Below are 57,671 nucleotides of genomic sequence, written 5' to 3'. Positions count from 1 at the left end.
GCACGCGCCGCGAGTGCGTCATTCGTAGCAGACGAGAGGACGATGCCCGCCATCGTCGAGATCGTCCGGCGGCTCGACGGACTTCCGCTGGCGATCGAGCTCGCCGCGGCGCGCCTTCGGGTGTTGCCGGTAGATGCGATCGCGCAGGGGCTTGGCGACCGGTTTCGGCTGCTCGTCGGGGGCAGCCGTACGGCGATGAGCAGGCACCGCACGTTGCTTGCAGTTGTCGAGTGGAGCTGGGAGCTACTCACACCGGAAGAGCGTTACGTGCTCGAATGGCTGTCGGTCTATCCGGGTGGTTTCGCCGCGCAGACGGCCGCCAAAGTTTGCGCCAGCGGCAAGGTCGCGGCGCTCGATGTACCAGAGATCCTCAATGCGCTCGTCGACAAGAGCCTGCTGATCGTGACCGATGGCCACACCATTCGCTACCGCATGCTCGAAACGATCCGCGAGTATGGGACCGCACGGCTGATTGAAGCGGGAACCGTGCAGCAGGCGCGGGCCCGGCACGCCCGGCACTTCCTGGTGTTCGCGCAGCGCAACTCAATGAACGTAGATGCCAACGATCAGTCGGTCGCGCTGCGGCTGTTCAACGAGGAGTACGACAACTTCGTCGCCGCGATGACGTTCTATATCGAGCTTGGTGACTCGGGTCGGGCCATCGCGTTATGCCTGCATCTGGCCTGGTTCTGGATGGTGCTCGGCCGGGATGAAGAACTCGGTTACTGGACGGCCTTGGCCGCCGAGGTGCCGACCAGTAATCCCAGCGCCCACTGGCATGTTGCCCGTGGGCTCGGTGTCATCAGTCAGATGTCGCGGCAGTTCACCGCGACCGGCGCGGCCGATCCTGGCTTTGATCGCGACGACGGAATTGCCGACATTGCGCAGGTCGCAGCCAACCTGCGCCGATACCTCGCCGATGGACCGATCGAGGTCGCGGCGACGCTCATGCTGCTGTTGTTCTTCACGCGCCAATACAACGAGGCCGAGCAGGTCGCCGATGATGCACTACTGCGGGCGACTCCGCTGGCCCGCGGGCGCCTGCGGCTCATGCGTGCCGCGTTCGCCGAGAACTTCGGCGACCTTGAGTCGTTGCGTACCCACGTCGCGCTCGCCCTCGATGAGCTCGATACGACCAGCGATCAATGGGGCCGCGCGCAGGCAATTACCAGTCGTTCCTATGTCCGGATGCTCGACGGTGACTTTGACGGCGCGATCGCCGACGTGCAAGAAGCGCGGGCCATCTCCGGTCGGCTCGGCGCGGTGGACGACCAGATTTATATGGGCGCCAGGCAGGTGGGGATGCTGATCGCCAGCGGACGAGTAGACGATGCCGTGCGGTGCCTCGACGAGATCGAGATGTTGTTCGACAACAGCCGCGGTACGCCGATGTGGAAGGTCATTCTCCTCATACAGCGGATGATCGTTGAAGACGCACGGGGGAATCAAGCGTTCGTCACCTCGGCGGTGCGACAAGTGCGCTCCATGCTCGACGAGTTCGAGGGAGCCGGTACCCGCACCAATCACATGATCGTTGTAGGCGCTGGATCGGTGGCCATCTTTGAGCTCGAGGCCGGTGAGCTAAGTGCGGGCTACGAGGATGCCGTGCGTGCGTTCGTCGCGTCGAAAGAGGTCGACGATTTTCCGATCCTTGCGAGCATCGGGGTCGTGTCGGCAATCTTGGCGGCAGAATTCGACGACTATGCGCACGTCGCGGAACTCCTGGGCGCCTCCCAACGGTTGCGCGGATCCGCCGACCCCAGCAACCTGCGCGAGGTTCGGCTGTACGCCGAGGCGCGGGCCCGACTTGGGGCGGATTTCGAGGTGCATCACGGCCGAGGTCTCGCGCTTTCGCACGACGAGGCCTACGACCGCTTGGACCCTCGGTACTTCGAGGACGCTATCGCCCGGCGTGTCGCAGAGCGGACCGGTCAGCCTCGCATCGCGTCGGCGAAGGCTTCCAGCTCACGCGGCACATCAGGACCGGCCGGCTGATAGGCGATTTCGGTGGCGCCCTCTTCGGCTAACTGCGCGAGACGCTCTTTCCAGCCCTGTTTGCTCAGCGCGACGCCGCCCGCCTCGAGGACCTCGCCAGTGACGAAGGGGCGGTCCCGGTCGTTGATGGACCACAGGTGGCCATCGTGGAGTTCGATGTGCCGTATGTCGTCGGGGATATCGGCGTACGCCGCCGCCCACTGCTCGCCGTTGGGCACAGCTTCGAGGTTTCCGAACTCGAGCGCGCGGTGAATCAGGATCGCGGCCGCGTGTCCGGCTGCTTCGATCGCGCGGGGTGAGCCCGGATTTTCGCCATCGTCAAGCACCGTGCCGAACGTCAGGTGAACCGCCCAGTCGAAGCCGGGCACCGGTGACCGCGACGTGAATGCGCCGTCGGCGTACTCCTTGGCGAACGCGATCCCCTTGGGCCCGGCGACTCCGGCAACCCAGGGCACTTCGATCGGCCGCGGCGCGGCGAACTCGGGCCGGTGCATCATCGTAATTTTGGCGCCGTCCCACTCGACGTACTCGCCCTTGAGTAGCCGCTGGACGGCATCGACGTACGCCGCCACCGCGGACCACTTGACGGGCCGCTGGCCGAGGGTGAGCCGACCGGTGAATCCGGTGCCGACGCCGATACTGACTCGATCCTTCCCGGCAACCTCCACGAGATTGGCGATCGCGGTCGCCGTAATCATGGGATGGCGCAGCGCCGGGATGAGTACGCCGGTGCCGAGTCCGATCCGGTTAGTACGGTCGGCGGCCCGGGCTAGCTGCATCCAGACGTCGGCGCAAATCGCGGGAGAGTCATAAAACCAGGCGCGGGTGTAACCGAGCTCTTCCGCGATTCGCGCATGTTCGGGGCTGTCCATGGAGGTATTGAAGGCGCACGACATCGTCAAAGTCATGTTCGAGACGGTACGCCTGGTGCATTTGCTTTACGTGCGGCGCTTGTAGGCGCGCATCGCGAGCGGCACGAAGACCACCAGCAACGCGCCCATCGAAACGAGTGTCCACATGACGGGCCCGGCGACCGGACCGCCGAGCATCATCCCGCGTACCGCGTCGACCACGTGGGTGATCGGGTTGACGTGCACGAATGCTTGGAGCCAGCCGGGCATCGTATCCACCGGCACGAAAGCGCTGCTGCCAAAGGAAAGCGGGAAGACGATCATGAACATCACGCCCTGCACGGCGCCCGGTGTGCGGACCGTCATGCCGATCCACACCGAGACCCAGCAGAAGCACAGCGCGAAACCGACCGCCAGCGTCAATGACGCGAAGACACCGCCCCAGTGACCGCCGACGTCGAAGCCCATAAGCAGCGCGGTGCTGATCAAAATGACAAAGAGCACGAGGTAGCGCACGAGGTCGGCCAGCACGACGCCGACGAGGGGTACGGATCTGCCAATCGGTAGCGACCGGAAGCGGTCGAACACGCCCTTGTCGATATCGGAGTTGAGATATTGGCCAACGGCGATCGAAGCCATCGCGATTGTCTGACCCAAGAGCCCGGGGACCAGGAACTGGATGTAGTGCGACGGCGCGCCGCCGGAGATGGCGCCACCGAAGATGTATACGAACATCAGCAAGAAGATGATCGGCTGGAGCGTGACGTCTATCAGCGACTCCGGCGTACGCAAGGTCTTGTAGAGGCTGCGTTTGGCCAGCACGAGCGCGTGTCTGAGGTAGTTGTTTTTATTGCTGGACGTCGTACCGACGCGCAAATCGTGTGGCGCCGTTGGCCTAGGCGCGGTAGCAGTGGCGGTCATGCCGCGGCCTCCTTGTCTGTCTTTGAGCTGTCTGTGGTTGTGCCGGTGAGGGTGAGGAACACTTCGTCGAGGCTTGGGAAATGCAGCGAGAGCTCGGCCACGGTGACCTTCTCCTGCGCCAGTTCGTTGACGATGAGTGGCAGTGTCGCGTCGTCGGCGACCGGAATGCTCAGGCCGTGCCGGCCGGCGGGATCGACGGTGCCGTCGGTGAAGCGGGTGAGGATGCGTCGTACGTCGTTGATCCGGGTCACGTCCGTCGGGGTGACTTCGATCCGCTGCCCGCCGATCGCGGACTTCAGGCCTTTGGGAGTGTCGTGCGCGATGACTTGCCCGTGGTCGATGACGGTGATCTCGTCGGCTAGCGCGTCGGCCTCATCGAGATACTGGGTCGTCAACAGCACGGTAGAACCATCGTCGACAAGTGACCGTACGACGCCCCACATCTCCTCGCGTTTCGCGGGATCGAGGCCCGTGGTCGGTTCGTCGAGGAAGATGATGCGCGGCCGGCCGACGAGGCTGGCGGCAAGGTCCAAGCGCCGGCGCATGCCGCCGGAGTAGTTCTTCGCGAGTCGGCCGGCGGCCTCACTGAGGTCGAACCAGTCGAGCAGCTCGGTCGACCGGGCCTTGGCATCGCGCGTGCTCAGGTTGAGAAGCTGACCGATCATGACGAGGTTCTGGGTGCCGGTCAGATCCTCGTCGACCGACGCGTACTGGCCGGTGAGCCCGATCGTCTCGCGGACCTTGGTGGCGTCTTTGACGACGTCGTACCCGCCGACGATCGCTCGTCCGGAGTCCGGACGCAACAGCGTTGACAGGATGCGTACGGCGGTTGTCTTTCCCGCGCCGTTGGGCCCGAGTACGCCGAGGACGGTACCTTGCGCGGCGGCAAGATCGATGCCAGCGAGGGCTTTGGTGTCGCCGAACCGCTTGGCCAGCGCCTCGGTTTCAAAGGCAAGCGTGCCCGATGATGTGGTCATATGTGCTCCTTGTGCGAATGCGAATACGCATATCGTGCAAGGAGCCGCTGTCACCGCCCTGCCATGGCGCTGTCACGGCCCTCATCCGCGGCAACTTTCGTGGTGATCTGCGGGACTACTCGCCGCGGATCACCGGTCAACTTCCCGCGGATCGCGGGTTAGGCGGTGTGTTCGTCGTGGCGGTCGGCGAGAGTGGCGGCAAACATCGGCCGCATCCGCTCGATGACCTCGGTCATTGCTGCCACCAACTCACGTGCCTCTTTGGCGGTGCGCGCGTTCGCGATCTCGCGGCGGGCCTCACCGAGGAAAGTCGTCGCGAGGAAGACAAGAGCGCGTTGCACCGCCTCGTCTTCGGCGCCGAGCAGCCGGAAGTTGTTGGCGATCCACACCCTGCCGCCGGCACGCTGTTTTTCCTGGAAGCCGGGAGGCGTGTCACCGAGGCTGAAGATCTTGACGAGGTCACGTCGCGCCCACGAGGCGCCCAGATACGCCTGCGATCCCGCGATGAACAGGTCGAAGGGGTCGCTTACGCCGTCTGCGCGCGCGGCCACGACCGCATCGGCGGCGATTGCCTGCTGCTCCAGGTGATGCCGTTCCCAGAGTGCCACAAACAGTTCGGTTTTACTCCCGAAGTGGTGATAGAGGCTGCCGACGCTCGCACCGGCTTGTTCAACGACTTCCGTAACGCTGGCGTCGGAGAAACCGCGTTTGGCAAAGACTTTGCGCGCGGCGTCGAGGAATTCGGTGCGGACTCCCTCTGTGCTGCTCCATTTTCGCGTCGTACCCCGACCGACGCGTTGTGTCTCCGTCACGTCCTTCACCTAACTTCCCGTGCAGTTACTGCGTCACGTTGATGTGTAATTGCACCAAACGCCTCGCGAGAGTCTAGTGAGGCCGCTCCTTGCGACCGGTATTACGCTCATTCCTAGAACTGTGTTCTAGGACCATCCCGGTAGAACGCTTCGTTGTCAAGACGTTGACAGCGGACCGTTACTGTTGAATTATATTCCAGAATTGGATTCTAAGACGCCTGAATAGTCGAAACGTGCGAGAAATCGGAGTGAGCGACACATGGGTCAGCGCAGTCAGCTCGTCGAAAATGGTCAGGAAGCAACCGAGGCAGACATCGAGGTGATGCGGCGCAAGCTGTCCACGCCTGATCGACTCAGAGCACTTTTCGCGCCGAAGAGCGTCGCCGTGGTCGGGGCATCCGACGGATCGGGCTGGTCCCGGTTCATCATCGATAGCCTGCGCACCGCCGGAATAACAGACAAGCTCATTCCGGTGCATCCCAAGCATCCGGAGGCATTCGGGATACCGACAGTCCCCAATCTGCGCGACCTTGCCGAGCCGGTCGACCTCGCATTTGCTCTTGTTCCCACGCGCGCCGTTCAAGGGGTAATGGAGGACGCCGTCGCCGCCGGGATCAAAAACATGATCGTGCTGGCCGCCGATTTCGGCGAGGGCGGCGAAGAAGGCAAGGCCCGGCAGCAGTCGCTGATCAACTACGCGACCGCCAACGACTTGACCGTCCTCGGCCCAAACTGCTTGGGCTACATCAACGCCCACGCCGGCGCCGCGCCGTTCGGGTTGCCGATCCTGCCGCCGCTGCGGCCGGGGCCGGTGGGCGTCGTACTGCAAAGCGGCGCCCTGGCAGCCAACGTGATGAGCTTCGCGCGAGCCCGCGGCGTTGGAATCAGCCTGCTGACGTCGATGGGCAACGAGGCGATCATTACCGCAGCCGATGTCGTGGAGTACCTCATCGAGGACGACAACACCAAAGTCATCGCTATGTTCCTCGAGGGGATTCGCGATCCGGCGCGTTTCACCGAGCTCGCGGACCGGGCACTGGCCGCAGGTAAGCCGATCGTCGCGCTCAAGGCGGGCCGGAGCCCCGGCGGCCAGGCGACGGCGTTGGCGCACACCGGCGCGGTCGCCGGCGACGTGGCGGTCATCGACGCGGTGTTCCGGCAGTACGGCGTCGTACGCGTCGACAGCCTCGAGGAGCTCATCGTGACGGCCGGGCTCTTTGGCTATTGCGACCGGCCAACCGGTAACCGTATGGGCGTCGTAACCGCATCGGGCGGAGCCTGCGACATCATCGCCGACCGCTCACATATCGAGAAGATCGAGATACCGGACTTCTCCAGTACGACGGTCGAGAAGCTCACGGAGGTGCTTCCGCCGTTCGCGTCTGCACGCAATCCACTCGACGTGACCGGTGCGATCCTCGCCGACGTCAACTCGGCTCAGAGCGGACTGGGCGATGTTTCGCTTAACGCGGTTGCCGCCGATCCCAACGTCGACTTCCTTATTAACGCACTCGCGCTGCCCGCCGCTGAGCCGCCGGATTCCGGCCCGCTCGAACGTCGGCTGACCGCGATCGCGGACACTGCAAAACAGTTCGACGTACCGATCCTGCATTTCGTGACGACCTGCAACGACATTTCGCCGTACGCCCTGCAGATGCTGGACAAGCACTCGATCCATCCGCCGCTCGGCGGAATCGAGTTTGGTCTCAAGGCGATCGGCCACGCGCTGCGGTGGGAGCGGACCCGCGCGACGCGTGAGGCGGCCGGACCGCCGGTCCACCCGCAGTTGGTGACCAAGGACGTCGACGCGCCACAGATCGGCTCCTGGTCCGAAGATCAGTCGCGCAACTTCGTGTCGGCCAACGGCGTACCGGTGGTCCCGGCGCACCTCGTGACCACGGCCAAGGATGCGGTCGATGCTGCCGAGAAGCTCGGCTATCCGGTTGTCCTCAAGGTGTGCTCGGCGACAATCACCCACAAGTCCGACATCGGCGGCGTCGCGCTGAACCTTGGTGATGCCGCGGCAGTCGAGGAAGCCTTCGAACGGGTTCACAAAGCCGGACTCGAGGAGACCGACGACGTCGACGGTGTCCTGGTAGGTGCCATGCGAGCCGGTGGCGTCGAGCTGTTCGTCGGACTTACCGTCGACCCGTCGTTCGGCCCGGTCCTCGCGCTCGGCCTTGGTGGTGTCTTCGTGGAGGTCCTCAAGGACGTCAGCCTCAGACCTCTCCCGGTGTCGCAGGCTCAAATCGCCGAGATGCTGGACGAGTTGCGCGGCGCGCCGCTGTTGCACGGCGCACGCGGATCCAACCCGGTCGATATCGACGCCGTCACCGCGGCGATTGCCGGGATTGTCGACAGCGCCCAGGCACTCGGCCCGACGCTGGGAACGCTCGAAGTCAACCCGCTGTGGGTCGACGGCACACAGGTAGAAGCACTCGACGTACTGATCGTCACGGAAAACCGATAGACAGAGGAGCTTTCAGATGGAACTCAATTTAGGTCCCGAAGCGGCAAAATTCCGCGAGGAGATCCGCGGCTGGATCAGTGACAACGCGCCAGCAGGCCTGGCCGAGCTCACCGACTGGAACGCGAGCCCGATGACTGGCGGTTCAAACATCTACGGCAAGGCGGAGTCGAGCCCTATTTACGCCGAGTGGGAGAAGCGGCTGTTGGAAGCGAAGCTCATCTGCCCGCAGTGGCCGGAGAAGTTTGGCGGCCGTGGCCTGAGCCCAGTCGAAAACGCGATCTACTCCGAAGAGCTGCACCGGGCCGGCTTGCCACGGATCCGTCGCGGATTCGGTGAGGGAATGGTCGGGCCATCGGTCATCTCGCACGGTACGCCCGCGCAGCAGGAGCATTTCCTGCCGCGCATTATTTCGGCGGAAGACGTTTACTGCCAAGGCTTCTCCGAGCCCGGGCACGGCTCCGACCTGGCAGGTGTCGAAACGCGTGGCGTTGTCGACGGCGACGAAATCGTCATCACCGGTGACAAGGTATGGACCTCCGGTTTCTACCGCGCCAACATGATCTTCGTGCTGTGCCGGACCGATACCGAGACCGGCAAACACCGTGGGCTGTCTTATGTGCTGCTGCCGTTCGAGGACAACAACGTTGAAAAGCACGCCGTGAAGCAGATGACCGGCGCCGCCCAGTTCGGCCAAGAACATTTCGATGGTTCGCGGGCGCCGATGTTCAACGTCATTGGCGGGCTCAACAACGGCTGGCGGGTCGCCATGACGACGCTCGGCTTCGAGCGCGGCGGCAACGCCACGGTCGCCTCACTGAAGTACGAGAAGCAGTTCTGGGCACTGGTCGACCTCGCGCGCAAGGTCGGCAAGGAGCGCGATCCGTTGGTGCGTCAGGACCTTGCGTGGGCATACACCCACGTGCAGATCATGCGATACAGCGGTTTGCGGCTGCTCGCCCAGATCGCCGTCGGCAAGGAACCCGGGCCCGAGGCCTCGATCTCCAAGCTCTTCTGGAGCGAGTATGAAAAGAAGCTGGGCGAGATCGCCGTCCACCTGATCGGCACCGAGGCGTTGGTACGCCCGGAAGGGGAGGGTTATCTGGTCGACCACTGGCAGGAGGTCTTCCTCGCCAGCAGAGCCGGCACGATCTTCTCCGGCACCAGCGAGATCCAGCGCAACATCATCTCCGAGCGGGCGCTGGGCATGCCGCGCGAGTCACGTCCGGTATCGGTGAAGGCATAGCCGCATGTCTTCACTCAAAGGAAGGGTCGCAGTCGTCACCGGTGGCGGACGCGGAATCGGCGCCGGAGTCGCCCGACTATTCGCCGCAGAAGGGGCCGCGGTCGTCGTCAACGATCTCGGCGTCGAGCTCGATGGCCGAGCCGGGACGAATAGCCCTGCCAACGACGTCGTCGACGAGATCATCGCGGCGGGCGGTGACGCAGTAGCCAGCGGTGCCGACGTCACCGACTCGGAGGCCGGACAGTCCTTGATCGACACGGCCGTGGACATGTTTGGCGGCCTCGACATCGTCGTCAACGCCGCCGGCATCCTGCGCGACCGGATGATCTTCAACATGACCGAACAAGACTGGGACGCGGTCATCGCCGTACATCTTCGCGGGCATTTCAACACAATCAAGCCCGCGTCGGTCTATTGGCGCGGCAAGAAGAACCCGGACGGGCACTACCGGATCATCAACTTCACCTCCTCCTCGGGGCTTTTCGGAGCTCCCGGACAGCCCAACTACGCAGCGGCCAAAATGGGAATTACCGGGTTGACGTACTCGTGCGCCAACAGCCTGGGTAAGTACGGTGTGACGGCCAACGCGATCGCGCCGGGTGCACAGACGCGGATGACCGAGTCCATTCCGACCGACAAGCGCACCGTTCGTGCCACCGACGACGACGAACGGTCACCGGACAACATTGCACCGATCGTCGCCTACATCGCCAGTGAGTCTTCGGACTGGCTGACCGGCCGAGTGATCGGCGCCCGGGGCTACGAAGTGATGCTCTACAACAACCCCGAGACCGTGCGCCAGATCGTCGGTACGCAGCGTTGGGATCCCACCACGCTGGGGGAGCTCGTCGAGCGCTCGTTCAAACCCGTCATTCAAAAGACCGCAAGATAGCCAGAAAGGCAACTTGTCATGGACCTAATTGCATCCCCAGAGCAGGACGAACTGCGCAGCTCGGTACGCCGGTTCCTCGAAACGAAGTCGCCGTCCGAAGTCGTCCGCACGTTGATGGACGACCCGACCGGTTATGACCTGGCCGTCTGGAGTCAGATGGCAAACCAGCTAGGCCTTCAGGGGCTGGCCATTCCCGAGGAGTACGGCGGCAGCGGGTTCGGCTTCGTCGAGCTCACTATCGTGCTCGAGGAGATGGGCCGGGTACTGATGCCGTCACCGTATTTCAGCACCGTTGTCCTTGCCGCACAGGCGATCCTGGACTCCGGCGATGCCGATGCGGCCAAGAGACTGCTGCCGGGTATCGCTGACGGATCGACGATCGCCACGCTCGCCTTCACCGAGGAGAACGGCCGCTGGGACCTTGGCTCAATTGCCATGAGCGCCACCAAACAGGGTGACGGCTGGAGCCTGTCCGGCACCAAGTCGTACGTCGTCGACGGCCACATTGCGGGCCTTGTCGTCGTCGCCGCGCAGACCGACTCGGGCCTGACGCTCTTCGCGGTCGACGGCTCGGCCGCAGGACTCACTGCCACTGCCGTGCCGGCCCTGGACCAGACCCGCAAGCTCGCAACGATCACCTTCGAGGGCGTACCGGCTACACCTATCGGCGCTCCAGGAGCGGCGGCGGAGTCGCTTGCCAAGACGCTAGACAAGGTCGCGCTCGCGTTGGCCGCAGAGCAGGTCGGCGGCGCACAGCGGGCGATGGACATGGCCGTCGAGTACTCGAAAATACGCACCCAGTTCGACCAGCCGATCGGTAGCTTCCAGGCACTGAAGCACAAAGCCTCCGAAGTCATGCTGCGCGTTGAGTCCGCCAGGGCCGCGGCGTACTACGGCGCGTGGGCCGTCGCCGAGGACTCCGACGAGGTGCCCACGGTGGCCAGCCTCGCGAAGGCCTACTGCTCCGAGGCGTTCTTCCATGCCGCCGGAGAAAACATTCAGATGCATGGCGGGATCGGATTTACCTGGGAACACGACGCGCATCTCTACTTCAAGCGGGCCAAAGCAACACAGCTGTTCCTCGGTGACGGCACCTACCATCGCGAGCGCCTGGCAGACCTCATCGGCATCTAACCCAACTCAATAACGCACGGTTCGATCGTCCCTAGGGGACAGAGATGGTAGCGAAGAGTGCGCACTGTCGGAGCGCCGAGCACGGCGCTTGAGACCGACCCGCAAGACAGCAAGGACCGGATCCGATACGCGTGGCGTGTGCTGGGCGTCGTCTGCCTCGCCTCGCTGATGAGCGGGCTCAACCAGAGCTCTCTCAATGTTGCCCTGCCGCGGATCGTGCTGCACTTCAACGCTTCCGCGTTCGAAGCCAACTGGATCTTGCTGGCCTTCATGCTCACCAACACGGTGCTGATGATCTTCTTCGGCCGGTTGGCGGACGTGTTCGGTCGTCGCCGCATGTATCTGATGGGCATCGCGATCTTCACGGCGACGAGCATCGTGGCAGGGTTCTCGCCGTCCGTGTGGTTTCTGATCGCCTGTCGGATTGTGCAGGCGGCGGCCGCAGCCATGCTGATCACCAACAGCGCCGCGCTCGTCACCAGTGCCTTTCCCAAGCGAATGATGGGCCAGGGACTCGGCATCTACATGTCGTCCTTCTCGTTGGCGCAGCTGTTGGGGCCAACCGTCGGCGGCGTCCTCACGACCGAGCTCGGGTGGCAATGGACTTTCTGGTTCAACGTCCCGCTTGGTGTCATTTGCCTGATATGGGGGATGCGAGTGCTGGAGCGCACCCCACGGATCGCGGAGCCGTTGCGGCTGGACGTGCTCGGCAACACCGTGTTGTTGATCGGGCTGGGTATGCTGTTGCTTGCGTTGTCCGAGGTGGGCAATCTGGGTTGGGGCAGCGTGCTCGTGGTTGTCGGACTCGGAGTGTTTGTGATCGCGGTGCCGGCGTTCGTGATGGTCGAGCAGCGATCCAAGTTTCCGGTGGTCGACCTTGCGACCTTCCGCGACCCGGTCGTCGGGCTCGGCGTACTGGCCGGGTTCCTGGCCACGATGTCGCGCTTCGCCGTCGTGATCATGATGGGCCTGTATTTCCAGGCGGTGCTCGGAGACTCACCAACGCAGGCTGGTCTTAAGATCCTGCCGCTCGCCGCGGCAGCGATCGTGACGTCGCCGTCGACCGGCATGTTGTTGCGTCGCATATCCCCGCGGACCGTCGCGATCGCGTCGTGCGTGGTGGCCTCGGCGGGGCTGCTCTTCCTGCTCCTGGTGATTTCGCCGTCGACGCCGTACTACGTGCTCGCACTGGCGATGATTGTTATTGGGCTCGGGTCTGGAAGCTTCATCCCGGCAAACAGCATGGCAATGCTGATGGATGTCCCATCACACCGCCTGGGCATTACCAACGCGGTGCGGATCATGGCGCAGAGCTCGGGAGTCGTCATCAGTACGGCGCTGGTACTCACCATCATCAGTACGCCGCTCCCGGTGCATCTCCGTGAGGCGATCTTCAAGGGCACGCTGTCCGAAGTCTCCGACGCCGCGGTCATGGACCTGGTCGTCGGCTATCGCTGGGCGCTCGGGCTCATGCTACTCACCTCCATCGCGTGTCTCGTGACGTCGATGGCTGGCAGAAACTCCCGCAAATAGGCAGAACTATCCACAGATTAGGAGAACCCATGGGAACGCTAGATGGCAAAGTCGCAGTCGTGACCGGTGCGAGTCGAGGAATCGGCGCACAGATCGCGCGCAGGTTCGCCGCTGAGGGCGCCACCGTCGCCGTCACGGCCCGCACCGTAGAGGAGGGCCAGTCGACTCTCGAGGGCACGATTACCCAGACTGTGGCCGATATAGAGGGCGCGGGCGGTGCCGCTGTCGCTTTCGCTGCGGACCTCTCCGTGCTGGAGGACCGCGAAAGGCTCATCGCTGCCGTGACCGAGCAACTCGGTCCGATTGACATCCTCGTCAACAACGCCGCGGTCACTTACTTCACCCCGGTCGAGGACTTCACGCTGCGCCGGATGAATCTGATGTTTGAGGTCCAGGTAACCGCCCCGTTGCATCTCGCGCAACTCGTTATCCCCGCTATGAAGGAAAACCAGGGCGGCGCGATTCTCAACATCTCGTCGAGAGCAGCGATCCACCCGGCTTTGCCCCCAGGCCCGAACGTCGGGCGCGGCGGCACCGTCTACGGCATGTGCAAGGCCGCGCTTGAACGGTTCACGACCGGGCTCGCCGCCGAACTGTACGCCGACAATATCGCGGTCAATGTGCTTTCGCCGAATCGCGTCGTACCGACCGCGGGAACGATCTTCCATCACCTTACGACGGAGGACAACCCCGAGGCCGAACCGACGACCGTGATGGCTGAAGCGGCGCTCGCGCTGTGCAGCGGCGTACCGGCTGACGGCGATCGTGCCATCACCGGTCGGGTTACCTATTCACAGGATCTTCTCAAAGAGCTCGACATAACGCCGAAGTAGCCGGTTTTGGTCACGAATTGGGCGCGAATTACCAAGAATGCCCGTGTCGAATCCGTGTGAGCGTTGACACCCAACCTCACAGCAGTTACTGTCCTAAAACGCAATTCTAGTATTCGTTTCAAGGTAAATAAACGGCCGCTTGCGGTCCCGCCTAATGGAAACAAACGGCATCCCAGCCGTGCCCGAATACGACGAAAGGCTCGATAGTGCTGAAAAATCGATCACGAGCAGCACGTTTGGTGGGGGTCTGCGCTGCCTCTCTCTTGTTGACTACCGGCTGTTTCAGCGGTTCGAGCGGCGACAAGAACGACACGAAGGTGAACCAGCAGAAGGACGCCGGGCCGCCGCAGTCCGGTGGAACATTGCGAATCGCGACGCCTGCCGATCCGCCGTCCCTTGACCCGCTGAAGGACTCGTCCTACCAGACCCAGTACGCGGTTGGCTATTCCTACAGCAAGCTGATCGACTACAAGATCGGCAAAGACGTCCCCTACGGCACCGACCAGCTCGAGGGCGATCTCGCCGAGAAGTGGGAGATGTCCGACGATGGACTGACATGGACTTTCCATCTGCGTAAGGGCGTCAAGTGGCAAAACGTCGCGCCAGTCAACGGCCGCGAGTTCACGTCTAAGGACGTGGCGTGCACGGTTGCCGCCGTCAAGGAGCGCGGTCACCAGAAGGCCGACCTCAGCGCCGTTACATCGGTCGACACGCCGGACGACTACACGGTGGTGTTCAACCTCGACTCGCCGTACCCGGATATGGCTTACAAGCTGGCCGGGCACTATCTCTGGATGTTGCCCTGTGAGGGGACGAGCGGCCAGTTCAATCTTGCCGAGCAAGCGATCGGCACCGGTCCCTTCATCCTGACCGAATGGGTCAAGGACAAAAGCCGAACGTACGTGAAGAATCCGGACTATTACGTCAAGGGCAAGCCATACCTCGACGGCGTTCAATACATCAACATTCCGGACACGGCGGCCTCGGTCGCGGCGTTGCGGACGGGCAAAATCGATGTGGTCGGCACGGTTACCGACATGGACACGGTAAACGCCATCCTGAAGACAAATCCGGACATCTATGTCACAAAGGAAACCACCAGCCCGGCGCTCGTCTACATGAATATGAACGAAGAGCCGTTCCAGAATCTCAAGGTGCGCCAGGCGGTCTCGATGGCTATCGACCGTGAGGGAATGATGAACACGGTCCGGCCCGGCGGCAAGCTCATGGGTCCGATCAGTTCCTACATACCAGGGGCACTGGACGAGAAGGAGCTCAAAGAGCTCCAGCCGTACGACCCGAAGAAGGCGAAGGAACTGCTTGCCGAGGCCGGTTATCCGGACGGGTTTGAGACGACCATGATGACCACCACCGGGTACGGCGAGGTCGTCGTCAACGAGGCGCAGTGGGTGCAGGAGGACCTGGCGAAGATCGGCATCAAGGCCAACATTGATGTCCAGGACTACGCGACGTACTTCACGAAGAGCTGGGCCGGGAAGAACTACAAGATGGGCTACGGACTGCAGACCCCCTGGCTGACCGCCGATGACTTCCTCGTTGCTATGTACTACTCGAAAGGCACCCGTAACTGGTACAACATCAACGATCCGAAGCTCGACACGATGATCATGGATCAGCGCAAGATCATGGATCCGGACAAGCGGATCGCCGAGCTCAAAGACATCCAGAAATACATCATGAAGAACATCATGAACCCGGTGATGCTCTACAACTACAACGCGCTCGTGCTCTACGGGGGCTACATACACGACATCCACCCACAGCCCGAGTACGGCTACCGCCACGTGATGGACATGTGGATGGATGAATCTTCACCCACCCGTCAGGGCAAGTAAGCACGAGGCGGCTCTCCGGGCAGACCACTGTCCGGAGGGCCGCGTTTCGGGCCCCGATGCGCACAAAAGTGTCCCGGTTGATCACGGGCTGGACACAAATGCCTGTGGAAGCAGCGTTTGGTCTGTGTGAGCGTTGACACCTCCGCTCACAAGCGGCTAATCTCCTGAAACGCGATTCTAGTATTCGCCGAAATTGATGAAACGACTATTTCCCGTGATACACCAAATCCAGGTACAGATTTCTACAGAATTGCCGCATAGCAAGAAAAGAAGGCCATCTTTTGGCCATGCCGTCGCGTTGATTGTGTTGGTCGCGGCGTGCAATTGATGCGAATCTGTGTGAAATTCTGCCCGCAGGGGAGGCATGCGTGGATGACGCGCGAGATCCATTAATCGCACTCGACGACGTACACGTCACTTTTAAGACGCTGGCTGGGGAGGTCGAGGCTCTCACCGGGGTTTCGTTTGACATCCACGCCAACGAGACTGTGGCGGTCGTCGGCGAGTCCGGTTCCGGCAAGAGCGTGACGGCGCTAGCCATCATGGGCCTTCTTGATGGCGGCGGCGTGTCGTCCGGCCAGGTCATCAGCGGCGGGCGCAACCTCGCCGCCCTCGGCGAGAAGCAGTTGCGCAAGGTGCGCGGCAGCGAGATCGCGATGATCTTCCAGGATCCAATGACGTGCCTTGACCCGCTCTATACGGTCGGCAACCAGGTTGTTGAGGCGGTCCGGCTGCATACCGACCTGTCCAAGAAAGACGCGACCGCGCGGGCTGTGGAACTCCTGGGCCAGGTCGGCATCCCGGACCCGGACAAGCGGATCAAGTCGTATCCCCACCAGCTGTCCGGTGGCCAGCGCCAACGCGTGATGATCGCGCTCGCCCTCGCATGCAAGCCGCGACTGTTAATCGCGGACGAGCCAACCACCGCCCTGGATGTGACGGTCGAGGCCCAGATCCTGCAACTGTTGCGAGATTTGCAGAAGGAATACCAGATGGCGATCCTGCTCGTCACCCACGACATGGGTGTCGTCGCGGAGATGGCCGACCGGGTGGTCGTCTTCTACGCCGGTCAGGTCGTCGAGCAAGGTCTGGTAAACGAGGTCCTGCGAGATCCACAACATCCTTATACGACGGCGCTCTTCGAGGGAATCCCGACGCCGCACACCGACCGCTCAGAGCCGCTCACGGCGATTCCCGGTGCGGTCCCGAGCTTGCGTGAGCTGCCGTCTGGTTGTCGGTTCAACCCGCGCTGCCGGCTCGCGTTCGACAAGTGCACCAGTGGCGATGTGCCGCTGTTCTTGCTGGACGGTAACCGGCAGAGCCGATGCTGGCTGGCCGAGGGTGATAGTGCCTCACGGCCGGCCGACTTCGCAGTCGGAGCGGAGGCGGCACGATGAGCGCACAGACATCCGGCGACGTCGCTGCAACGGCCCCGGGCGACGAGCGGCCCACGCTGCTCAAGGCCGACAGACTGGTGAAGCATTTCCCGATTCACCGGGGAATTCTGAAGCGGACAGTGGGACAGGTCAAGGCTGTCGATGGGGTCTCGTTCACCGTCGGTCGCGGCGAGACCGTCGGTTTGGTCGGGGAGTCCGGCTGTGGCAAGTCCACGGTCGCCCGAATGGTGACCAGGCTGATCGAGCCGACGAGCGGAAGCATCACGTTTGACGGTGCGGACCTTGTCTCGCTCCCACGCGCCGATCTCAAGGCTTATCGCCGCAAGATCCAGATGGTTTTCCAAGATCCGTTCAGCTCGCTTAACCCACGCATGCGGATCGTTGACTCGGTCGGTGAACCGCTTGTCGCGCACGGCATCGCGTCCGGTCAGGACAAGGTACGTCGGGTGTGCGAACTGTTGGAGATGGTCGGGCTTTCGGCGAAGGACCGCAACAAGTACCCCCACCAGTTCTCGGGCGGCCAGGCGCAGCGCATCGGTATCGCGCGAGCACTGTCGACCGACCCGGACCTCATCGTCTGCGACGAGGCGGTCAGTTCGCTCGACGTATCGGTGCAAGCACAGGTGCTCAACCTGCTGCGTCAGCTGCAAAGGGAGCTGGGGCTTTCCTACCTCTTCATTGCGCACGACCTCAACGTCGTGCGCTACATCTCCGATCGAGTGTTCGTGATGTATCTCGGCCGGATGGTCGAGGTCGGAGACGCCGAGAGCATCATGGCAGCTCCGCAGCACCCTTACACCGAGGCGCTGGTGGGCGCGATCGCCACGCCGTCGGGTGAAGGGGAGGAGCGCCGGATCAGGGCCGTCGCCAAGGGTGAGGTGCCGAGTCCGAGCAACCCGCCCAAGGGTTGCTATTTCCACACCCGCTGTCCGCTGGTGATGGACCGCTGCCGCACCGAGGTGCCGCCGCTTTACAACCTTGGCGATGACAGGTCGTCGGCCTGTTTCTTGCGTGAGAAAGAGGCGGTGTCCTGATGGCTGCATACGCTGTACGTCGTGCGCTGTACGGCATCCTCGTCATCTTCCTCGTCGCGGTGTTCGTGTTCTTCGCGTTGCGCGCGGTGCCCGGTGACGTCGTACGCCTCCAACTGGCCGACTCCCCGGGGGTGACCGAGGCGGACATCGCTAAACGCACCGCCGAGCTCGGGCTGGACAGGCCGCTGTTCACGCAGCTGTTCAGCTTTCTCGGTAATGCTTTCGTCGGTGACTTCGGACGCAGCTTCCAGGACAACCAGAACGTGATGTCGATGATCGGTGAACGGCTGCCGATCACCCTGGAGCTGGGGATCATGGCTCTGCTGATTGGCCTGCTCCTTGGCGTGCCGATCGGGTTGATCTCGTCGCTGCGCCCCAACGGCGCGCTGGATCAGAGCCTCCGCGTGGTGTCCGTCGCCGGCCTGTCGATCCCGAACTTCTGGCTCGGCCTGATGCTGATCACGTACATCGCGTTGATATTTGGCTGGTCGCCGCCGATCAACTACCAGGGCCCGACGCAGGACCTCGGTGCCAACTTCGCGCAGCTCATCTTGCCGGCGATCGCGCTTGGCGCGACGGTGATGGCGAGTATTGCGCGAATGCTCAGATCCTCGCTGCTGGAGGTCATGCAGTCCAATTACGTGCGCACGGTCCGGGCCCGGGGAGCGTCACGATCGAGCGTGCTGCTCAAGCATGCGACCCGCAACTCGATGGTGCCGGTATTCACCGTGATGGGTCTGCAGGTCGGCGCCATCCTCGGCGGCACGGTCATCCTCGAGAAGATTTTCTCGATTCCCGGTATGGGTTCGATGATCTTCGAGGCAGTGCAGATGCGTGATTACCCGGTGATCCTGGGCAGCGTTGTCGTCTATGGTGCGGTCTTCGTGTTCGTCAACATCCTTGTCGACCTGATGTACGGCGTCATCGACCCGCGCGTCCGATTCAAGTAGCGGCTGGAGTCACTATGACCGAAATTTCTACCGCACCCGGCCTTGCCAGCGAGGTAGCCGTCGATGCGCCAGCGGCGGGCCCAGACACTCCGAAGCAACGTAAGGAGGGTCGCTCGCTGGGTCGGTTTATCCGCACTCAGCCGCTGGGTGCGATCGCGTTGCTGTTGATCGCGATCTTCGTCATCGCGGCGATATTCGCGCCGCTGATTGCGCCATTCTCGCCGACCGAGCAGTTCCGGACCCAGTTCAGCAAACCGCCCGGCGGCGACTTCATCATGGGCACCGATCATCTCGGCCGCGACGTGTTTAGCCGGGTGCTGTACGGCGCGCGGACCTCACTGATCATCTCGGTCGTGACGGTCGTTGCCGCGGGCACGATCGGTATCGTGCTGGGCACGGTGTCCGGCTACTTCGGTGGTCGGTGGGTGGACACGGTGTTTCAGCGGGTCATGGACACGCTCATGGCGATTCCCGGTCTGGTGCTGCTGCTGTTCATCGCCGCACTGCTGGGCGCGAGTGTTCGTAACACGATTATTGCTCTGAGCCTGCTGGTGATCCCGGCGTTCAACCGCGTCGCTCGCGGCGAGATGTTGCGCATCCGAGAGGAGCCATATGTCGAGGCGGCGAAGGTCAACGGCTGCTCGACGTTGCGGATATTGGTGAAACACGGTCTGCCGAACCAGGCGGCGCCGCTGATGGTGATCGCCAGCTTGATGTTCGCGATCGTGATCATCGCCGAATCGTCGTTGAGCTTTCTCGGAATCGGTACCCCGCCGCCGACGCCGTCGTGGGGTCTGATGCTCGCTGATGGTCGCCTGTATATGGAAACAGCGCCGTGGATGGTCGTCTATCCCGGTCTGATCCTGACAATCGCCGTGCTGGCCTTCAACCTGCTCGGTGACGCGCTGCGCGACTTTCTCGACCCCAAGCGTTCGCGTTAGCACCTACCCGCGCAACATCGTTACGTGGCAGGCCTTCTGGTGCCCCAAGCGCACAAAGGCGGCTTGTTTGGTTACGGGTCGGACACGAATGGCTGTGGAAGCGCCGTTTGGTTGGTGTGAGCGTTGACACCCCTACGCACAGGGGTTAATCTCCTGAAACGCAATTCTAGTATTCACCGAAATTACTGGTACGAGTATTTCCATAAATGATCAAAACGCAGGCTGGGTCTGCTATGGAATCGCTTCATTGTAGGAGCGCTAGCCATTGTTCGGCCTCGCCGTTGCGTTAGCTTTGTCGATCGCGACGGGTGTCCTATTCGAAATTGCGTAAGGGTTTTGCGCTGCGGGGAGGCGCGCGACTTTCTCGATCCGGTGCATTCGTGCTGAAACCCATGCGCACCACCGATCTGCAGGCCACTTACACCACAGATTAATGAGACCCATCCCTACAACAGGAAGCCCATACCTACAACAAAAGGAAGAGTCACGGTGTTCAAATTCAATTCACGCGCAGTGCGCCTGCTGGGTGTAACGGCGGCATCGCTCTTGTTGACTACTGGGTGTTTTAGCGGTTCCAGTGGCGACAAGAACGATGTAAAGGTGAATCAGCAGAAGGATGCTGGTCCACCTCAAAACGGGGGCGTGTTAAGGATTGCGACGCCGGCTGACCCGCCGTCGTTGGATCCGATCAAGGACCCGTCGTATCAGACGATGTACGCGATCGGCTACTCCTACAGCAAATTGATCGACTACAAGATCGGCAAGGACGTGCCATTCGGCACCGACGAACTCGAGGGAGACCTGGCCGAGAAGTGGGAGATGTCCGACGACGGGCTGACGTGGACCTTCCACTTGCGTAAGGGCGTCAAGTGGCAGAACGTCGCGCCGGTCAGCGGCCGCGAGTTCACCTCTAAGGATGTAGCTTGCACGATCGCTGCGATCAAGGAACGCGGTCATCAAAAGGGTGATGTCAGCGCCGTGACGTCGGTCGACACGCCGGATGACTACACGGTGGTGTTCAACCTCGACAAGCCATATCCAGATATGGCCTACAAGCTGGCTGGCAACAACCTGTGGATGCTGCCGTGCGAGGGCACGTCCGGACAGTTCAACCTGCAGGAGCAGGCGATCGGCACCGGCCCGTTCATCCTCACGGAATGGGCGAAGGACAAGAGCCGCACCTATGTGAAGAACCCTGACTACTACGTCAAGAACAAGCCCTATCTTGACGGTGTCGAATACATCAACATCCCCGATACTGCCGCATCAGTGGCCGCGTTGCGTACCGGCAAGATCGATGTGGTCGGCACGGTGACTGACATGGACACGGTCAACGCGGTCTTGAAGACCAACCCTGACACTTACGTGACCAAAGAGCTCTACTCGCCGGCAATGTTCTACATGAACATGGCCGAGGAACCATTCCAAAATCTCAAGGTGCGCCAGGCAATCTCGATGGCGATCGACCGGGAGGGAATGATGAACACGGTTCGCCCGGGAGGCGCTCTGACCGGGCCGGTCAGTAGCTACGCCGTCGGCGCGCTGAGTCCCGAGGAGGTCAAGAAGCTGCAGCCGTACGACGTGGAGGCCGCGAAGAAGCTACTGACTGAGGCCGGCTATCCGGACGGCTTTGAGACCACGATGATGGTGACGACCGGCTACGGCGAGGTTGTGGTCAACGAGGCTCAGTGGGTCCAGGAGGACCTGGCGAAGATTGGTATTAAGGCCAACATCGACGTCCAGGACTATGGCACGTACATCGGCAAGAGCTGGCCCACGAAAAACTACAAGTCGGGTCAGGGCCTGCAGACGCCGTGGCTGACCGCGGACGACTTCCTGATCAGCATGTACTACTCCAAGGGCACCCGTAACTGGTACAACATCAACGATCCGAAGCTGGACGAGATGATCCTGGACCAGCGCTCGATCATGGATCCCGACAAGCGCAACACCGAGTTGCAAGACATCCAGAAGTACATCATCAAGAACGTCATGAACCCGGTAATGCTCTACAACTACAACGCACTCACGTTGTACGGCGGTTACATTCACGATATTTACCCGCAGCCCGAGTACGGCTACCGGCACGTGATGAACATGTGGATGGACGAGACCTCGCCTACCCGCAAGTAACTGTTTGAACGAAAACCAGAAACTGGTGAGGGGCACGGGAAACCGTGCCCCTCACCTATTTGTCTTCACGGCCGACCTAGTCCCGGCGGTTGGTGACGTCTAGCGAGTCCCGACGGGGATCTCCTCAACGGGGATTTCCGCGACAGGCACTGCCACGTCCTCGACGGTATCGCCAGTGGGTGGCTGGTTCTTAGCGTTGAACCAGGGGCCTTTGAAGAAGACGCTGGCGATACCGAACAGCGCCATGCAGACCGCCGTGACGATGATCCACGCCTGCCAGTTTGCGGCCGCGACGACGAGCGGTGCGACGATAAGCACGGCCACGAGGATCACCTTGATGACGAATGAGAAGAGCCCAAACGCTGTGCCCTGCAGACGCGGATCGATATCTTCGGCGTTTTCCGAGTAGTTGGCCATCCACGGGCTGTACGCCGCCCCCATCGCCGACCCGAGTAGCGCACCGGTGACCATCAGCGTGAGGTTGGAGGTATTCGCATCCCCCATGAGCACGATGAGGAACGTCAGCAGCACGAGCGAAACCACAGTACCGACGATTGAGAAGATACGTCGTAGCTGAATCTTGTCCGACCACCGCCCGAACAGGATGACGGTCCCGAGATCCACGATCCAGAACGCCATCATGATCTGGGAGGCCTCGGCCGGCGTACGGTCAAAGGTTTGTTCGAGCATCGTTTGGCCATAGACGGTCAGCGTCAGATAGAGCACGAGCCAGAACGCGATTCCTACGCAGTGTGCCCAGATGACCTTGTGCGGCAACAGGTCTCTGAATCTAGCCGGCGTGGTTTCGTCCGCTTTGCCCATTGCCTGGAGTTCGGTCTTGAGGATCGTCGCGCGCAGGGTCGGCGAAAGTTCGGCGATGTTGAGGGCGATCGCGATCGAGGCGACGAACGATATGCAACCCATGATGATGAACTGGGAACGCCAGGAGTCGTTGAACAGCGGCAGTGTTGCCGCGGCGATCGCCGCGGCAATGAAGTTGGCCCCGACCGGACCCCAGGTCCAGAAGCCGAAGGCCTGCGCGCGGCCCATGCGCGGCGAGAAGTCGCGTACTAGCGGTGCGGTGCTCGCGATCGCGATGCCGTCGATGAATGCCATGATGATCCGCGCGTAGAGCAGCTGAGTTGGCGAGTGAACGAGGGTCATGGCAAAGCACAGTAGGCTGGTGAGCAACATGAGCGGCACCAGAAGCTTCACCCGTCCGACCTTGTCGGTGAGATGACCGCCGTAGAGTCCGGCAAACGCGCCGACTATCGCAGCGGCTGCCGAGATCGAGCCATACGTCGCCAGGTCCATGTTGAGGTCATGCAACAGCAGCGTGACAATCGGCGCGATCACGCCTTCGTAGGAACAGATCAGACTGGCAAGCACCGCCATTGTCAGGATCTTCATTCGTCGGCCACCCAGTGGGTAGTCATCAAGTTCGCGAACGTACGAGAATTTCATCGTGACCTCTCCGTGGCGCCTTGGGACTGGACGAGATATCAGAACTCCGTTCTAAATTGGTACGTCGCTCGGCACCTGTGTGTCAAGGGTCACGCGCACATCGGCACGGAGTCTGGCCCGTAAAGACAACTCCTGGTCACGCCGGTGCTCGCGGGGAGACTGGCATGATGGGCGCATGGCTATAGGCGAAGACTTGATGGCGCAACCGCCGTCCACGAAGCTGACCGACAACCCCGACGCGGCACGGAGACTTACTGGTGGAGACGATCCGGCAGAGGTGGCCGCGAGCTACCCGACGTACAGCGCTGCTTGGGCGACGCTAGCCGAACGGGCAATTGCTGACGGACGGGTAATCGAGGCGTATGCGTACGCTCGCACCGGCTATCACCGAGGGCTCGATGCGCTGCGGCGTAGCGGATGGAAGGGCTTTGGCGCGGTCCCGTGGAACCACGAGCCCAACCGCGGTGTACTGCGGTGCTTCTTCGTCCTCGCTAACGCGGCACAGCAAATCGGTGAGACCGAGGAGTACGACCGGCTCATTCAACTGCTGAACGACAGCGATCCGGAGGCTTTGGCCGCGCTGCAAGCGAAATAGCGGCTTCGTGGGGGATCAGAAGCGACGGCGGAGCCGGAACGGATTGCGATCCGGGCCGGGGATCTGCGGCTCATAGGGGAGTGGGATTGTCGCTCCCCGCAGGAGCCAGTGCGCTCGATCGTCGACGTACCAGGTGCGCTTGGTGAGCGTCTTGTCCAGGTCGATCCCGTCGATCTCGACATGCACTTCGTCGCAGGCGATTTGTACGGCGCGCCCGAGGGTTCGTTTGGTCGAACCACGACCCGGCGGTACGACGGACGCCCGTACGCCGAGGCCGCTGTTGCCGTAGTCCGGTACGACGCGCAGCGCGCCGATCTTGCCGTTCGCGATCATGGCGTCATCGTGGAATGCCTGTGCGCCAAACGGTTTCAGGGTCGGCGTACGTGTCAGTTCGCCGCTGTGCAGGAGTACGCCGCCGATGTCGTCCCGAGCCAATGCGAGCCGAACGGGTGGATCACCGAGCGCGTGGCTGACGGCGTCGGGCCCTGTGTCGAGGTCGAGTAGCCGGCAGAACATTGCCGTCTCCTCATCACTGTTTGCGCCGGCCACGAAAGCGACCGGCACCTCGCTGGCGCGCCCCGATCGGTGTAGGCCCTCGATGACGCGATGAAGAGTCTGCAGCGATCCATGGACGGCGATTCCGTCGTCCCCGGCTGCCCGAACGGTACGGCGTACCTCGTCGCGTTGCGGCGTACCGGACCAATGCGTGACCTCGGTGACGAGCCCGGCCCAGACTGCTGAGTCGGCAGTCTCGTCGGCAATGACTAGCGGCAACGCGCACCTCTCAATTCAGCAACGAACTGTTTCCGGTCGAGCCTAGTGAGGGCTCTGGTCTACTCTGTACGGGGCGGCCAGGCCGCCGTTTTCAGTTTGGTGACACGATCGAACGACGATTCCGCAACGACGATATTGGGGTGCTGAATGCCTGCAATTGTGCTCATAGGCGCGCAGTGGGGCGACGAAGGTAAGGGCAAGGCGACTGATCTGCTTGGTGGCAAGGTCAAGTATGTCGTGCGCTATCAGGGTGGCAACAATGCCGGCCACACTGTCGTAACCCCTGACGGCGAGAAGTTCGCGTTGCACCTCATTCCATCGGGCATCTTGACCCCCGGATGTACGCCGGTCATCGGTAACGGTGTTGTCGTCGATCCGCACGTGCTCGTCGATGAGATGGCGGGGCTGGCCGCACGCGGCGTCGACGTCGCGCAGATCAAGCTCTCCGCCGATGCGCACCTGATCATGCCGTATCACGTAGCGATGGACAAAGTGTCCGAGCGTTACCTGGGCAACGCGAAGATCGGTACGACGGGGCGTGGGATCGGGCCGTGCTACCAGGACAAGATCGCACGGATCGGCGTACGCGTGCAGGATCTGCTCGACCCGAGCATCCTGGCGCAGAAGGTCGAGGCCGCGATCGAGCTGAAGAATCAGATCCTGGTCAAGATCTACAACCGCAAGGCGCTGGACCCGCAGCAGGTCATCGACGAGACCCTCGAGGTCGGCGAGAAGCTCAAGCCCCTCATCGCGGACACGCGGCTGATGCTCAACGTCGCACACGAGAGCGGCGAGCTCATTTTGCTCGAAGGTTCGCAGGGCACCTTGCTGGATGTCGACCATGGCACCTATCCGTTTGTGACGTCATCCTCGCCGACGGCGGGCGGCGCGGCCTCCGGCAGCGGCCTTGGCCCTAACCGGATCGACACGATCATCGGCATCCTCAAGGCCTACACGACTCGCGTGGGCTCCGGACCATTCCCGACCGAGCTCTTCGACGACAAGGGTGAGTACCTACGCAAACAGGGCGGCGAGTACGGCGTCACCACCGGGCGCACTCGCCGCTGCGGCTGGTTCGACGCGGTGATCGCCCGATACGCCGCGCGGGTCAACGGCATCACCGACTTCTTCCTGACGAAGCTCGACGTGCTGTCTGGACTCGACACCGTGCCGATCTGCGTCGGTTACGACATCGATGGCAAGCGGTACGACGACATGCCGATGACGCAGACCGATTTCCACCACGCGAAGCCGATCTACGAAGAGATGCCCGGCTGGTTCGAGGACATCACGCACTGCCGCACCTTCGGGGAGTTGCCGCAGGCCGCGCAGGACTACGTCAACCGTCTCGAGGAGCTTTCCGGAGCGCAGGTCAGCGTGATCGGCGTCGGCCCGGGCCGCGAAGAAAACGTCGTGGTGCGCGATCTAGCCTGATCGCCGGGCGCTCGCGGCGGCAGGCGACGGTCAATTGGGCTGGTAGCGGTTGCCGACCGGATCTGGATGCTGACGTTCGTACGAACGTCGCGCGAGGTCGGACTCGATCGCATGGGCGGTCAGCTGAAGCTTAGGCAACATCTTCTGGACAAGCGCTTCCGCGGAGACCCTCCGCGAGCGCGCCGACAGGGTAATCGCGGCGGTCGGGGTGTCGGAGGCCTGATAGATCGGCATCGCGATCGCGCTGATTCCCATCCGGAACTCTTCGTCGACCACGCTGTAACCGGCTCGGCGTACGGCGCGGATCGCGTCGAGGATCTCTGACTTATTGACGTTCGTGTGCTTCGTCAGCTTGGGAATCTCGGCGTTCCGCAGCCATCCGATCAGGTCATCCTCGCTCAGCCCGGCCAGCAGGCAGCGGCCGGCCGCCGAGGAGTTGGCGTGCAGCCGACTGCCGATCGACGTTGAGACGAGGCCGCTGCGTCCCGGCCGGCTTTGTGCAACGACGACGGCGTCCCCTTCGTCCAGGATGCACAGGCTGACCGCCTCGCCGATCTCGGTCGAAAGCGCTCGCATATGCGGCTCGGCAAGTTCGGGCAGGGTCAGCATCGAGAGGTAGGCGCGTCCGATATTGAGCACCGCTGGGCGCAGCGAGAACTGATCGCCGTCGCGAGCGACGTACCCAAGGTCGACGAGGGTCAGCAGAAACCTGCGCGCCGAGGCCCGTGTGAGCCCTGTCGCGGCCGCGACGCTGCTCAACGTTCGCTGTTGGTGGTCGGCGTCGAAGCAGCCGAGCACCGTTAGTCCTCTGGCGAGCGACTGCACATAGTGCCGCCGCGAGTCTGCCTCCTCCGTCACGTCCCTTGCCCGGCGAGATGGGTGAGCAGGAGCGTGTTGACAGTGTCCGGTTGTTCGACGTTGGCCAGGTGCGCTGCTTGCGGCACGATCTCCAGCTGCGCGCCCGGCACCCGTTCGGCGATGAAACGCAGGGCCTCGGGAGTGGTGGATGGGTCATCCGCGCCGGCGATGGCAAGGGTCGGCGCGGAGATGGTCCGGATCTCCTCACGCAGGTCGGCGCCGCCGAGCGCCTCGCAGCTGCCGGCGTACCCCTCGGCCGGTGTCGCCCGCACCATCGCGAGGTACGGCGCGACCGAGTCCGGATCGGTGGCGCGCAGGTCGTCGGTGAACCATCGGTCGAGGACGGACTCGGAGACCGCGGCGACTCCGTGTGCTCGGACCGTCGCGGCCCGCTCGCGCCATGACTCCTCGGTGGGGAAGTGCGCGGCCGTGCACATGAGCACGAGTCGGTGCAACCGGTCCGGCGCGTGTACGCCGAGCCACATGCCGATGATCCCGCCCATCGACAGCCCGACGAATGACGTCTTGTCAATCGCGAGACTATCCATGAGTCGCAGGACGTTTTGCCCGAGTTGGTCGAGCGTATAAGGCCCGGCCGGTACGTCGGACTGACCGTGGCCGAGGTGGTCGAAACGTACGACGCGGAACTGCGCACCGAGGGCGTCGACCTGCGGATCCCACATCGCGCGGGTGGTGCCGAGAGAGCTGCTCAGCACCACCGGCGGACCGGCGGGATTTCCTTCGTCGGTGAACGCGAGGGGTTGTTCCAGGTTGGTGTCGGTCATCACCCGAGAGTAATACCTAGACGGGCCGACGTCCTACCACTCGCGGACGAGTACCAGGTCGTTGATGGCCGCGGCGGCGATGTCGGGGAAGTCGCAGAAAATGCCGTCGACTCCGCAGTCGAGGACCGTGCGGATCTCGGCGGCCAGATCGCCGTACTCTTCGTTGGCCTCTCCGGAACGGTGCGCGGGTTCAAGAAAGCAGTTCTCGGCACGAAACGTCCACGGATGCACTTGGAGTCCGAGTGCATGCGCTTCGGTTACGAGCGCGGCATCCACAACCCGCTTGTCCGGGCCGATGCCGTCGGCGTACGACGCGATCCCTGCCAGACCGGCTGCGGTGAGCATCTCCGGGTAGCTCGTGAGGCTGTGATCGGCAGCGCGACCTTCGTGTTTGAGCAGCTGGATCAGCGGTACGTCGGTGATCTGTCGCAGCGCTCGCAGATTGCTGACTTCGAAGGACTGGATGAAGATCGGCGCGCCGCGGTGGTTGAGACGGCGCGAGTCAAGTGCGCCGAGGAGGGCCGGCTCGAGCGGCAGGCCAAGAGCGCGGAAGTACGTCGGGTGCTTCGTCTCGGGGTAGACACCTATCTTTCGGTGCGGGGTCGAGAACCGGCCAGCGAGATCAAGGATCTCCTCGAGGCTGGGCACCAGGAAATCCCCGTTATACAAGGCATTTGTCCGCCGCAGCTCCGGTAGTCTCTCGACGGCGCGCAAGGTGCGTAGCTCGGCGAAGGTGAAGTCTTCGGTAAACCAGCCGGTCTGTTCGATGCCGTCGATGACCTTGGTCGCATGCCGGGCGGCGAACTCTGGATGGTCTGCAACGTCGGTCGTTTGGGCGATGTTGCTCTCGTGGCGGGCCACCAGCACGCCGTCCGAGGTGGACACCAGGTCCGGTTCGATGAAGTCTGCGCCCAAGGCAATTGCGAGCTGGTACGCCGCGAGCGTGTGCTCGGGTCGGTAGCCGGAGGCCCCGCGGTGGGCGATCACGTATGGCCGTCGCGGACCGGGAAGGCCAGGCGGCGCAGATAGGCGTGTTGGGGACATTGCGTCTGGGGTCGCGTCGAACAGGTCCACAACTCAAGTGTGAGGGCGGAAAGTCGAAGATGCTCGTCCGGCGCGCGAAATCGAGGCGAATTGTTGGCGTGAATCACATGTCCGATGACCGCGCCCGTGCGGTCATCGAGCCACTGGACGTGGTCAGTAGGGTGTGCCCTGGAAGTTTGGTTAACGCTCACGGTAGGAGCTAGGCGTGCAGGTACTCATCATCGGCGCAGGTGCGCGTGAACACGCCATCGCTGCGGCGCTTCAGCGTGATCCGGGTGTCACATCGCTTGCGTGTGCGCCCGGAAACGCCGGTATAGCCGCGATCTGCGAGGTTCATCCGCTCGACGTGTCGGATGCGGATGCCGTGGCGGCGCTTGCCCAACAGCTCGGCGCCGACCTGGTCGTGGTCGGCCCGGAAGTACCTCTCGTTGCCGGTGCAGCCGATGCCGTTCGCGCCCTTGGCATCGACTGTTTCGGCCCCTCGGCCGCAGCGGCGCACTTGGAAGGCTCTAAAACGTTCGCCAAGGAAGTCATGGCATCGGCGGGAATCCCTACCGCGCGGGCGTTTTCGTGTACGACGCTGCCCGAAGTGGAGCGTGCGTTGGATGAGTTCGGGCCGACGTACGTTGTGAAGGACGATGGCCTCGCCGCCGGCAAGGGAGTCGTCGTTACCGATGACCGGGATGCCGCGGTGCGGCACGCGACTGGGTGTCTTGAGGCCGGGTCTGCTGTGGTCATCGAGGAGTTCTTGGACGGGCCCGAGGTATCGCTGTTCTGCATCACCGACGGCGAGACCGTCGTACCGCTGATCCCGGCGCAGGACTTCAAGCGAGTCGGCGACAACGACGAAGGACCCAACACCGGCGGTATGGGTGCCTACGCGCCGCTGCCGTGGGCGCCGCCGACATTGGTCGACGAGGTCGTCCGCGACATCGCGCTACCTGCCGTGCAGGAGATGGCGCGTCGGGGTACGCCGTACTCCGGGGTGCTGTACGTCGGCCTCGCTCTCACCAGCAAGGGGACGGGGGTGGTCGAGTTCAACGCGCGGTTCGGCGATCCGGAGACGCAGTCCGTGCTCGCGCTGCTGCAGTCTCCGTTCGGCGTGTTGTTGCGCGCGGCCAGCAGGGGAGAACTCGAAGCGCTACCGCCGCTTCAGTGGGCGGCCGGTGCCGCGGTCACCGTCGTACTTGCCGCGGCGGGATATCCAGCGAGCCCGCGCACGGGCGACCCGATCGACATACCAGCCACGCTGACGGATCGGGCGATGATCCTGCATGCCGGCACGAAGACGGTCGATGGCGCGATCGTGTCGTCCGGTGGACGGGTGCTCAGCGTGGTCGGTCTCGGGGCGGACCTCAGCGAGGCGCGGGCGGCGGCGTACGAGCAGATCGCGAGGATCCGACTCGACGGAAGCCACTACCGCACCGACATAGCCCTCAAGGCGACGTCGGAGGCGTAAACCGGAACGATTCGATGACGTGGTCGAGCTCCGGTTTGAGCGCGTCGCTGTCCCGCGCCGACCACGTCAAGGTCAGCTGAGGTACGACGCGCGACCGCACGTCCTCGCAAGGTTCGGCGATGAAGACGAACGCGTAGTCCATCTCCTCACCGGTGCTGTCGTCGACCGCGATCCGGATCGCCTGTGACGAACCGTTTTCTTGGTGGTCCACGGCCTGCGTAATTGTCAGATGCGGGTTTTCGACCACCGCGTGCCCAATGAACTGATCGGCCACGTTGGTAGCGGTGAGATGGCCGGAGTAGCTCTTACTCTCCAGCCGAAGCAGCGCATCTTTCTCGAGGTCGTCGCCGACCCGCACCGCCTCAGTCACCGAGTCGCCCAAGGCGTCGATCGGTATCCACGACGTGGGCAGGCTCAGCTTGAACTGTGACTCGACCATCTGCCCTCCCGCCGCGTCTTGGATCATGTCTTGGGTCCTTCCTACTTAGTTTTCGCGCGAAGCGCTACTTCTGTGCCGAACCTGTGCCCGCACCGTCATCCGGATCGCCGGTGAGATCGTCGCGACCGGCGTCCGCATCGATCGCCGCCTGTGCGCCTATTGGTTCGTCGTACTTGCCGCGCAGCTGCTTGATCGCCGCGTTGAGGGTCGCCGCGATCGGCACCGCAAGCAGGGCGCCGGTGATCCCGATCAGCATCCCGCCGGTCGCGATGGCCAACACGATTGCTAGCGGATGCATCTTGACCGCACGCCCCATGAGTAGCGGCTGCAGCAGGTGCCCCTCGAGCTGCTGGACCACGATCACACCGGCCAGCACGATGATCGCGCCAACCGGGCCGACCGCCACCAGTGCGACGAGCGTCGCGACGATCCCGCTGATGGTCGCGCCGATCAACGGAATGAACGAGGTCAAAAAGACCAAGGCCGCGAGTGGAATCACCAGCGGTACGCCGACGATCGCGATGACGATGCCGATTCCGACCGCGTCGACGAACGCGACGAGCACCGTGGCCTTGACATAACCGCCCAGGGTCATCCAGGCGCGGTCGCCGGCCGCATCCAGGTGCGGCCGCGCGGGCTCAGGGGCGAGGCCGAGCAGCCAGTTCCAGATCCGGCGTCCATCGCGCAGGAAGAAGAACAGCGTGAACATCGCAATCGCGAGGCCGGCGAGCACGTGCCCGGCCGAGGTGGCGGTGCTCAGCGCACCCGAGGTGATCGTGGAGTGGTTGTCCTTGATCCAGTTCTCCGCCGATTGGACCGTGCTGTTGATCTGGTTGTCCGAGACGCCGATGCTGTGGACCCAGTCACGGATCTTGGTCAGCCCCCCGGACGCGCGGTTGGCGAGGTCCCCGGCACCCGCGACGAACTGCTGGACAACGGCAGTGAGGATTCCCAGGACGAGGACTATTCCGGTCACAAAAACCAGCGGGGAGGCAAACTTCGCCTTCATCCCCTTGCGCACAAGGAAGTCTTTGACCGGATTGAGCAGCGCCGCCAGCAGGAGCGCGATGGCGATCGGAATCGTGACCTGCGAGAGCGTGGCGATCACGAAGCCGACGACGAGCAATCCGGCGACGATGACCAGGAAACGCCAGGACCACGCGGCCCCGACGCGCATCGTCGGGGAAACGACGTCAGACTCGACCGACGGCCAAGGACCGTGGATTTTCTTGTTTGTCGCGGATGGGTTATCGGGTTCGGCCACGTTTCTCTCACTTAAATTTGGCGATCTTCGTCTGCTCGGGCCGCGCTGCTGGACCGCTGAGCAATCAACCTATGCGATCGGGGGCCACAGCGACGGCAAGCGCGCAAAATTTGCGCGACCGGTCACTTTATTGCCGCCAGTGGCCAGCGACGTACGGGCTAGGGAAGAATGGCCGTTGGCTGACATCGCGAACTGACAGGAGCACATCCGTGATCGAGCGTTACACCCTGCCCGAAATGGGGCGCATCTGGAGCGATGCGCACAAGTATGAGGTGTGGTGCAGGGTCGAAGTAGAAGTGCTCGCCGCGCATGCCGCCGCCGGCACGGTGCCCGCGGACTGTGTCGAACCGGTGCGCAACGCCGTACCGCCCACCGCCAAGGCCGTGGACGACATCGAGCAGGTTACCCAGCACGATGTCATCGCGTTTTTGTCCGCGTGGGCCGATAACACAACCCCGCGAGAGGCCGCGGCGTACGTCCACTTCGGGATGACCAGCTCGGACCTGCTCGACACCGCGCTGGCCGTCGTACTCACCGAGGCCACCGACGAAATCCTCGCCAAGACCGACAAGCTGATCGGCATCCTGCGCGACCACGGGCTCGAGCACCGCGACGCGATCAAGGTCGGCCGCACCCACGGCATCCACGCCGAACCGGACACCTGGGGCCATCGGGTCGCCGACATCACGTTTGCACTGGCCCGTTCGCGCGACCGGCTCAAGGCCGCGCGCGAGTCGGTCGGCGTGGTCGCTATCTCTGGGGCGGTCGGCACGTATTCCAACATCGACCCGGCGATCGAGACGCAGGTCGCGGACAGTCTCGGGCTGAAACCCGCGCCGGTGTCCACCCAGGTCATCATCCGCGACGGCATCAGCGAATGGGTCAACGCCCTGGCGATCATCGCGACCGTGCTGGAGGCGTTCGCGTTGGAGGTGCGGCACGGGCAGCGCACCGAGGTCCGCGAGCTGCAGGAGCCTTTCGGTAAGGGCCAAAAAGGCTCCTCCGCGATGCCGCACAAGAAGAATCCCATCATCTCCGAACGGCTGGCCGGTCTCGCCCGCCTTGTCCGCGGCTACATGACGCCGGTGATGGAGGGCATCCCGCTGTGGCACGAACGCGATATTTCGCACTCGTCGGTCGAGCGGATCGCGCTGCCGGACGCGTCGATCGCGGTCGACTACATGCTGCACATCGCGACCCGCCTGGCCTCCGGGCTGATTGTCAACCGGGATCGGATGCGCGAAAACCTCGAGTCGTCCGGTGGGCTGATCTACACCTCCGCCGTACTCCTCGAGTTGGTCGAGGCGGGGCTGTCCCGCGAGGACTCGTACGCGCTTGTGCAGGGGGCGGCGATGGAGACCTGGAACTCCGGTACGCCGTTCCGTGAGACGTTGCGCGCTGCCGCCGACGCCGCCGGTCAGAAGCTTGACGAGCAACGTCTCGACGAGGTCTGCGACCCGGCCCGGTACGTCGAACGACTGGCGCCGACCTTCGACCGGCTCGCGAAACTGGTCTAGCTGATGGCATCCGTCGCGCGCCTGTTCCACTACCCGGTGAAGTCCTGCCGTCGGGTGGAAGTGCAGACCGCCGCCGTCGGGGCGCAGGGGATCTATCGCGACCGCGAATACATGGTCACCGGCGCGAACGGCGTGCTGATCAGCCAGCGCGAACAACCGCGGCTGGCGCTGATCGACCCGGCCGAGCTCATCGCGCTCGCCGATCCGCTCGATGATGTCCGGCGTACGGTCACCGTCCACGCATGGACCGGCGACGGGGTCGACCAAGGCGACGCGGCCGCTGACTACCTGCGCGACGCGCTGGGCGTGGATGCGCGGCTGGTCCGCTTTCCCTCGTCGTACGAACGGCGTACCGGTCGCGGCGACGGCACGGTGCGGTACGCCGACGGCTACCCGCTGCTGGTCGTGTCGGAGGAGTCGCTCGGCGCGCTCAACGACCGGCTCGACGAGGACGTCGTGATCGAACGGTTCCGGCCGAGCATCGTCCTGTCCGGTGTCGATCGACCGTTCGCCGAGGACGACGTCGCGACCTTGCGCATCGGCGCGGTCACGATCGAGCTGATCAAGGCCTGCGGACGCTGCACCGTGATCACCGTCGACCAGGACACCGCGGATACCGGCCGCGAACCGCTCAAGGAACTCGGCAAGTTCCGGGTCCTGCCGCGCGAGGACCGTGGCCAGGACATTGGCTTCGGGATGAACGCCATCGCCCGCACGTTCGGCGAGATCTCGGTCGGGGACACCGCCGAGGTCACGTACGCCGACGTACCGTACGTCGAGCGCATGCTCGCCGCGAAAGGATCGGCCAATGGCTGAGCTGGATCTCAAGCTGGACCTCAAGCACCTGGCCTCGGGCAAGGTGCGTGACATCTACGAAGTCGACGCGGACCATCTGCTGTTCGTGACCAGCGACCGCATTTCGGCGTACGACTTCGTGCTCGAGACGCCGATCCCGGACAAAGGCGCCGTACTGACTGCGCTGTCCGCCTGGTGGTTCGAGCAGCTCGGCGCGATCGTCGATCATCACCTGGTCGCCGTCGACGATCCGCGCATTCCGCCCGCCGTACACGGCCGGGCCATGCTCGTACGCCGACTCGACATGGTTCCGGTCGAATGTGTCGCCCGCGGCTATCTCGCCGGATCCGGGCTCAAGGAGTACGACGCGAGCAAGACCGTCTGCGGCATCGACCTCCCGGACGGTCTCGTCGACGGTGCGAAGCTACCCGAGCCGATCTTCACCCCGGCCACGAAGGCCGAGCTCGGCGACCACGACGAAAACGTCACCTTCGAGCAGGTGGCCGCCGTACACGGTGACGAGCTCGCCGACCGGCTGCGCACGACCACGCTGAGCATCTACTCGCTCGGGCGTGATATCGCCCGGGACCGCGGCATCATCGTCGCGGACACGAAGTTCGAGTTCGGCCTCGACGCCTCCGGCGCGCTCGTGCTCGCCGACGAGGTCCTGACGCCGGACTCCTCACGCTTCTGGCCGGCCGACGAGTGGGAGCCGGGGCACGCGCAGCCGTCGTACGACAAGCAGTTCGTGCGCGACTGGCTCACCGGGGAGTCCGGCTGGGACCGGGTGAGCACCCCGCCGCCGCTGCCGGCAGCCGTCGTCGAGGCGACCCGGGACAAGTACGTCGAGGCCTACACCCGGATCACCGGTCTCAACTTCGAGGACTGGTTGGCCCGCTGACCGGGGCCCCGCCCATCCAGGGGCCGCTGCGCGCTCTCAACCGCTGGTCGCCCACGTGAGCGCTATCCCAGCGCGAACTCGGTCGCAAACTGGCGTCAATCGCGATGCATAGTCTGCCGGTGACTGGGTACTATTCCCGGACACACTCGACTTGAGGAGCGTAAATGGCAATCCTGTTGTGGATCCTCGCTGTGATTCTGGTGGTTTCCGGAATCTTCGCGATTTTCCGGAAGCAAATGCTGTGGGGGATCGTCCTGATCGTCGTCGGTCTGCTCGTCGGACCAGGCGGCGTGAGCATCTTCACCTGACATAAGTAGCAAGCAAAAGGCGGCGCCGGCATTGTCCGGCGCCGCCTTTTGCCGTCCAAGCCCGGACTGGCTGAGGTCGATGATGCAGATGCCCGATCCAGGCACGAGTTTTGCGATTTCGGGCGCTTGAATCGGACATATGTGTCATTCGATTTTCGCATTTCGGTTGCCGAGCGTCGGCAAACGTGGTTGCGTGAGAGATCGGTGGTCGAGCAGTCGTGCCGCTGGCAACGTCTTCCCTTGAGGGTGGGTGTCACTATGACTGCATCTGTCTTGTCCGTTTGTTCCACGAAGCACGAAGCGCGCGATTCCGCAGGCCACACTGTCCATCGCGATCGTGGCCGCCACGAGCAAACCCGCCTGCTGTTCGATGAACTGGCCGGCAACAAAAACGCGGCAGGCAGCGCGGCTATCAGGCGGCGCATCATCGAGGTCAATATGCCGGTGGCGGCCGCCATCGCCGGCCGGTACGCCGGCCGCGGCGAGAATCAGGACGATCTGCGGCAGGTCGCATACGTCGGCCTCAGCAAGGCCGTCGCGGGGTTCGACAGCGCCTTGCGCAAGGATTTCCTGAGTTACGCCGTACCCACGATCTCCGGGGAGCTCAAGAAGCATTTCCGCGACCATTGCTGGACCGTCCGGCCGCCTAGGCGCATCCAGGAGCTGCAGAGTCAAATTTCCGGCGCGCGTGACCGTCTGACGCAGACGCTCGGTCATACGCCGTCGCTCACCGAGCTGGCGACCGAACTCGGCGTCGATGAGGACGAGATCGACGAGGCGCTGTCTGCGGACGGCTGTTTCTCGCCGTCATCTCTTGATGCTCCCGTTGGTGAGGAGTCGGCGACCTCGGTCGGTGACCTGATCGGTGACTACGACGGCGAGTTCGAACGACGCGAACGCAGCATGGTCCTAGAGGAGCTACTGCACGGTCTCGCCACCCGAGACCGCGACATCTTGACCTTCCGGTACGTCGATGACTGGACGCAAGATCGGATCGCGGCACGGCTCGGGGTTACCCAGATGCAAGTGTCCCGATTGTTGAAGCGGATCCTGCAGGATCTCAGCACCCGCGCGGCCGCGTGACGCCGGACGATCCGTGACTCCGTCGCGCCGCGTTGGCGCCTCGCGCATCGTCGTCACGGCTCAATCGCGCGCATGTGCCGTTTCGCAGCAGTCGCCGCCGGGTGGTGCTGCGCACTGGCACATTTGTAGCGGGATGTCGCGGGCGCCCGCTTGAACGGAAGCGAAATCCGGACGCAAGTGGCGGATGGCGACGCAAGTTTTCACGGAACGGTCTCTTAGGGGTGAGTCGGTGCGGGAAATCGGGGGAAGTGCCCGCACCGACTCACGTCCTGGTGGCCCATCTTCTGGGCGGCAGCGGATGGCACGCATGTGCCAACTGTCGTTACGAAACGTGCGGTCTGCGGACTTGTCGGCTTACGGTCGCGCGGTGCACAGCGCCATCCCAAATCGAGCGCCTTGACCCGGTCGACGCCGAGCCGATCGAGGCTGATTGTCGCGGCGCTTGGACGGCGGCAGCGATAGTTGCGTGGGCGGAACTCACGGGCACGAGTGTGCTCGGTGAATCCACCAGATTGTCAGTTTCATGACGTCCCCCCTGTAGCGTCCATCGGACCGCCCCAAAAGGAGCCAATCCGGTCGTGCGGCCACCCCCCGGTAACCGACGCTGTGAGTGAGATTACACGCTTTAACTCCGATGTCCTACGGCAGTAGCGAAAAATCGAGACAACGAAAGTTGGCCGTTATGTTTGATCATTCGAGCGTCGTACCGGCGTCGTTAGTCGACACCTTCAGTTGGCATGAGCGACCTGGGGCGATTACCCGGCTGATGCCGCCATGGCAGCCGGTGCGGGTGGTCTCGGAGGCGACCAGCCTGCGCGACGGTACGGCGATCCTGCGCCTGCCCGGCCGGCTGCGTTGGGAAGCGCGCCACCAGCCAGGCGGGTTTGAACCGCCGTACCGTTTCGTCGACGAGCTCGCGAACTTCCCGCTGCGACGTGCGCTGCCATGGCGGCACACCCACCGATTCGAGGCGGTCGACGACTCGCACACGCGCGTCATCGATGAGGTGTCCACGCGGGTCCCTGATTCGGCGCTTCGACAGATGTTCGGATACCGACATCGCCAACTAGCGGGCGACCTCGCCGCCCACGGCTGGGCCGGCGACCTCATGCCGCGGCCGCTGCGGATCGCTATCACCGGTTCTTCGGGGCTTGTCGGTACGGCGCTATGCGCGTTTCTGACGACAGGCGGTCACGACGTGGTCCGGCTGGTCCGGCGTACGCCGCACGGGCCGGGGGAGCGCCGCTGGGAACCACTGCACCCGGACTCGGACTTGCTCGATGGAGTCGACGCGGTGGTCCATCTTGCCGGTGCCTCGATCGCCGGACGGTTCACCGCGGAGCACAAACGTGCCATCCAAGACAGCCGGATCAGCCCCACCCGGCGACTCGCGGAGGTTGCGGCCCGCGCAGGGCGGCCGATTCGGTTTATCAGCGCGTCGGCGATCGGCTACTACGGCGCCGACAATGGCGACGGGCTACTCACCGAGGAGAGCGACCAAGGTGACGGGTTCCTGGCCGACGTGGTCGGTGACTGGGAGGCGGCAACGGACCCCGCCCGCGACGCCGGGCAGCACGTCAGCGTCGTACGCACCGGCATCGTGCAGGCGCGCAACGGTGGCACCCTCAAGCTGATGTACCCGCTGTACGCCGCGGGCCTCGGCGGTCGGCTCGGGGACGGCAGGCAGTGGACCTCGTGGATCGGGATCGATGACCTCGTGGATGTGTATTACCGGGCGCTGGTCGACGATCGGCTCTCCGGGCCGATCAACGCGGTCGCGCCCGAACCGGTGCGCAACGCCGAGTACGCCGCCATGCTGGGCCGGGTGCTGCGCCGGCCCGCGATCCTGCCGACGCCGAGTTTCGGGCCGCGACTGATCCTCGGCGACGAGGGCGTGCGCGAACTGGTCGAGGCAAGTCAACGGGTGGAGCCCGCGAAGCTCAAGTCCGCCGGTCACCGCTTCCGTCATCCACGGTTAGAGGAGGTATTGCGCCATCAACTTGGCCGTTATTGAGCCGTACGACGCGATACGATTACGTCACACGCGCATGCAGTTACGCTGCTCGCCCGGCGATTGGAATCAACATGAGTTTCTTCGGAGAGCTCAAGAGCAAGGTCGAAGAGGTCGTCGGCAAGGTCGAGCGCACGGTCGGCGGCGCCGTCGGTGACAAGGCGATGGAATTCGGCGGTGAGGCGCATTACGAGCACGGTGAAGCACTGCTTGAGAAGGAAGAGAACGGCGACGCGCCCGACGACAGCGCGGGTGCTCCGGCCAAGTAAGCCGGCGAACGGAAGTACGCGGATCGCCCGAGATCACACCTCATGCCTGAGGTGATCATCAGCGGGGGCGGTCCGACGGGCATGATGCTGGCGAGCGAGTTGCGGCTGCACGATGTCGACGTGCTGGTGCTGGAGAAGGACGCGGAGCCGAGCAGGCTGGTCCGTTCGTTGGGCTTGCATCCGCGCAGCATCGAGATCATGGATCAGCGCGGGCTGCTAGACCGGTTCCTCGCGCACGGTCAGCAGTATCCGGACGGAGTCCGCCGCTTCGCCGGCATAGAAAGTTCACCCTCGGTGACCCTGGACACCGCGCACGGTTACATCCTCGGCATCCCCCAGCCGGTAACCGACCGCCTGCTGACCGAGCGTGCCATTGAGCTCGGCGCCCAGATCCGCCGCGGCCACGAGGTGACGGGCGTCCAGCAGGACGGCGACGGAGTCACGGTCGAGCTAGCCGACGGAGCACTGTTGCGCTCTCGCTGGCTGGTCGGTTGCGACGGCGGTCGCAGCCTGGTGCGCAGGCTGCTTGGCATCGGGTTCCCCGGCGCGCCCGCTCAGACTGAATGGATTCTCGGCGAGATGGAAGTGACGATGCCGGCCGAGGAGTTGACCGCGGTGGCGGAGGAGGTCCGCAAGACACATAAGGGCTTCGGGATCGGACCCGCAGGTGACGGGTTACACCGCGCCGTCGTACCGGCCGCCACCGTAGCCGAGGACCGCGTCACCCCGCCGACCTTCGAGGAGTTCCGCACTCAGTTGCGGGCCTACACGGGCACCGACTTTGGCGCGCACTCACCGCGCTCGCTGTCCCGGTTCACCGACGCGACGCGGCTGGCCGACCGATACCGCTCGGGCAGAGTGTTCCTCGCCGGCGACGCGGCGCACGTCCATCCGCCGCTGGGCGGCCAAGGGCTCAACCTCGGCATCCAGGATGCCTTCAACCTCGGCTGGAAGCTCGCCGCTGAGGTGAACGGCCGGGCACCGGACGGCCTGCTGGACTCGTATCATGCCGAGCGCCACCCGGTCGCCGACGACGTACTGACCATTACCCGCGTCCAGTCGCAACTGATATCGCCCGATCCCGGTCCCCAAGCGGTCCGCCGGCTCCTCACCGAGCTGATGGACTTCGAGGACGTGAGCCGGTTCCTGATCGAACGGGTCGCCGGTATCGGTATCCGTTACGACTTCGGCGACGGCCACGAGCTGGTCGGCAAGCGGCTGCGGGACATCCACTTGTCGCGAGGCCGTCTCTACGAGCTGATGCACCGTGGCCAGGGGTTGCTGCTGGACCGGGCAGGCGAGCTCACGGTCGAGGGATGGGCCGATCGGGTCGATCACGTCGTCGACGTCAGCGAGGAGCTACACGTGCCCGCCGTGCTGCTGCGCCCGGACGGCCACGTGGCCTGGATCGGCGATGACCAGCAGGGCTTACAGAGTCATTTGGCGATGTGGTTTGGCCCCGCCGCGTCCGGGGCGTGATCGCCGCTCATCGGTGATACGACAATCCGCGTCGCTTGAGCGCGTAGTCCGAGTAGCGGCGGCCACACTATGTGGGCGCCTAATACCGGATCGTGCCGACTAGGCTGGAGGGGCGGCGACGCAGCCGTCCTGCAGCCATCTTCTCGAGCTAACCGGAGCCTTTCGTGCCACGTGTCGTCGTCGACGTCCTGCTCAAATCGGAAATTCTCGACCCTCAGGGTCAGGCCATCGAACGGGCGCTGCCGCGCCTGGGTTTCGACGGAATCAGTGACGTCCGCCAAGGCAAACACTTCGAGCTCACCGTCGCCGACGACGTCGCCGATCCGGAGGACGTCGTACGCCGGGTCGCCGACACGCTGCTGGCCAACCCGGTGATCGAAGACTTCACCGTCTCGTTGGTGAGCTGAACCGTGGCACGCATCGGCATCGTCACCTTCCCGGGCAGCCTCGATGAGCAGGACTGCGCCCGCGCCGTACGCCGCGCCGGGGCCGAAGCGGTCGCGCTCTGGCACGGCGACCACGACCTGCACAACGTCGAGGCCATCATCCTCCCCGGTGGGTTTTCGTACGGCGACGCGCTGCGCTGCGGCGCGATCGCGAAGTTCTCGCCGGTCATGGGAGAGGTGATCGACGCGGCCAAACGCGGTGTCCCGATCCTCGGCATCTGCAACGGCTTCCAGATCCTTTGCGAGGCACATCTGCTGCCCGGCGTACTCACTCGCAATGCGCACCTGCACTACCGCACCAAGGACCAGTCGCTGCGGATGGAAAACACCACTACCCCGTGGACCTCGGCGTACGCACCCAATGCCGAGGTCGTCATCCCGGTCAAGCACGGCGAGGGGCGTTACGTCGCCGACGAACCGGTGCTCGATGCGCTGGAGTCTGAGGGCCGGGTGATCGCGCGGTACGTCGGCGGCAACCCCAACGGCTCGGCACGCGACATCGCCGGGATCACCGACGCGACCGGCCGGATCGTCGGCCTGATGCCGCACCCCGAGCACGCGATCGATCCACTCACCGGGCCGACCGACGATGGCCTCGGCTTCTTCACGTCCGCGCTCAACGCACTGTCGGGGGTGGGCGCGTGAGCACGATCGACACCACCGACAACGCCGCGGGGTCGCCGCAGGTCGAGCAGCCGTACGCCGAACTCGGGCTGAAGGACGACGAATACCAGCGGATCCGCGAGATCCTCGGCCGCCGGCCCACCTCCGCCGAACTCGCGATGTATTCGGTCATGTGGTCCGAGCATTGCTCCTACAAGTCGTCCAAGGTGCATTTGAGCACCTTCGGCGACCTGCCGAAGTCCGACGCGCTCCTGGTCGGGATCGGTGAAAACGCCGGTGTCGTCGACATCGGTGACGGCTGGGCGGTCACCTTCAAGATCGAGTCGCACAACCATCCGTCGTTCGTCGAGCCTTATCAGGGCGCGGCCACCGGCATCGGGGGCATCGTCCGCGACATCATCAGCATGGGCGCCCGTCCGGTTGGCGTGATGGACCCGCTGCGATTCGGGCCGGCGGACGCGCTGGACACCCGCCGCGTGCTACCCGGTGTCGTCGCCGGTATCGGCGGTTACGGAAACTGCCTGGGACTACCCAACATCGGCGGCGAGATCGTTTTCGATCCCTGCTACGCCGGCAACCCGCTCGTCAACGCGCTCGCGGTCGGCGTCGTACGTCACGAGGACATCAAGCTCGCGAAGGCAGCGGGGCCGGGCAATCTCGTCGTACTTTTCGGCGCCCGGACCGGCGGCGACGGTATCGGCGGCGTGTCGGTGCTCGCGTCCGAGACGTTCGGCGACGAAGGACCGGCCAAGCGGCCGAGTGTGCAGGTCGGCGACCCGTTCACCGAGAAGCTGCTCATCGAGTGCTGCCTGGAGATCTACGCTGCCGACCTCGTCGTCGGCATCCAGGATCTCGGCGGCGCGGGACTGTCCTGCGCGACCAGCGAGCTCGCGTCCGCCGGTGACGGTGGGATGCACATCGAGCTCGACAAGGTGCCGCTGCGCGATGCGACGCTGTCACCCGAAGAGATCCTGATGAGCGAGTCGCAGGAGCGGATGTGCGCGGTCGTCGAACCGGCGCACATCGACCAGTTCCTCGCTATTTGCGCGAAATGGGACGTGACCGCCTCGATCATCGGCGAGGTCACCGACGGCGAGCAGCTGACCGTCGACTGGCACGGCGAGCGGATCGTCGACGTACCCCCGCGGACCGTCGCGCACGAGGGACCGGTCTATCACCGGCCCATCGAGCGGCCGGAGTGGCAGGATGCGCTGATCGCGGACACGGCGGCGGCGTTGCCGAAGCCCTCCACCCCCGGCGAGTTGCGTGCGTTGGCGCTGCGGATGGTCGCGACGCCCAACCTGTGCGACAAGTCGTGGGTCACCGAGCAGTACGACCACTACGTGCGCGGCAACACCGTGCTTGCCCAGCCGGAGGACTCCGGCGTGATCCGGGTCGACGAGCAGACCGGCCGCGGGATCGCGCTGTCGACCGACGGCAACGGCCGCTACGGCAAGCTGGATCCCTACTTAGGTGCGCAGCTGGCCTTGGCTGAGGCCTACCGCAACGTCGCGGTGACCGGCGCCGTACCGCTGGCCGTGTCGGACTGCCTCAACTTCGGCAGCCCCGAGGATGCCGGCGTGATGTGGCAGTTCCAGCAGACCGTCCGCGGACTTGCCGACGCGTGCCGTGAGCTCGGCCTGCCGGTGACCGGCGGCAACGTGAGCTTCTACAACCAGACCGGCGACACCGCGATCCACCCGACGCCCGTGCTCGCCGTACTCGGCACGTTTGACGACGTGACCCGGCGTACGCCGATGGCCTTCGGAGGTACGCCGGAGGAGACGCTGATCCTGGTCGGGGACACCTTGCCTGAGTTCGACGGCTCCGAATGGGCCTTCGCCGAGCACGGCCACATCGGTGGCGTACCGCCGAAGCTCGACCTGCAGCGCGAACGTCGGCTCGCTGAGGCACTGGTCGCCGCGTCGCGCGACGGGCTGATCTCCGCGGCGCATGACCTTTCCGACGGTGGTCTGTGGCAGGCGGCCGCGGAGTCGTGCATGCGCGGCAACGTCGGTGCCACGATCGTGCCGCCGGCGCAGTACGCCGATGTCGACGGGCTGTTCACGTTCCTGTTTGCCGAGTCTGCTGGCCGGGCCCTGGTGGCCGTGCCTCGGGAGCAGCAAGCGCGCTTCACCGACCTGCTGACCCAGCATGAGCTGCCGTGGGCGCAGATCGGGATCGTCGAGTCAGACGGCGACGAGATCGACGTACAGGGCGGGTTCGGCATCAAGGTCGCCGAGCTGGCGGACGCGTGGAGTGGGACCCTGCCGACGTTGTTCGGTTCGGCCGAGGTCGCCGCGCAGGGACTCGCGGAGGACTTGCACTGACCGTCCGCAGACCACCCACGGCAGACGAGGTGCGCGACGCGCTCGCCGCAGTCGCGCCGTGGCTGCAGGACGCGGACGCGGCACCGGCCCGCCCATTGGTCGCGGCCGCCGTACGGCTCAGCGCGCGCTATCTCGCGGCCGAACACCCTGGTGGCGCCGTGGAAGTGCGGATCCCGCCGTACGTCGCGGTGCAGTGCATCGAGGGCCTGACCCACAAACGGGGTACGCCGCCCAACGTGATCGAGACCGATCCACGTACCTGGTTACTGCTGGCCACCGGCGTACTGGGGTGGGGTTCGGCGGTAGCCGACGCTCTGGTGACCACCAGCGGCCAGCGCGCCGACCTGTCCGCGATCCTGCCCCTCGCCCTCTAACCCGCGATCCGCGGGAACTTTCCCCGTCGGCCGCGAGAACCTGCCCCGTGATCCGCGGGAACCTGCCCGTCGTCCGCGAGAACCTGCCCCGTGATCCGCGGCGAGTCACCCGCCATCTGTCACCACTTTCTGCGAAGTCCCTGCACCGATCGTACATTTGTGCTGTTTGGCCGCAAGGTCCCGCCGTCAGCGCTGCCGAACCATACATTTGTGTGCGGTGGCAAGGAAGACACGTGACCCGGCTGGGAGCGCTACTTGTGGTTAGCCTGCGTGACACTCGGGCGACAGATCACGCGCGCCGTCAGCCCCCGGTACAGCGGGTGTTGATCCGGACGCAACCTGCCGCGGATCGGCGCGCAACTTCTCGCAGTCCACGGGTGGATTTAAGAACACAGTTTTGAGCCTGTCCGCGGCGGGAGTGGACCCGTAGACTTGGCCTTGCACTTGACCCGAAATTAAAGGGGAATCCCACGGTGGAACCGGTGGACGAGCCGCGCGAAGAGTGCGGTGTATTTGGCGCTTGGGCGCCCGGCGAAGAAGTTGCCAAACTTGCCTATTACGGGCTCTACGCAATCCAACATCGTGGCCAGGAAGCGGCCGGTATCGCGGTGAGCGACGGTTCGAGTGTGGTCGTCTATAAGGACATCGGCCTCGTATCGCAAGTTTTCGATGAATCGACCCTCTCGAGCCTGCGCGGACACATTGCTGTGGGGCACTGTCGCTATTCGACAACGGGCGGCAATAGCTGGGAAAACGCGCAGCCGACGTTTCGTACGACGACGACCGGGACCAGCATCGCGCTCGGACATAACGGCAATCTCGTCAATACCTCTGAATTGGCCAAGCGAGCCGCGAACGAGGGCATTAAAGGCCTGTCGGGAGCATCGACCGATTCCGATGTTATGACGTCCTTGCTGGCCGCTCGGCCGGACCTCTCGATCGAGGCCGCCGCTATGGAGTTACTGCCGACGCTGCGCGGCGCGTTTTCGCTGGTGTTCATGGACGAGCACACGCTGTACGCCGCGCGCGATGCGCAGGGTGTGCGCCCGCTGGTCCTGGGCCGGCTCGAGCGTGGCTGGGTCATCGCGAGTGAGACGGCCGCATTGGACATCGTCGGTGCGTCGTTTGTGCGCGAAGTCGAACCCGGCGAGCTCATTGCGATCGACGCCGACGGTCTGCGTTCGCAGCGCTGGGCCGTCCCCGAACCCAAGGGCTGCGTCTTCGAATACGTCTATCTCGCCCGCCCGGACACCACGATCTCCGGCCGCGGCGTACACGCCACGCGCGTCGAGATCGGTCGCCGGTTGGCGCGTGAGCATCCGGTCGAGGCCGACCTCGTCATCCCTACCCCGGAGTCCGGTACGCCGGCCGCTATCGGGTACGCCGAGGAGTCCGGCATCCCTTACGGCCAGGGACTGGTCAAAAACGCGTACGTCGGGCGCACCTTCATCCAGCCGAGTCAGACGATCCGCCAGCTCGGAATCCGGCTCAAGCTCAACCCGCTGCGCGACGTCATCCGCGGCAAGCGACTGGTCGTCGTCGACGACTCGATCGTGCGCGGCAACACGCAGCGCGCGCTGGTGCGGATGCTGCGCGAGTCCGGTGCCCTTGAGGTGCATGTGCGCATCTCGTCGCCACCGGTGAAGTGGCCGTGCTTCTACGGCATCGACTTCGCCAGCCGCGCGGAGCTCGTGGCCGGCGGTCTCGACGTCGACGGCGTACGCGCCTCGATCGGCGCCGACTCGCTCGGATACGTCTCACTCGACCAGCTCATCGCCGCTACCGAACAGCCCAAGTCCCGGCTGTGCGCGGCATGTTTCGACGGCAACTATCCGATCGAACTGCCGAGCGCCGACTTGATCGGCAAACACGTCCTCGAAGGCGTCTCCCGCAAGGTCGACGCCGAAGGCGCGCTCGAGAGGCTCGACCAGGCCGCCGGCGCCGAGGACGCCGTACGCCGCCCTTAGTGTTCGCACCCGTCACGTACCCCAGCAGATAAGGCCGTCATGAGCGACCAGCACGACAATTCGACGTACGCCGCCGCAGGAGTCGACCTCGAGGCCGGTGATCGGGCCGTCGAGTTGATGAAGAGCAAGGTGGCGCGCGCGTCCCGCCCAGAAGTCGTCGGTGGACTGGGCGGATTCGCCGGCCTGTTCGCCCTGGACACGGCGAAGTACACCAAGCCGCTTCTTGCTTCCTCGACCGACGGCGTCGGCACGAAGATCGCTATCGCGCGGGCACTCGACAAACACGACACGATCGGTCAGGACCTTGTCGCGATGGTCGTCGATGACATCATCGTGTGCGGCGCCGAACCGCTGTTCCTGCAGGACTACATCGCCTGCGGCAAGGTCGTCCCGGAGAAGATCGCCGCAATCGTCGGCGGGATCGCCGAGGGTTGCCGGCTCGCCGGGACTGCGCTTGTCGGCGGCGAGACCGCTGAGCACCCGGGTTTGATGGACCCCGAGGAGTACGACGTAGCCGCGACCGCCGTCGGGGTCGTGGAGGCGGACAAGGTCCTCGGGCCCGAGCGGGTAAAGGCCGGTGACACGCTCATCGCGATGGGCTCGAGCGGCGTACATAGCAATGGCTACAGCCTGGTCCGCAAGGTGATCGCGGACGCCGGGCTGGACCTGTCCGGTACGCCGGAAGGCCTCGACCGGACGCTCGGCGAGGTCTTGCTCGAGCCGACGAAGATTTACACGCTTGAGTCGCTCGCGCTGTTCGCCGAGGTCGACGTACACGCCATGTGCCACGTCACCGGAGGCGGCATCCCCGGCAACCTGCCGCGGGTACTCCCTGCCGGTACGACGGCGACCGTGGATCGTTCGACCTGGTCGCTGCCGCCCGTTTTCGGGCTGCTCGGCGCGGCCGGACACATTGAGCGGGCCGAACTCGAGCGGGCGTTCAACGTCGGGGTCGGGATGATCGCGGCGGTTGCCGCGTCGGACGCGGACCGGGCGATCGACGTACTACGGGCGCAGGGCATCGACGCGTGGGCGTGCGGCGCCGTATCGGCCGCCACCGGCGAGCCCAAAGCCACGATGGTCAGCGACTACCTTTAAATCTCGTCGGTCGAGCCTTCGACGGCTCTTCGCTGATTGAGCGAGCGGAAAACCCCGTGACGTATCGGTGTCCGTAACCGCGGTTACGGACTTTTCGATGTTACGGAGTTTCGGTTCCGCTCGCCTCACTCAACCAGCGAAATCTAGCGGCCCTCGTCGGGTCCGTCGCTATAGTCCGAGTACTTGCTTGCCAAATCGTCGTACGGATCGGGCTCCGAACGTTCGTCGCGACCATGATTGGTCCGAAGACTTGGGGAGGTACCTGCGGCGAGCTCTCGCTGCAACGCAGTTAGATCAGTGTCAGGGGAGTAGTACTTCAACTCCCGGGCAACCTTGGTCTGCTTAGCCTTAGCACGGCCGCGCCCCATGGCTCGACCCCCTCATACGAAGTGCGGAGCGCGCGCATTGCGAGCCCCGGAATGATTAGTTAGTTTCGTGCCGCCCAGCCTACCCCGCGATCAGTCCAAACGTCGCGTTAGGGTTCAACACGTGGAAGCGTCGTATATGTCATCGTTACGCGTGTTCGAGCCGTTGGAGTCATTCGCGCCGGCCGAACAGCGCCGTTGGGCCGCACTTATCGATGCCCACGGGGCGCCGACGCCGGAGGTGGCAGACGGGCAGGTCCGGCTGGGTTTGCTGCCGGCAGTGGCGGGAAGCACAGTCGACTTCCGCCGTCTGGAGGTCGTCGAGTCGGCCTTGACGCTCCGCTGGGAAGGCGCGGACCTTGTCTGCCCGCTCGACACTCGGCCGCGTGCTCTGCAGGCGATCGTCGATTCGGAATGGCGGTTGCCGTTCCCGCTCAACGAATGGGCGATGTCCAAGCAGGTACGCCGGCACGCGGCTCGGCTTCAGGCGCATCCGTCGGCGACGCGTCCACGCGGCGGCCACCACATCCTCACGAGCAACTGGCGGGTACCGGTCTGGTGGTGTGCACTATTCAAGTCCACTGAGCAGGTGCACGATGGTTCGCGCCCTGATGTTGTCGCTTTCCGTACGACGATCATCGATGCGATCAAGCGCGCCGACTCGGCGATGCAGACCATGAACGACTCGTTCGGCACGGCCGAGATGACCGCGGACCTCGACTCGATGATTGAGTGGCTGCGCGCCTTCAACGAGATGTCCGTCGTCGAGCTCGACTACGGCGCGCTGAGTTCCTACCTGCAGTTAGACGACGAGAAACGGGATCGGGGCGTCAGCCTGGTCGCAAAGTCCCTCACTTATCTATCCGCAGGGGACATGGACGAGGCTCTTTCGGCGTACCACGAATTCACCGAAATCTGGGAAGAGATTGCCCGCCTTGAAGCCTGGAATTGACAAGAGGATAACGTCACGGGAGAGCGTCACCCACATTTTCCCTTGAACAGGCACGGACCAGGAGCACTACATAATGGCTGCGGAAGTTACCGGACACAAACAGAAGGCGGCGTGGCTCGAACGCGTCCTGCCACCGGTCGAACAGGTACAGCCTGGCCTCTGGTCGATTCCCGTCGAGATCCCGATCGCGCCGCTGCGTTACGTCCTGGTCTACGTCCTCGAGCTCGACGACGGCATCGCCATCATCGACTCGGGCTGGAATGACACAAAGTCCTACGAGACACTCGTCAACGGTCTCGCCGTAGGCGGTTATCAGCTCAGCGACATCAAGGACGTCCTGATCACGCACGTGCACCCCGACCACTTCGGGCTGGCTCGGCGGGTGCGCGAGGAGACCGGAGCGCGGATCACGCTGCACCGCGCCGAGGCGGCGACGTTGATGACGCACGCTGACGACGCTAAGAACTGGACCGCTGAAGGGTTCAGCGCGATGCTCTCCGACGGCGTACCGGAAGACGAAGCGCGCGAGTTTTCCCCGACCGGCCGCGAGTTCCGCTCGTTGGTCAGTGACGAGCCGATCGACATTCTCATCGAGGACGGCCACCAGCTCGATCTGCCAGGCTGGAACCTCGAGGGGATCTGGACGCCGGGACATACGCCCGGCCACATGTGTTTCCTCGACGCTGAGCGCAAGGTGATGTTCACCGGCGATCACGTGCTACCGCGGATCACGCCTAATATCTCGGTGCATTCCAACAACCCTCCGGACTCGCTCGCGAAGTACATCGACTCGCTCACCAAGGTCGGCGACATCTCGCTCAAGGTCGACAACTGCGAGGGATTGCCAGGCCACGAGTACCGGTTCGCGGGCATCAAGGAACGCACCGTCGAACTGGTCGAGCACCACGAGGAGCGGCTCGAGGAGGTTCGCGAGCTGGTCAAGTCGCGCCCGGGGATCACGGCGTACGATCTGGCCGCGGAACTCACGTGGTCGCGGTCGTGGGAGTCGTTCGGACCCCAGCAGCGGCGGTCCGCTCTCGGCGAGGCTGTGGCGCACGTGGAACTTCTGCACCAGCGCGGCGTTGTGACTATGGAGGGCTACGGAATTCGTCGTTGGCGGATCGCCGAAGCCTGATTCACCTCTCCTAAAGGAAGACCGCGCGATGGGCTTCATCATTAACCTGATAGCCGTGCTCGTCGCGATCGTGGGCGTGCTCGCGGTTGTGGCGGACGGGGCATATCTCAAGCTGCTCGACAGCGTCGCCAAGAAGCGCCCGGGTGGCGAAGTGACCCGCAAGTACGTCTCGAAACAGTGGCCAGCCGTCGGCGTCGCCGGTGCTGGCTCACTGGTCGCGTTGCTGATGACGACCGGCGGGTCGGTAATGGACGTGATTGCCGTGCTACTTGCGCTCGTCGCCGGCGGCGCGGCCGCGACCCAACTCAAAAACGTGCACCGCAAGTACGGCGAGTCCAGCTAACTCCCGCCCGCCTCGCGATCCGCGGGAAGTCGCCTCGCGTGCACTGTGCCTGAGTTTTACGCGTGCTGAACACGGGAAGTAACGCCCCTGGCCCGGCCACTCTTCGCCGGCATCGCTGATCACGCCAACCGCATACACGTGTGTCGTTTCGCAACGCCCAAGACGAAATCTGGCTGCCAATCGGCACAAATGTATGAGAACCGTCGGAACGGGACGCCAAAGCCGATCCAATCCACGCTGCTTGTGTTCTGCCGGCCGGAAACGCAACCCGGATCGAACGTGAGGTGCGGGCGTGACGGATGGCTGACTTTTCGTGACGGATCGCCGCGGCGGGTCAGATGACGGGCGTGAGATCGGCCGTGACAGGCATCGGCGTACGAAGGATCGCCTGCCATGCCCTCTGAAGCGCTTCGATCGCGCGCTCGGTTTCATCCAGTCCGTAGGTGATCGGCACGCGCAGGAAACGCTCAAACGCGCCGTCGATCCCGAACCGCGGTCCGGCGGCGATCACTAGTCCTTGGCTGCGCGCGGCGAGCGCGAGCTGAGAGCTCAGCGGGGCGCCGAGTCCGACCCAGACGGCCAGCCCGCCGTCGATGTGTGGCACGGTCCAGTCGGGGAAGTGCGAGCCGAGCAGTACTTCGAGCCGGTCGCGGGTCTCCCTTAGCTGCGAGCGCCGGGTCTCGATGATCTCGGGCAGGTGCGGCAGCAGCTCCAGCAACATCAGCTGCTCGAGCACCGGGGTCCCCAAGTCGTACGCCGCCCGCTCCGCGACGAGCTTGTCGATGGTCGCCGCGTCGGCGCGCACCCAGCCCAGTCGGAGCCCGCCCCAAACGGTCTTACCCGCCGACCCGATGGTGACGATCTCGGCGCCGTACTCGTCGTACGCCGCAAACGGCATGAAGTCCGTACGCCGGTCGATGTCCAGGTCCGCGGTGGTCTCGTCGATAACGATCATGGTGCCTTGACGGGCGGCGACCCGGCAGATCCGGGCCCGTACGTCCGCGGGCATCGACGCGCCTGTGGGGTTGTGGAAGTCGGGCATGAGGTAGGCGAGCGCGGGGCTGGTCCGTTCGATCGCCTGCTCGACCATCGCGACGTCCCAACCGCCGGTTGTCCGATCCGGGCTTTGCGTGGTGACGGTGATCGGCACGAGCCGCGCGCCCGTCGTACGCAAGACGTCGTACGCCACCGGGTACGACGGCATCTCGATCACCGTCCGATCGCCGCGCACGATCCGGCTGCGCGCTACCAGGCCGACCGCGTTCAACGCGCCGAGCGTGATCATGATCTGGTCTTCGTTGGTCGGGAGTCCGGCCGCGGTATAGCGGTCGGCGATTCCCGCGCGTAACTCGCCGATCCCGACCGGGTCGTAGTCGTAGCCGGTCAAGAATCGCGGCAGCTGCTCTGCGGCGGCCACGGAAGCCGCAGTGACCTGCGAGATCGCCGGCATCGCGGCCTTGCTGAAGTCGAGGCAGGGGCCTTCACCCAGCGACGTTGAAACCGGACGTACGCCGGGGAGCCGGGCGATGCTCCCGGATCCGCGCACGCTGCGCAGGAAGTCACGGTCGCGCAGGCGGCCGTACGCCGCGGCTACCGTCGTGCGGCTCAGCTGGAGAATCGTCGCGAGCTCGCGTTCGGCTGGCAGCCGGGTGCCGGCAGGGATCCGGCCGTCCAGGATGAGTAGTTGGATCCGGTCGGACAATGCGCGGTACGCCCCGTCGCTGCCGCGCCAGTCACCAAGGAGGCCGGCGAGCGCACGAGCGCTCATCTGGACATCGGGCATAGGACCACTATAGGCAACAATCGGGCCAATAGTCTCGAATTGGTCTCTTGAATGCAGGCCAATTGCCGTCTTCAATGAAAGCGTGACTAAACGGCTCCTCCAACTCCTGCTCGGCCTCGTCCTGTACGGCGTCGCGATTGCGCTCATGGTGCGCGCGGCCATCGGCGTCGCTCCGTGGGACGTCCTGACGCAAGGGATCTCGCGGCAGACCGGCTGGGGCTTCGGGCTGCTCACGGTCGTCGTCGGGGCCGCCGTACTCCTGGCCTGGATTCCGCTGCGCGAACGGCCCGGCATCGGCACCGTCCTCAACGTGCTCATCGTCGGCCCGGCCGCGGGGTTCGGACTGTGGCTGATTCCGAACATCACCGGAATCTGGGCCAGGATTCCGGTGTTCGCCGCCGGACTCGCGCTGCTCGCGGTCGCGACCGGGCTCTACATCGGTGCGCGGTTCGGAGCCGGTCCGCGAGACGGGCTGATGACTGGGATTCATCGTCGTACCGGGTGGCCGTTGTGGGTTGGCCGGACCCTCGTCGAGCTCACGGTGCTCGGTGCCGGCTGGGCGATGGGCGGCAACGTCGGCCCAGGCACCGTGCTGTTTGCGACGCTGGTCGGGCCGCTGTGCAACCTCACGATTCCGTGGTTCGACCACCAAAAGGGGGCGCGGTCGCGCCAGCCTCACGCGACGGAGCCGATCGCGCCCGTAGCAATTCCCGCGCAAGACTCGTAGCGTTGTGGTGTGACCAACACCCAAAGCCAGGCGCCGGCGGCTACGACCGTCGGCGAACTTCGTAAAAGTGGCCATGTCGCGCGTTCGGTCCGAGACGAGATGCGCGCCAACCTCCTCGACAAACTCCGCGCCGGCGACGACCCGTGGCCAGGCATCCTCGGCTTCTCCAACACGGTCCTGCCACAGCTCGAACGTGCGCTGATCGCGGGGCACGACGTCGTACTGCTCGGCGAGCGCGGTCAGGGCAAGTCCCGCCTGCTGCGCGCGCTGGTGCAGCTGCTCGACGAATGGACGCCGGTCATCGGCGGTTCCGAGCTCGGCGAGCACCCCTTCGACCCGATTACGCCGGCCTCGATCCGCCGGGCCGCCGAGCTCGGCGACGACCTGCCGGTGCAGTGGCGGCACCGCGACGAGCGGTACGCCGAGAAACTGGCCACCCCGGATACTTCCGTAGGCGACCTGGTCGGTGACGTCGACCCGGTCAAGGTCGCCGAAGGTCGCAGCCTGGGCGATCCCGAGACGATCCACTTCGGTCTGGTGCCGCGGGCGCATCGCGGCATCGTCGCGATCAACGAGCTCCCTGACCTGGCCGAACGACTCCAGGTCGCGCTGCTCAACGTGATGGAAGAACGCGACATCCAGATCCGCGGCTACAACCTGCGACTGCCGCTCGACGTACTACTCGTCGCCTCGTCCAACCCCGAGGACTACACCAACCGCGGCCGGATCATCAGCCCGCTGAAAGACCGGTTCGGCGCCGAGGTGCGCACGCACTACCCGCTCGAGCTGGCCGACGAGGTCGCGGTGATCGCGCAGGAGGCGCGCTTGGAGGCCGTCGTACCGGACGTGCTCCTGGAGATCGTCGCCCGGCTCACCCGCCACCTGCGCGAATCGCCCTCGGTGGACCAGCGCTCCGGTGTGTCCGCGCGATTCTCGATTGCAGCCGCTGAGACGGTGTCCGCTTCGGCGATCCACCGTGCCGCGGTCACCGGTGAGCCCGACGCGGTCGCGCGACCGGTCGACCTCGCGACCGTGATCGACGTACTCGGCGGCAAGCTGGAGTTCGAAAGCGGCGAAGAGGGACGCGAACGCGACGTCCTCGAGCACCTGTTACGCCGCGCCACCGCCGACGCCGTACAAGCGCACCTCGGCGGGATCGACATGGCCGGCCTGGTCAGCGCGCTGGAGACCGGCCCGGCCGTCGTCACCGGCGAACGCGTGCCGGCGACCGAGCTGCTCGACTCGCTGCCCGATGACGACGCGGTCGACGAGACCGCCGAGCGGCTGGGCGCGACGAGCGATGGCGAACGTGCCTCCGCCGCCGAGCTCGCGCTCGAAGGCCTCTACCTCGCGCGACGGATCAGCAAGGACGTCGAGGATTCCGCCGCCGGTGGGAGAACGGTGTACAGCTGATGACGCGCTCCCGGTACGGCCGCTACCACGAGGGGCCCGATCCGCTGGCCCCACCGGTCGACCTGCGCGAGGCGCTCAGTGAGCTGGGCAACGACGTCATGGAAGGTACGTCGCCGCGCCAGGCACTGCGGCAACTTCTGCGCCGCGGCATGAAAGGCCAGCGCGGGCTGGACGATCTCGCGCGGCGGGTCAATAAGCGTCGGCAGGAGATCCTGCGCCGTAACAACCTGGGCGGCACGCTCGAAGAGGTCAAGAAGCTGCTGGACTCCGCCGTACTGGAGGAGCGCAAGGAGCTGGCGCGAGCTATGGACGACGACGCGCGGTTCGCCGAGATGCAGATCGCCGAGCTCAGCCCGTCCCCGGCAAAAGCGGTGCAGGAGTTGGCTGACTACAAGTGGCGCAGCCCCAAGGCGAAGGCCGACTACGACAAGATCCGTGACCTGATGGGCCGCGAGCTGCTGGACCAACGGTTCGAGGGGATCAAGAAGGCCCTCGAGAACACCACCGACGAGGACCGGCAGCAGGTCTCGGAGATGCTCAACGACCTCAACGACCTGCTCGAGGCGCATGCGCGTGGCGAGGACACGCAGGAGCAGTTCGACGAGTTCATGGACAAGCACGGGGAGTATTTCCCGGATAACCCCAAGAACGTCGAAGAGCTGCTCGACTCGCTCGCTCAGCGGGCGGCTGCCGCGCAGCGGATGCGCAACTCGATGACCGACGAGCAGCGTGCCGAGCTCGATGCGCTGGCCTCGCAGGCTTTTGGCAACCCGTCGTTGATGCAGCAGCTCTCCCAGCTCGACCAGAATCTGCGTAATGCGCGACCGAGTGAGGACTGGGACGGCTCCGAACGGTTCCGCGGCGAGCAGGGTCTCGGGATGGGTGAAGGTGCCCGCGCGATGGCCGAGATCGGCGAGCTCGACCAACTGGGTGAGCAGCTTGCCCAGTCGTACGCCGGCGCCACCCTCGATGACATCGACCTCGACAAGCTCGTCGAGCACCTCGGCGACGACGCCCGGGTCGACGTCAAGACGCTGGCCGAGCTCGAACGCGCGCTGCAGGACGGCGGCTTCATCGAGCGGATGCCGGACGGGACGTGGCGGCTGTCGCCGAAGTCGATGCGCCGGCTCGGTGAGGTGGCGCTGCGCGATATCGCTCAGCGGTTGTCTGGTCGGCGCGGGGAACGGGAGCATCCGTCCTCCGGCGGCGCGGCGGAGCTGACCGGCTCGAGCCGGCCGTGGGAGTTCGGTGACGTGCAGCCGTGGGATGTCACGCGGACGGTCACCAACGCCGTACTGCGCACCGGCGCGACGAGCGGTTCGGTGAAGCTGTCGATCGACGACGTCGAGGTCGTTGAGATGGAGCAGCACACCGAAGCCGCGGTCGCGCTGCTCGCCGACATCTCGTTTTCGATGGTGATGGAAGGGCGCTGGGTGCCGATGAAACGCACCGCGATGGCGCTCAACCACCTGATCAGCACCCGCTTCCGCGGTGATCACCTCGAGTTGATCTCGTTCGGCCGGTATGCCAAGACGATGAGTACGGCGGAACTGACCGGTCTCGAGGCGCTCTACGAACAGGGCACCAACCTGCATCACGCGTTGCTGCTGGCCGAGCGGCACATCCGCAAACATCCCAACGCGCAGCCGGTCATCCTCATCGTCACTGATGGTGAGCCGACCTCGCATCTGCTCGATGACGGGGACGCATTCTTCGACTACCCGCCGCATCCGCTGACGATCGCCCGCACCGTGCAGGAGTTCGACGCGGTCGCCAAGCTCGGCGCGCAGGTGACGATCTTCCGGCTCGGCGACGACCCTGGCCTCGGCCGGTTCGTCGACTCGATCGCCCGGCGGATCGGCGGCCGGGTCGTCGCGCCGGACCTGGACGGGCTCGGCGCGGCCGTGGTGGCCGACTACCTCCGCAACCGCCGGTAACGCTGCGCGACCGTCGGGACCGCCTCGGGCGCCGTACGCAGGTTACGCACCGATCGTTGACAACGCGCCGTGCGCCGGTTACGCGCCGGCGGTGGTGCCGATCCCGCCGTCGATCGGCACGATCGCTCCGGTCAGGTAGGCGCCCGCGCGACTGGACAGGAACACCACGCCGCCGGCGATGTCGTCCGGCCGGCCGATCCGGTTGAGCGGCGAGCGGGCGGCGATGCCTTCGGCGTCCTCCGCGAGACGCGAGGCCATCATCTTCGACTCGAACGGGCCGGGCGCGATGGCGTTGACGGTGATCCAGCTTTCGCCGAGGTTCGCCGCGAGTACGCGGGTCATCTGGTGGATCGCGGCCTTGCTCGGCCCGTAGGCAAACGCCTCGTGCCGCGGCACGTGGATCGCGTCGATCGAGCCGATGTTGATGATGCGTGACGGGTCGTCCTGCGAGCCGTTCTTCTCCAGCAGCGGAAGTAGCGCCTGCACCAGGAAGAACGGCGCTTTGACGTTGATGTCGAGCACCCGGTCCCAGGCCGCTGCGGGGTAGCCGCGCAGCGGTTCGCCCCACGTCGCGCCGGCGTTGTTGACGAGGATGTCGAGGTGGTCCTCCCGAGCCTTGATCTCATCGGCAAACGCGATGCAGGCCTCGTTGGTCGACAGGTCCGCGCTCATCCCGATGACGTCGCCGTACGCCGAGAGTTCCTTGACCGCGGCCTCGATGTTGGCCGTCTTGCGTGAGGCGATGTAGACCCGGGCGCCGGCTTGGAGGAGTCCACGGGCAGCCATCAGCCCAATTCCGCGGCCACCACCGGTGACGATGGCGACCTTCCCGTCGAGTCCAAATAGTGACTGGATTGCGTTTGTGTCGCTCATGTGGGTCCTTTGCTATTGGCGGTACGCCGATGTCTATCGCGCGTTGACTACGATCTGACTCAAGACCATCTTGGCAGTTGCGCTCGACGACCGAGATCACGCGTACGACTTAGGGGGAACTTCATGTCCGACAACGCCGCACCCTCAGTTATCTGGAACCCCTCTCCGGAGTACATCGCCCAGACCAACATCGCGAAGTTCGCGGACTGGGTCAAGGAACGCCGCGGCATCGACGTTTCGACGTACACGGCGATGTGGGAATGGTCGACGACGGATCTGGACGGGTTCTGGTCCGCGATCTGGGAATACTTCGAGATCGGCAAGCCGGGGGCGTACGACGAGGTGCTGGCGAGCGCGGAGATGCCCGGCGCGAAGTGGTTCACCGGGGCGCACGTCAACCTTGCGGCCTACATCCTTAGCCGCGGCAACGACGATGACGTCGCGATCGTGACGGTCGGCGAGTCCGGTGATCACGCCGAGCTGACGTGGCGCGAACTGCGGCGCCAAGTGGCCGCGTTCGCCGCGACGCTACGCCGGCTCGGCGTCCAGAAAAATGACGTCGTCGTCGGCTATCTGCCCAATATCGGCGAGACGCTGGTCGCCGCGTTTGCGACGGTGTCGATGGGCGCGCTGTGGTCGGGCGTGGGTCAGGACTATGCGCCGCAAGCCGCGATCGACCGGTTCGCGCAACTCGAGCCCAAGCTGCTGGTGACCGCGGACGGGCACTGGTTCGGGGGCAAACAACGCGACCAGCGCGCGGCGGTCAAGACGCTGCGGGCGGGCTTGCCCACGGTTCAAAACGTGATCGGCGTCAGCCGGCTCGGCCTCGAACCGGGCGTCGAGGACTGCACGC

Annotated in this window: 51 protein-coding genes (2 of these 51 running past the window's edge); 37 read left to right on the top strand and 14 right to left on the bottom strand. The window is 64.5% G+C overall.

Annotation, left to right across the window (positions count from 1 at the left end):
- A protein-coding gene (locus tag CLV47_RS08615) for an AfsR/SARP family transcriptional regulator (RefSeq protein ID WP_106348609.1) crosses the window boundary here: on the top strand, window positions 1–1,995 show its 3' portion. It extends 1,335 nt beyond the left edge of the window; 1,995 of the gene's 3,330 nt are visible here — the last part of the coding sequence; its start codon lies off the left edge, out of view; its stop codon occupies window positions 1,993–1,995.
- Here the strand turns inward: CLV47_RS08615 and CLV47_RS08610 are convergent.
- The 4 genes from CLV47_RS08610 to CLV47_RS08595 all read right to left on the bottom strand — a co-directional run bounded on the left by CLV47_RS08610 (window position 1,932) and on the right by CLV47_RS08595 (window position 5,556).
- Window positions 1,932–2,903, bottom strand: a complete 972-nt coding sequence (locus CLV47_RS08610; RefSeq protein ID WP_202862466.1) for an LLM class flavin-dependent oxidoreductase — start codon at window positions 2,901–2,903, stop codon at window positions 1,932–1,934. The two genes, CLV47_RS08615 and CLV47_RS08610, sit on opposite strands and share 64 nt — an antisense overlap.
- Before the next feature lie 30 nt (window positions 2,904–2,933).
- Complete coding sequence (locus tag CLV47_RS08605; RefSeq protein WP_106348608.1) at window positions 2,934–3,767, bottom strand: ABC transporter permease; 834 nt, start codon at window positions 3,765–3,767, stop codon at window positions 2,934–2,936.
- The gene (locus tag CLV47_RS08600; protein ID WP_106348607.1) at window positions 3,764–4,744 is read right to left on the bottom strand and encodes an ATP-binding cassette domain-containing protein; all 981 of its coding nucleotides are present in this window, start codon (window positions 4,742–4,744) and stop codon (window positions 3,764–3,766) included. Before CLV47_RS08600 ends, CLV47_RS08605 begins: the two co-directional genes overlap by 4 nt.
- Before the next feature lie 158 nt (window positions 4,745–4,902).
- Window positions 4,903–5,556: a TetR/AcrR family transcriptional regulator gene (locus tag CLV47_RS08595; RefSeq protein ID WP_106348643.1), complete on the bottom strand. Its 654-nt coding sequence runs from the start codon at window positions 5,554–5,556 to the stop codon at window positions 4,903–4,905.
- A 259-nt stretch (window positions 5,557–5,815) separates the two neighbouring features.
- On the opposite strand from CLV47_RS08595, the gene CLV47_RS08590 reads away from it, so the two are divergent.
- The 12 genes from CLV47_RS08590 (at window position 5,816) to CLV47_RS08535 (ending at window position 21,972) form a co-directional block, all read left to right on the top strand.
- Window positions 5,816–8,026, top strand: a complete 2,211-nt coding sequence (locus CLV47_RS08590; RefSeq protein ID WP_106348606.1) for an acetate--CoA ligase family protein — start codon at window positions 5,816–5,818, stop codon at window positions 8,024–8,026.
- 16 nt (window positions 8,027–8,042) lie between these two features.
- A complete protein-coding gene (locus CLV47_RS08585; RefSeq protein WP_106348605.1) occupies window positions 8,043–9,269 on the top strand; it encodes an acyl-CoA dehydrogenase family protein in 1,227 nt (408 codons plus the stop codon).
- Between the two features lie 4 nt (window positions 9,270–9,273).
- Window positions 9,274–10,161 (top strand): SDR family NAD(P)-dependent oxidoreductase, encoded by an 888-nt coding sequence (locus CLV47_RS08580; RefSeq protein WP_106348604.1) that lies wholly within the window; start codon window positions 9,274–9,276, stop codon window positions 10,159–10,161.
- 18 nt (window positions 10,162–10,179) lie between these two features.
- Window positions 10,180–11,295, top strand: a complete 1,116-nt coding sequence (locus CLV47_RS08575; protein WP_106348603.1) for an acyl-CoA dehydrogenase family protein — start codon at window positions 10,180–10,182, stop codon at window positions 11,293–11,295.
- A gap of 57 nt (window positions 11,296–11,352) precedes the next feature.
- Window positions 11,353–12,828, top strand: coding sequence for an MFS transporter (locus CLV47_RS08570; RefSeq protein WP_202862465.1), 1,476 nt, complete (start codon window positions 11,353–11,355; stop codon window positions 12,826–12,828).
- Between the two features lie 29 nt (window positions 12,829–12,857).
- A complete protein-coding gene (locus CLV47_RS08565; RefSeq protein WP_106348602.1) occupies window positions 12,858–13,661 on the top strand; it encodes an SDR family NAD(P)-dependent oxidoreductase in 804 nt (267 codons plus the stop codon).
- Window positions 13,662–13,978: 317 nt separating this feature from the next.
- Window positions 13,979–15,517 carry an ABC transporter substrate-binding protein gene (locus CLV47_RS08560; protein WP_146135330.1) on the top strand — a complete coding sequence of 513 codons (1,539 nt, stop codon included), beginning with the start codon at window positions 13,979–13,981 and terminating at the stop codon, window positions 15,515–15,517.
- Window positions 15,518–15,885: 368 nt separating this feature from the next.
- The gene (locus CLV47_RS08555) at window positions 15,886–16,914 is read left to right on the top strand and encodes an ABC transporter ATP-binding protein (RefSeq protein WP_106348600.1); all 1,029 of its coding nucleotides are present in this window, start codon (window positions 15,886–15,888) and stop codon (window positions 16,912–16,914) included.
- Window positions 16,911–17,948 carry an ABC transporter ATP-binding protein gene (locus CLV47_RS08550; RefSeq protein ID WP_106348599.1) on the top strand — a complete coding sequence of 346 codons (1,038 nt, stop codon included), beginning with the start codon at window positions 16,911–16,913 and terminating at the stop codon, window positions 17,946–17,948. The genes CLV47_RS08555 and CLV47_RS08550 overlap by 4 nt, the downstream gene beginning before the upstream one ends.
- On the top strand, window positions 17,948–18,898 hold the full coding sequence (locus CLV47_RS08545) for an ABC transporter permease (protein ID WP_106348598.1): 951 nt from the start codon (window positions 17,948–17,950) through the stop codon (window positions 18,896–18,898). The genes CLV47_RS08550 and CLV47_RS08545 overlap by 1 nt, the downstream gene beginning before the upstream one ends.
- Before the next feature lie 14 nt (window positions 18,899–18,912).
- Window positions 18,913–19,839 carry an ABC transporter permease gene (locus CLV47_RS08540; RefSeq protein WP_106348597.1) on the top strand — a complete coding sequence of 309 codons (927 nt, stop codon included), beginning with the start codon at window positions 18,913–18,915 and terminating at the stop codon, window positions 19,837–19,839.
- A 600-nt stretch (window positions 19,840–20,439) separates the two neighbouring features.
- Window positions 20,440–21,972 carry an ABC transporter substrate-binding protein gene (locus tag CLV47_RS08535; RefSeq protein WP_146135329.1) on the top strand — a complete coding sequence of 511 codons (1,533 nt, stop codon included), beginning with the start codon at window positions 20,440–20,442 and terminating at the stop codon, window positions 21,970–21,972.
- A 99-nt stretch (window positions 21,973–22,071) separates the two neighbouring features.
- On the opposite strand, the gene CLV47_RS08530 is transcribed toward CLV47_RS08535, so the two are convergent.
- Complete coding sequence (locus CLV47_RS08530; protein ID WP_106348595.1) at window positions 22,072–23,436, bottom strand: MFS transporter; 1,365 nt, start codon at window positions 23,434–23,436, stop codon at window positions 22,072–22,074.
- 175 nt (window positions 23,437–23,611) lie between these two features.
- On the opposite strand from CLV47_RS08530, the gene CLV47_RS08525 reads away from it, so the two are divergent.
- Window positions 23,612–24,031 (top strand): DUF3151 domain-containing protein, encoded by a 420-nt coding sequence (locus CLV47_RS08525; protein WP_106348594.1) that lies wholly within the window; start codon window positions 23,612–23,614, stop codon window positions 24,029–24,031.
- 15 nt (window positions 24,032–24,046) lie between these two features.
- Here the strand turns inward: CLV47_RS08525 and CLV47_RS08520 are convergent, their stop codons facing one another.
- Window positions 24,047–24,805, bottom strand: a complete 759-nt coding sequence (locus CLV47_RS08520; RefSeq protein WP_106348593.1) for a hypothetical protein — start codon at window positions 24,803–24,805, stop codon at window positions 24,047–24,049.
- Window positions 24,806–24,952: 147 nt separating this feature from the next.
- Between CLV47_RS08520 and CLV47_RS08515 the strand changes: the two genes are divergently transcribed.
- Window positions 24,953–26,239, top strand: coding sequence for an adenylosuccinate synthase (locus CLV47_RS08515; RefSeq protein WP_106348592.1), 1,287 nt, complete (start codon window positions 24,953–24,955; stop codon window positions 26,237–26,239).
- A 30-nt stretch (window positions 26,240–26,269) separates the two neighbouring features.
- On the opposite strand, the gene CLV47_RS08510 is transcribed toward CLV47_RS08515, so the two are convergent.
- Genes CLV47_RS08510 through CLV47_RS08500 form a run of 3 tightly spaced genes read right to left on the bottom strand, consistent with a single transcriptional unit; the run spans window position 26,270 to window position 28,956 of the window.
- Window positions 26,270–27,097: an IclR family transcriptional regulator domain-containing protein gene (locus CLV47_RS08510; protein ID WP_106348591.1), complete on the bottom strand. Its 828-nt coding sequence runs from the start codon at window positions 27,095–27,097 to the stop codon at window positions 26,270–26,272.
- Complete coding sequence (gene pcaD, locus CLV47_RS08505; protein ID WP_106348590.1) at window positions 27,094–27,882, bottom strand: 3-oxoadipate enol-lactonase; 789 nt, start codon at window positions 27,880–27,882, stop codon at window positions 27,094–27,096. Before pcaD ends, CLV47_RS08510 begins: the two co-directional genes overlap by 4 nt.
- A gap of 33 nt (window positions 27,883–27,915) precedes the next feature.
- Window positions 27,916–28,956, bottom strand: coding sequence for a glycerophosphodiester phosphodiesterase family protein (locus tag CLV47_RS08500; protein ID WP_238145284.1), 1,041 nt, complete (start codon window positions 28,954–28,956; stop codon window positions 27,916–27,918).
- Window positions 28,957–29,131: 175 nt separating this feature from the next.
- Here CLV47_RS08500 and purD point away from each other — a divergent pair, with 175 nt between their 5' ends.
- On the top strand, window positions 29,132–30,385 hold the full coding sequence (gene purD / locus CLV47_RS08495) for a phosphoribosylamine--glycine ligase (RefSeq protein WP_106348589.1): 1,254 nt from the start codon (window positions 29,132–29,134) through the stop codon (window positions 30,383–30,385).
- Here purD and CLV47_RS08490 read toward each other — a convergent pair.
- Both CLV47_RS08490 and CLV47_RS08485 read right to left on the bottom strand, forming a co-directional pair.
- Entirely contained in the window at window positions 30,363–30,851 is a 489-nt protein-coding gene (locus tag CLV47_RS08490; RefSeq protein WP_106348588.1) for a hypothetical protein, read from the bottom strand. The two genes, purD and CLV47_RS08490, sit on opposite strands and share 23 nt — an antisense overlap.
- 37 nt (window positions 30,852–30,888) lie before the next feature.
- Complete coding sequence (locus tag CLV47_RS08485) at window positions 30,889–32,088, bottom strand: AI-2E family transporter (protein WP_106348587.1); 1,200 nt, start codon at window positions 32,086–32,088, stop codon at window positions 30,889–30,891.
- Window positions 32,089–32,297: 209 nt separating this feature from the next.
- Here CLV47_RS08485 and purB point away from each other — a divergent pair, with 209 nt between their 5' ends.
- The 14 genes from purB (at window position 32,298) to purM (ending at window position 47,290) form a co-directional block, all read left to right on the top strand.
- Complete coding sequence (purB, locus tag CLV47_RS08480; protein ID WP_106348586.1) at window positions 32,298–33,605, top strand: adenylosuccinate lyase; 1,308 nt, start codon at window positions 32,298–32,300, stop codon at window positions 33,603–33,605.
- 3 nt (window positions 33,606–33,608) lie between these two features.
- On the top strand, window positions 33,609–34,421 hold the full coding sequence (locus CLV47_RS08475) for an MOSC domain-containing protein (RefSeq protein ID WP_106348585.1): 813 nt from the start codon (window positions 33,609–33,611) through the stop codon (window positions 34,419–34,421).
- The gene (locus CLV47_RS08470) at window positions 34,414–35,301 is read left to right on the top strand and encodes a phosphoribosylaminoimidazolesuccinocarboxamide synthase (protein WP_106348584.1); all 888 of its coding nucleotides are present in this window, start codon (window positions 34,414–34,416) and stop codon (window positions 35,299–35,301) included. The genes CLV47_RS08475 and CLV47_RS08470 overlap by 8 nt, the downstream gene beginning before the upstream one ends.
- Before the next feature lie 164 nt (window positions 35,302–35,465).
- Window positions 35,466–35,609, top strand: a complete 144-nt coding sequence (locus CLV47_RS22005; protein ID WP_170111007.1) for a GPGG-motif small membrane protein — start codon at window positions 35,466–35,468, stop codon at window positions 35,607–35,609.
- A 258-nt stretch (window positions 35,610–35,867) separates the two neighbouring features.
- Entirely contained in the window at window positions 35,868–36,692 is an 825-nt protein-coding gene (locus CLV47_RS08465) for a SigB/SigF/SigG family RNA polymerase sigma factor (RefSeq protein ID WP_106348583.1), read from the top strand.
- 682 nt (window positions 36,693–37,374) lie between these two features.
- Window positions 37,375–38,706, top strand: coding sequence for a TIGR01777 family oxidoreductase (locus CLV47_RS22325; RefSeq protein ID WP_238145283.1), 1,332 nt, complete (start codon window positions 37,375–37,377; stop codon window positions 38,704–38,706).
- 71 nt (window positions 38,707–38,777) lie between these two features.
- Window positions 38,778–38,972, top strand: coding sequence for a hypothetical protein (locus tag CLV47_RS08455; protein ID WP_106348581.1), 195 nt, complete (start codon window positions 38,778–38,780; stop codon window positions 38,970–38,972).
- A gap of 42 nt (window positions 38,973–39,014) precedes the next feature.
- Complete coding sequence (rox, locus tag CLV47_RS08450) at window positions 39,015–40,451, top strand: rifampin monooxygenase (protein WP_106348580.1); 1,437 nt, start codon at window positions 39,015–39,017, stop codon at window positions 40,449–40,451.
- A 164-nt stretch (window positions 40,452–40,615) separates the two neighbouring features.
- Window positions 40,616–40,858 (top strand): phosphoribosylformylglycinamidine synthase subunit PurS, encoded by a 243-nt coding sequence (purS, locus tag CLV47_RS22220; protein ID WP_177557512.1) that lies wholly within the window; start codon window positions 40,616–40,618, stop codon window positions 40,856–40,858.
- Between the two features lie 3 nt (window positions 40,859–40,861).
- Window positions 40,862–41,542 carry a phosphoribosylformylglycinamidine synthase subunit PurQ gene (gene purQ, locus CLV47_RS08445; RefSeq protein WP_177557510.1) on the top strand — a complete coding sequence of 227 codons (681 nt, stop codon included), beginning with the start codon at window positions 40,862–40,864 and terminating at the stop codon, window positions 41,540–41,542.
- The gene (purL, locus tag CLV47_RS08440; RefSeq protein ID WP_106348579.1) at window positions 41,539–43,851 is read left to right on the top strand and encodes a phosphoribosylformylglycinamidine synthase subunit PurL; all 2,313 of its coding nucleotides are present in this window, start codon (window positions 41,539–41,541) and stop codon (window positions 43,849–43,851) included. Before purQ ends, purL begins: the two co-directional genes overlap by 4 nt.
- Window positions 43,852–43,880: 29 nt before the next feature.
- Window positions 43,881–44,225, top strand: a complete 345-nt coding sequence (locus CLV47_RS08435) for a sterol carrier family protein (protein ID WP_238145282.1) — start codon at window positions 43,881–43,883, stop codon at window positions 44,223–44,225.
- Between the two features lie 482 nt (window positions 44,226–44,707).
- Window positions 44,708–46,192 (top strand): amidophosphoribosyltransferase, encoded by a 1,485-nt coding sequence (gene purF / locus CLV47_RS08430; protein WP_238145281.1) that lies wholly within the window; start codon window positions 44,708–44,710, stop codon window positions 46,190–46,192.
- Between the two features lie 39 nt (window positions 46,193–46,231).
- Window positions 46,232–47,290 (top strand): phosphoribosylformylglycinamidine cyclo-ligase, encoded by a 1,059-nt coding sequence (gene purM, locus CLV47_RS08425; protein ID WP_106348577.1) that lies wholly within the window; start codon window positions 46,232–46,234, stop codon window positions 47,288–47,290.
- 143 nt (window positions 47,291–47,433) lie between these two features.
- On the opposite strand, the gene CLV47_RS08420 is transcribed toward purM, so the two are convergent.
- Complete coding sequence (locus CLV47_RS08420) at window positions 47,434–47,658, bottom strand: DUF3073 domain-containing protein (RefSeq protein WP_106348576.1); 225 nt, start codon at window positions 47,656–47,658, stop codon at window positions 47,434–47,436.
- A 121-nt stretch (window positions 47,659–47,779) separates the two neighbouring features.
- On the opposite strand from CLV47_RS08420, the gene CLV47_RS08415 reads away from it, so the two are divergent.
- The 3 genes from CLV47_RS08415 (at window position 47,780) to CLV47_RS08405 (ending at window position 50,085) form a co-directional block, all read left to right on the top strand.
- Window positions 47,780–48,607, top strand: a complete 828-nt coding sequence (locus tag CLV47_RS08415) for a DUF8083 family protein (protein WP_146135328.1) — start codon at window positions 47,780–47,782, stop codon at window positions 48,605–48,607.
- 73 nt (window positions 48,608–48,680) lie between these two features.
- Window positions 48,681–49,742, top strand: coding sequence for an MBL fold metallo-hydrolase (locus tag CLV47_RS08410; RefSeq protein ID WP_106348574.1), 1,062 nt, complete (start codon window positions 48,681–48,683; stop codon window positions 49,740–49,742).
- 28 nt (window positions 49,743–49,770) lie between these two features.
- On the top strand, window positions 49,771–50,085 hold the full coding sequence (locus tag CLV47_RS08405; RefSeq protein ID WP_106348573.1) for a hypothetical protein: 315 nt from the start codon (window positions 49,771–49,773) through the stop codon (window positions 50,083–50,085).
- A 334-nt stretch (window positions 50,086–50,419) separates the two neighbouring features.
- On the opposite strand, the gene yczR is transcribed toward CLV47_RS08405, so the two are convergent.
- A complete protein-coding gene (yczR, locus tag CLV47_RS08400) occupies window positions 50,420–51,868 on the bottom strand; it encodes a MocR-like transcription factor YczR (protein ID WP_202862464.1) in 1,449 nt (482 codons plus the stop codon).
- Window positions 51,869–51,950: 82 nt separating this feature from the next.
- On the opposite strand from yczR, the gene yczE reads away from it, so the two are divergent.
- Genes yczE through CLV47_RS08385 form a run of 3 tightly spaced genes read left to right on the top strand, consistent with a single transcriptional unit; the run spans window position 51,951 to window position 55,945 of the window.
- Window positions 51,951–52,595 carry a membrane protein YczE gene (gene yczE / locus CLV47_RS08395; protein ID WP_202862463.1) on the top strand — a complete coding sequence of 215 codons (645 nt, stop codon included), beginning with the start codon at window positions 51,951–51,953 and terminating at the stop codon, window positions 52,593–52,595.
- Window positions 52,596–52,604: 9 nt separating this feature from the next.
- On the top strand, window positions 52,605–54,008 hold the full coding sequence (locus tag CLV47_RS08390) for a sigma 54-interacting transcriptional regulator (protein ID WP_238145280.1): 1,404 nt from the start codon (window positions 52,605–52,607) through the stop codon (window positions 54,006–54,008).
- Window positions 54,008–55,945: a vWA domain-containing protein gene (locus tag CLV47_RS08385; protein ID WP_106348572.1), complete on the top strand. Its 1,938-nt coding sequence runs from the start codon at window positions 54,008–54,010 to the stop codon at window positions 55,943–55,945. Before CLV47_RS08390 ends, CLV47_RS08385 begins: the two co-directional genes overlap by 1 nt.
- 78 nt (window positions 55,946–56,023) lie before the next feature.
- Here CLV47_RS08385 and CLV47_RS08380 read toward each other — a convergent pair whose 3' ends face one another.
- On the bottom strand, window positions 56,024–56,818 hold the full coding sequence (locus tag CLV47_RS08380) for an SDR family oxidoreductase (protein WP_106348571.1): 795 nt from the start codon (window positions 56,816–56,818) through the stop codon (window positions 56,024–56,026).
- A gap of 123 nt (window positions 56,819–56,941) precedes the next feature.
- Here CLV47_RS08380 and CLV47_RS08375 point away from each other — a divergent pair, with 123 nt between their 5' ends.
- Window positions 56,942–57,671 carry the 5' portion of an acetoacetate--CoA ligase gene (locus CLV47_RS08375; RefSeq protein ID WP_106348570.1) on the top strand. The gene runs 1,253 nt beyond the window's last position, so 730 of the gene's 1,983 nt are visible here — the first part of the coding sequence; its start codon is at window positions 56,942–56,944; its stop codon lies off the right edge, out of view.

The organism is Antricoccus suffuscus (genome assembly GCF_003003235.1).
GTDB lineage: Bacteria > Actinomycetota > Actinomycetes > Mycobacteriales > Antricoccaceae > Antricoccus > Antricoccus suffuscus.
The sequence above is the reverse complement of the archived record's forward strand: the minus strand, read 5'-3'. Positions and strand labels throughout refer to the sequence as shown.

Excerpts from the sequence above, each read along its gene's own strand:
- CLV47_RS08420 (WP_106348576.1), bottom strand. The coding sequence starts at position 47,658 with ATGGGGCGCGGCCGTGCTAAGGCTAAGCAGACCAAGGTTGCCCGGGAG.
- CLV47_RS08385 (WP_106348572.1), top strand. The coding sequence starts at position 54,008 with ATGACGCGCTCCCGGTACGGCCGCTACCACGAGGGGCCCGATCCGCTG.
- CLV47_RS08540 (WP_106348597.1), top strand. The coding sequence starts at position 18,913 with ATGACCGAAATTTCTACCGCACCCGGCCTTGCCAGCGAGGTAGCCGTC.
- rox (WP_106348580.1), top strand. The coding sequence starts at position 39,015 with ATGCCTGAGGTGATCATCAGCGGGGGCGGTCCGACGGGCATGATGCTG.
- CLV47_RS22325 (WP_238145283.1), top strand. The coding sequence starts at position 37,375 with ATGTTTGATCATTCGAGCGTCGTACCGGCGTCGTTAGTCGACACCTTC.
- CLV47_RS08605 (WP_106348608.1), bottom strand. The coding sequence starts at position 3,767 with ATGACCGCCACTGCTACCGCGCCTAGGCCAACGGCGCCACACGATTTG.
- yczR (WP_202862464.1), bottom strand. The coding sequence starts at position 51,868 with ATGCCCGATGTCCAGATGAGCGCTCGTGCGCTCGCCGGCCTCCTTGGT.
- CLV47_RS08515 (WP_106348592.1), top strand. The coding sequence starts at position 24,953 with ATGCCTGCAATTGTGCTCATAGGCGCGCAGTGGGGCGACGAAGGTAAG.
- CLV47_RS08580 (WP_106348604.1), top strand. The coding sequence starts at position 9,274 with ATGTCTTCACTCAAAGGAAGGGTCGCAGTCGTCACCGGTGGCGGACGC.
- CLV47_RS08575 (WP_106348603.1), top strand. The coding sequence starts at position 10,180 with ATGGACCTAATTGCATCCCCAGAGCAGGACGAACTGCGCAGCTCGGTA.
- CLV47_RS08470 (WP_106348584.1), top strand. The coding sequence starts at position 34,414 with ATGGCTGAGCTGGATCTCAAGCTGGACCTCAAGCACCTGGCCTCGGGC.
- CLV47_RS08610 (WP_202862466.1), bottom strand. The coding sequence starts at position 2,903 with ATGACTTTGACGATGTCGTGCGCCTTCAATACCTCCATGGACAGCCCC.
- CLV47_RS08565 (WP_106348602.1), top strand. The coding sequence starts at position 12,858 with ATGGGAACGCTAGATGGCAAAGTCGCAGTCGTGACCGGTGCGAGTCGA.
- CLV47_RS08550 (WP_106348599.1), top strand. The coding sequence starts at position 16,911 with ATGAGCGCACAGACATCCGGCGACGTCGCTGCAACGGCCCCGGGCGAC.
- purM (WP_106348577.1), top strand. The coding sequence starts at position 46,232 with ATGAGCGACCAGCACGACAATTCGACGTACGCCGCCGCAGGAGTCGAC.
- CLV47_RS08585 (WP_106348605.1), top strand. The coding sequence starts at position 8,043 with ATGGAACTCAATTTAGGTCCCGAAGCGGCAAAATTCCGCGAGGAGATC.
- CLV47_RS08410 (WP_106348574.1), top strand. The coding sequence starts at position 48,681 with ATGGCTGCGGAAGTTACCGGACACAAACAGAAGGCGGCGTGGCTCGAA.
- CLV47_RS08405 (WP_106348573.1), top strand. The coding sequence starts at position 49,771 with ATGGGCTTCATCATTAACCTGATAGCCGTGCTCGTCGCGATCGTGGGC.
- CLV47_RS22005 (WP_170111007.1), top strand. The coding sequence starts at position 35,466 with ATGGCAATCCTGTTGTGGATCCTCGCTGTGATTCTGGTGGTTTCCGGA.
- CLV47_RS08380 (WP_106348571.1), bottom strand. The coding sequence starts at position 56,818 with ATGAGCGACACAAACGCAATCCAGTCACTATTTGGACTCGACGGGAAG.
- CLV47_RS08545 (WP_106348598.1), top strand. The coding sequence starts at position 17,948 with ATGGCTGCATACGCTGTACGTCGTGCGCTGTACGGCATCCTCGTCATC.
- CLV47_RS08590 (WP_106348606.1), top strand. The coding sequence starts at position 5,816 with ATGGGTCAGCGCAGTCAGCTCGTCGAAAATGGTCAGGAAGCAACCGAG.
- CLV47_RS08600 (WP_106348607.1), bottom strand. The coding sequence starts at position 4,744 with ATGACCACATCATCGGGCACGCTTGCCTTTGAAACCGAGGCGCTGGCC.
- CLV47_RS08465 (WP_106348583.1), top strand. The coding sequence starts at position 35,868 with ATGACTGCATCTGTCTTGTCCGTTTGTTCCACGAAGCACGAAGCGCGC.
- pcaD (WP_106348590.1), bottom strand. The coding sequence starts at position 27,882 with ATGACCGACACCAACCTGGAACAACCCCTCGCGTTCACCGACGAAGGA.
- CLV47_RS08530 (WP_106348595.1), bottom strand. The coding sequence starts at position 23,436 with ATGAAATTCTCGTACGTTCGCGAACTTGATGACTACCCACTGGGTGGC.
- CLV47_RS08525 (WP_106348594.1), top strand. The coding sequence starts at position 23,612 with ATGGCTATAGGCGAAGACTTGATGGCGCAACCGCCGTCCACGAAGCTG.
- CLV47_RS08475 (WP_106348585.1), top strand. The coding sequence starts at position 33,609 with ATGGCATCCGTCGCGCGCCTGTTCCACTACCCGGTGAAGTCCTGCCGT.
- CLV47_RS08490 (WP_106348588.1), bottom strand. The coding sequence starts at position 30,851 with ATGATCCAAGACGCGGCGGGAGGGCAGATGGTCGAGTCACAGTTCAAG.
- CLV47_RS08455 (WP_106348581.1), top strand. The coding sequence starts at position 38,778 with ATGAGTTTCTTCGGAGAGCTCAAGAGCAAGGTCGAAGAGGTCGTCGGC.